Annotated in this window: 59 protein-coding genes and 3 pseudogenes (2 of these 62 running past the window's edge); 39 read left to right on the top strand and 23 right to left on the bottom strand. The window is 48.7% G+C overall.

Features of this window, described 5'->3' with window-relative positions; genetic code table 11:
* The 7 genes and pseudogenes from gatE to tca_RS03305 form a co-directional block, all read right to left on the bottom strand.
* Positions 1-1,762 carry the 5' portion of a Glu-tRNA(Gln) amidotransferase subunit GatE gene (gatE, locus tag tca_RS03335; RefSeq protein WP_010876346.1) on the bottom strand. It extends 98 nt beyond the left edge of the window, so only the first 1,762 of its 1,860 coding nucleotides appear in the window; its start codon is at positions 1,760-1,762; its stop codon lies beyond the left edge, outside the window.
* A gap of 4 nt (positions 1,763-1,766) precedes the next feature.
* Entirely contained in the window at positions 1,767-3,074 is a 1,308-nt protein-coding gene (gene gatD / locus tca_RS03330; RefSeq protein WP_286709141.1) for a Glu-tRNA(Gln) amidotransferase subunit GatD, read from the bottom strand.
* Positions 3,074-4,546 (bottom strand): 2-oxoacid:acceptor oxidoreductase family protein, encoded by a 1,473-nt coding sequence (locus tag tca_RS03325; protein ID WP_286709140.1) that lies wholly within the window; start codon positions 4,544-4,546, stop codon positions 3,074-3,076. Before tca_RS03325 ends, gatD begins: the two co-directional genes overlap by 1 nt.
* Positions 4,500-5,558 carry a 3-methyl-2-oxobutanoate dehydrogenase subunit VorB gene (gene vorB, locus tca_RS03320; protein WP_286709139.1) on the bottom strand — a complete coding sequence of 353 codons (1,059 nt, stop codon included), beginning with the start codon at positions 5,556-5,558 and terminating at the stop codon, positions 4,500-4,502. The genes tca_RS03325 and vorB overlap by 47 nt, the downstream gene beginning before the upstream one ends.
* On the bottom strand, positions 5,539-5,778 hold the full coding sequence (vorC, locus tag tca_RS03315) for a 3-methyl-2-oxobutanoate dehydrogenase subunit VorC (RefSeq protein ID WP_286709138.1): 240 nt from the start codon (positions 5,776-5,778) through the stop codon (positions 5,539-5,541). Before vorC ends, vorB begins: the two co-directional genes overlap by 20 nt.
* A pseudogene (locus tca_RS03310) lies at positions 5,775-7,453 on the bottom strand (AMP-binding protein). The gene vorC and the pseudogene tca_RS03310 overlap by 4 nt, the downstream one beginning before the upstream one ends.
* 10 nt (positions 7,454-7,463) lie before the next feature.
* A complete protein-coding gene (locus tca_RS03305) occupies positions 7,464-8,012 on the bottom strand; it encodes a helix-turn-helix domain-containing protein (protein ID WP_115892222.1) in 549 nt (182 codons plus the stop codon).
* A gap of 134 nt (positions 8,013-8,146) precedes the next feature.
* Between tca_RS03305 and tca_RS03300 the strand changes: the two genes are divergently transcribed.
* Positions 8,147-8,629 carry an adenosine-specific kinase gene (locus tca_RS03300; RefSeq protein WP_286709137.1) on the top strand — a complete coding sequence of 161 codons (483 nt, stop codon included), beginning with the start codon at positions 8,147-8,149 and terminating at the stop codon, positions 8,627-8,629.
* 303 nt (positions 8,630-8,932) lie between these two features.
* Positions 8,933-9,259, top strand: coding sequence for a hypothetical protein (locus tca_RS03295; protein WP_048060881.1), 327 nt, complete (start codon positions 8,933-8,935; stop codon positions 9,257-9,259).
* A gap of 46 nt (positions 9,260-9,305) precedes the next feature.
* Here tca_RS03295 and afpA read toward each other — a convergent pair whose 3' ends face one another.
* From afpA to tca_RS03275, 4 genes are all read right to left on the bottom strand, one after another.
* Positions 9,306-9,878: an archaeoflavoprotein AfpA gene (gene afpA / locus tca_RS03290; protein WP_010876336.1), complete on the bottom strand. Its 573-nt coding sequence runs from the start codon at positions 9,876-9,878 to the stop codon at positions 9,306-9,308.
* Between the two features lie 140 nt (positions 9,879-10,018).
* Complete coding sequence (locus tag tca_RS03285) at positions 10,019-10,681, bottom strand: ABC transporter ATP-binding protein (protein ID WP_010876335.1); 663 nt, start codon at positions 10,679-10,681, stop codon at positions 10,019-10,021.
* Positions 10,682-10,689: 8 nt separating this feature from the next.
* Positions 10,690-11,802 carry an ABC transporter permease gene (locus tca_RS03280; RefSeq protein ID WP_010876334.1) on the bottom strand — a complete coding sequence of 371 codons (1,113 nt, stop codon included), beginning with the start codon at positions 11,800-11,802 and terminating at the stop codon, positions 10,690-10,692.
* Positions 11,803-12,050: 248 nt separating this feature from the next.
* Positions 12,051-12,449 (bottom strand): hypothetical protein, encoded by a 399-nt coding sequence (locus tca_RS03275; protein WP_231855353.1) that lies wholly within the window; start codon positions 12,447-12,449, stop codon positions 12,051-12,053.
* A 226-nt stretch (positions 12,450-12,675) separates the two neighbouring features.
* Between tca_RS03275 and tca_RS03270 the strand changes: the two genes are divergently transcribed.
* The 18 genes from tca_RS03270 (at position 12,676) to tca_RS03185 (ending at position 22,696) form a co-directional block, all read left to right on the top strand.
* Complete coding sequence (locus tag tca_RS03270; protein ID WP_048060880.1) at positions 12,676-13,104, top strand: NfeD family protein; 429 nt, start codon at positions 12,676-12,678, stop codon at positions 13,102-13,104.
* On the top strand, positions 13,101-14,057 hold the full coding sequence (locus tca_RS03265; RefSeq protein ID WP_286709136.1) for an SPFH domain-containing protein: 957 nt from the start codon (positions 13,101-13,103) through the stop codon (positions 14,055-14,057). The genes tca_RS03270 and tca_RS03265 overlap by 4 nt, the downstream gene beginning before the upstream one ends.
* A 166-nt stretch (positions 14,058-14,223) precedes the next feature.
* On the top strand, positions 14,224-14,547 hold the full coding sequence (locus tag tca_RS03260; protein WP_048060879.1) for a carboxymuconolactone decarboxylase family protein: 324 nt from the start codon (positions 14,224-14,226) through the stop codon (positions 14,545-14,547).
* Positions 14,548-14,719: 172 nt separating this feature from the next.
* A complete protein-coding gene (locus tca_RS03255) occupies positions 14,720-15,259 on the top strand; it encodes a 50S ribosomal protein L15e (RefSeq protein WP_084126327.1) in 540 nt (179 codons plus the stop codon).
* Positions 15,260-15,293: 34 nt separating this feature from the next.
* Positions 15,294-15,701 carry an RNA-binding protein gene (locus tca_RS03250; RefSeq protein WP_048061237.1) on the top strand — a complete coding sequence of 136 codons (408 nt, stop codon included), beginning with the start codon at positions 15,294-15,296 and terminating at the stop codon, positions 15,699-15,701.
* A gap of 20 nt (positions 15,702-15,721) precedes the next feature.
* The gene (rnp3, locus tag tca_RS03245; RefSeq protein WP_286709135.1) at positions 15,722-16,438 is read left to right on the top strand and encodes a ribonuclease P protein component 3; all 717 of its coding nucleotides are present in this window, start codon (positions 15,722-15,724) and stop codon (positions 16,436-16,438) included.
* 16 nt (positions 16,439-16,454) lie between these two features.
* A complete protein-coding gene (rnp2, locus tag tca_RS03240) occupies positions 16,455-16,829 on the top strand; it encodes a ribonuclease P protein component 2 (RefSeq protein ID WP_010876326.1) in 375 nt (124 codons plus the stop codon).
* 65 nt (positions 16,830-16,894) lie between these two features.
* Positions 16,895-17,641, top strand: coding sequence for an archaeal proteasome endopeptidase complex subunit alpha (gene psmA, locus tca_RS03235; protein ID WP_010876325.1), 747 nt, complete (start codon positions 16,895-16,897; stop codon positions 17,639-17,641).
* Positions 17,642-17,644: 3 nt separating this feature from the next.
* On the top strand, positions 17,645-18,343 hold the full coding sequence (locus tca_RS03230) for a ribosome assembly factor SBDS (protein WP_010876324.1): 699 nt from the start codon (positions 17,645-17,647) through the stop codon (positions 18,341-18,343).
* A 42-nt stretch (positions 18,344-18,385) separates the two neighbouring features.
* Positions 18,386-19,321 carry an exosome complex RNA-binding protein Rrp4 gene (gene rrp4 / locus tca_RS03225; RefSeq protein WP_286709134.1) on the top strand — a complete coding sequence of 312 codons (936 nt, stop codon included), beginning with the start codon at positions 18,386-18,388 and terminating at the stop codon, positions 19,319-19,321.
* The gene (gene rrp41 / locus tca_RS03220) at positions 19,318-20,040 is read left to right on the top strand and encodes an exosome complex exonuclease Rrp41 (protein WP_010876322.1); all 723 of its coding nucleotides are present in this window, start codon (positions 19,318-19,320) and stop codon (positions 20,038-20,040) included. Before rrp4 ends, rrp41 begins: the two co-directional genes overlap by 4 nt.
* Positions 20,030-20,845, top strand: a complete 816-nt coding sequence (gene rrp42 / locus tca_RS03215; protein WP_010876321.1) for an exosome complex protein Rrp42 — start codon at positions 20,030-20,032, stop codon at positions 20,843-20,845. The genes rrp41 and rrp42 overlap by 11 nt, the downstream gene beginning before the upstream one ends.
* A gap of 55 nt (positions 20,846-20,900) precedes the next feature.
* Complete coding sequence (gene rpl37A, locus tca_RS03210) at positions 20,901-21,170, top strand: 50S ribosomal protein L37Ae (protein ID WP_010876320.1); 270 nt, start codon at positions 20,901-20,903, stop codon at positions 21,168-21,170.
* Position 21,171: 1 nt separating this feature from the next.
* Positions 21,172-21,303: a DNA-directed RNA polymerase subunit P gene (locus tag tca_RS03205; RefSeq protein WP_048175438.1), complete on the top strand. Its 132-nt coding sequence runs from the start codon at positions 21,172-21,174 to the stop codon at positions 21,301-21,303.
* 1 nt (position 21,304) lies between these two features.
* Entirely contained in the window at positions 21,305-21,772 is a 468-nt protein-coding gene (locus tag tca_RS03200; RefSeq protein ID WP_010876318.1) for a Brix domain-containing protein, read from the top strand.
* Positions 21,765-22,031, top strand: a complete 267-nt coding sequence (locus tag tca_RS03195; RefSeq protein WP_010876317.1) for a KEOPS complex subunit Pcc1 — start codon at positions 21,765-21,767, stop codon at positions 22,029-22,031. The genes tca_RS03200 and tca_RS03195 overlap by 8 nt, the downstream gene beginning before the upstream one ends.
* A 23-nt stretch (positions 22,032-22,054) precedes the next feature.
* Positions 22,055-22,420, top strand: coding sequence for a prefoldin subunit beta (locus tca_RS03190; RefSeq protein WP_010876316.1), 366 nt, complete (start codon positions 22,055-22,057; stop codon positions 22,418-22,420).
* Positions 22,421-22,696: a DUF3194 domain-containing protein gene (locus tca_RS03185; RefSeq protein WP_010876315.1), complete on the top strand. Its 276-nt coding sequence runs from the start codon at positions 22,421-22,423 to the stop codon at positions 22,694-22,696.
* 292 nt (positions 22,697-22,988) lie between these two features.
* Here the strand turns inward: tca_RS03185 and tca_RS03180 are convergent, their stop codons facing one another.
* On the bottom strand, positions 22,989-23,567 hold the full coding sequence (locus tca_RS03180; protein WP_286709133.1) for a GNAT family N-acetyltransferase: 579 nt from the start codon (positions 23,565-23,567) through the stop codon (positions 22,989-22,991).
* A 190-nt stretch (positions 23,568-23,757) separates the two neighbouring features.
* Between tca_RS03180 and tca_RS03175 the strand changes: the two genes are divergently transcribed.
* The 8 genes from tca_RS03175 (at position 23,758) to tca_RS03140 (ending at position 36,540) form a co-directional block, all read left to right on the top strand.
* Positions 23,758-24,558 carry a nicotianamine synthase family protein gene (locus tca_RS03175; protein ID WP_286709132.1) on the top strand — a complete coding sequence of 267 codons (801 nt, stop codon included), beginning with the start codon at positions 23,758-23,760 and terminating at the stop codon, positions 24,556-24,558.
* A gap of 336 nt (positions 24,559-24,894) precedes the next feature.
* A complete protein-coding gene (locus tca_RS03170; protein WP_286709131.1) occupies positions 24,895-27,696 on the top strand; it encodes an FmdE family protein in 2,802 nt (933 codons plus the stop codon).
* A 186-nt stretch (positions 27,697-27,882) separates the two neighbouring features.
* The gene (locus tca_RS03165; RefSeq protein WP_286709130.1) at positions 27,883-32,973 is read left to right on the top strand and encodes a cobaltochelatase subunit CobN; all 5,091 of its coding nucleotides are present in this window, start codon (positions 27,883-27,885) and stop codon (positions 32,971-32,973) included.
* Positions 32,974-33,184: 211 nt separating this feature from the next.
* Entirely contained in the window at positions 33,185-33,895 is a 711-nt protein-coding gene (locus tca_RS03160) for a DUF2162 domain-containing protein (RefSeq protein WP_286709129.1), read from the top strand.
* A gap of 16 nt (positions 33,896-33,911) precedes the next feature.
* Positions 33,912-34,592 carry a MotA/TolQ/ExbB proton channel family protein gene (locus tca_RS03155; RefSeq protein WP_010876309.1) on the top strand — a complete coding sequence of 227 codons (681 nt, stop codon included), beginning with the start codon at positions 33,912-33,914 and terminating at the stop codon, positions 34,590-34,592.
* Positions 34,549-34,887, top strand: coding sequence for a DUF2149 domain-containing protein (locus tag tca_RS03150; RefSeq protein ID WP_048060878.1), 339 nt, complete (start codon positions 34,549-34,551; stop codon positions 34,885-34,887). The genes tca_RS03155 and tca_RS03150 overlap by 44 nt, the downstream gene beginning before the upstream one ends.
* 145 nt (positions 34,888-35,032) lie before the next feature.
* Positions 35,033-35,716 (top strand): HisA/HisF family protein, encoded by a 684-nt coding sequence (locus tca_RS03145; RefSeq protein ID WP_010876307.1) that lies wholly within the window; start codon positions 35,033-35,035, stop codon positions 35,714-35,716.
* On the top strand, positions 35,713-36,540 hold the full coding sequence (locus tag tca_RS03140; RefSeq protein WP_115892227.1) for a PfkB family carbohydrate kinase: 828 nt from the start codon (positions 35,713-35,715) through the stop codon (positions 36,538-36,540). The genes tca_RS03145 and tca_RS03140 overlap by 4 nt, the downstream gene beginning before the upstream one ends.
* On the opposite strand, the gene tca_RS03135 is transcribed toward tca_RS03140, so the two are convergent.
* Entirely contained in the window at positions 36,541-36,735 is a 195-nt protein-coding gene (locus tca_RS03135) for a hypothetical protein (RefSeq protein ID WP_048060877.1), read from the bottom strand.
* Positions 36,736-36,886: 151 nt separating this feature from the next.
* On the opposite strand from tca_RS03135, the gene pdxS reads away from it, so the two are divergent.
* Positions 36,887-37,768, top strand: a complete 882-nt coding sequence (pdxS, locus tag tca_RS03130; protein WP_010876304.1) for a pyridoxal 5'-phosphate synthase lyase subunit PdxS — start codon at positions 36,887-36,889, stop codon at positions 37,766-37,768.
* Between the two features lie 25 nt (positions 37,769-37,793).
* Here the strand turns inward: pdxS and tca_RS03125 are convergent, their stop codons facing one another.
* The 5 genes and pseudogenes from tca_RS03125 to tca_RS03105 all read right to left on the bottom strand — a co-directional run bounded on the left by tca_RS03125 (position 37,794) and on the right by tca_RS03105 (position 41,892).
* Complete coding sequence (locus tca_RS03125; RefSeq protein ID WP_048175433.1) at positions 37,794-38,318, bottom strand: hypothetical protein; 525 nt, start codon at positions 38,316-38,318, stop codon at positions 37,794-37,796.
* Positions 38,319-38,458: 140 nt separating this feature from the next.
* Positions 38,459-38,797: a P-II family nitrogen regulator gene (locus tag tca_RS03120; protein ID WP_048060875.1), complete on the bottom strand. Its 339-nt coding sequence runs from the start codon at positions 38,795-38,797 to the stop codon at positions 38,459-38,461.
* Positions 38,798-38,807: 10 nt separating this feature from the next.
* Positions 38,808-40,031 carry an ammonium transporter gene (locus tag tca_RS03115; protein WP_286709128.1) on the bottom strand — a complete coding sequence of 408 codons (1,224 nt, stop codon included), beginning with the start codon at positions 40,029-40,031 and terminating at the stop codon, positions 38,808-38,810.
* A gap of 228 nt (positions 40,032-40,259) precedes the next feature.
* Positions 40,260-40,598 carry a P-II family nitrogen regulator gene (locus tca_RS03110; protein WP_048060873.1) on the bottom strand — a complete coding sequence of 113 codons (339 nt, stop codon included), beginning with the start codon at positions 40,596-40,598 and terminating at the stop codon, positions 40,260-40,262.
* 70 nt (positions 40,599-40,668) lie between these two features.
* Positions 40,669-41,892, bottom strand: a pseudogene (locus tca_RS03105) (ammonium transporter).
* Positions 41,893-42,011: 119 nt separating this feature from the next.
* Between tca_RS03105 and tca_RS03100 the strand changes: the two are divergent.
* From tca_RS03100 to tca_RS03080, 5 genes and pseudogenes are all read left to right on the top strand, one after another.
* Positions 42,012-42,320, top strand: coding sequence for a hypothetical protein (locus tag tca_RS03100; RefSeq protein ID WP_286709127.1), 309 nt, complete (start codon positions 42,012-42,014; stop codon positions 42,318-42,320).
* 214 nt (positions 42,321-42,534) lie between these two features.
* The gene (locus tca_RS03095; protein WP_286709126.1) at positions 42,535-43,107 is read left to right on the top strand and encodes a helix-turn-helix domain-containing protein; all 573 of its coding nucleotides are present in this window, start codon (positions 42,535-42,537) and stop codon (positions 43,105-43,107) included.
* An 11-nt stretch (positions 43,108-43,118) separates the two neighbouring features.
* Positions 43,119-43,523: a thioesterase family protein gene (locus tag tca_RS03090; RefSeq protein ID WP_048175432.1), complete on the top strand. Its 405-nt coding sequence runs from the start codon at positions 43,119-43,121 to the stop codon at positions 43,521-43,523.
* A 17-nt stretch (positions 43,524-43,540) separates the two neighbouring features.
* Positions 43,541-45,188: pseudogene (locus tag tca_RS03085) on the top strand (AMP-binding protein).
* A 26-nt stretch (positions 45,189-45,214) separates the two neighbouring features.
* Positions 45,215-47,716 carry a DEAD/DEAH box helicase gene (locus tca_RS03080; protein ID WP_286709125.1) on the top strand — a complete coding sequence of 834 codons (2,502 nt, stop codon included), beginning with the start codon at positions 45,215-45,217 and terminating at the stop codon, positions 47,714-47,716.
* A 4-nt stretch (positions 47,717-47,720) separates the two neighbouring features.
* Here tca_RS03080 and tca_RS03075 read toward each other — a convergent pair whose 3' ends face one another.
* Both tca_RS03075 and tca_RS03070 read right to left on the bottom strand, forming a co-directional pair.
* Positions 47,721-48,851: an oligosaccharide repeat unit polymerase family protein gene (locus tca_RS03075; RefSeq protein WP_286709225.1), complete on the bottom strand. Its 1,131-nt coding sequence runs from the start codon at positions 48,849-48,851 to the stop codon at positions 47,721-47,723.
* Positions 48,852-49,011: 160 nt separating this feature from the next.
* Positions 49,012-49,776: a TrmB family transcriptional regulator sugar-binding domain-containing protein gene (locus tca_RS03070; RefSeq protein ID WP_286709124.1), complete on the bottom strand. Its 765-nt coding sequence runs from the start codon at positions 49,774-49,776 to the stop codon at positions 49,012-49,014.
* A 286-nt stretch (positions 49,777-50,062) separates the two neighbouring features.
* On the opposite strand from tca_RS03070, the gene tca_RS03065 reads away from it, so the two are divergent.
* The gene (locus tca_RS03065; RefSeq protein WP_286709123.1) at positions 50,063-51,586 is read left to right on the top strand and encodes a hypothetical protein; all 1,524 of its coding nucleotides are present in this window, start codon (positions 50,063-50,065) and stop codon (positions 51,584-51,586) included.
* Between the two features lie 350 nt (positions 51,587-51,936).
* On the opposite strand, the gene tca_RS03060 is transcribed toward tca_RS03065, so the two are convergent.
* The 3 genes from tca_RS03060 to tca_RS03050 are packed head-to-tail and all read right to left on the bottom strand — an operon-like array spanning position 51,937 to position 55,242.
* Positions 51,937-54,048 carry a ribonucleotide reductase N-terminal alpha domain-containing protein gene (locus tca_RS03060; protein ID WP_048175431.1) on the bottom strand — a complete coding sequence of 704 codons (2,112 nt, stop codon included), beginning with the start codon at positions 54,046-54,048 and terminating at the stop codon, positions 51,937-51,939.
* A 7-nt stretch (positions 54,049-54,055) separates the two neighbouring features.
* Positions 54,056-54,760, bottom strand: coding sequence for a 2-amino-5-formylamino-6-ribosylaminopyrimidin-4(3H)-one 5'-monophosphate deformylase (gene arfB, locus tca_RS03055; RefSeq protein ID WP_010876289.1), 705 nt, complete (start codon positions 54,758-54,760; stop codon positions 54,056-54,058).
* Positions 54,760-55,242 (bottom strand): DUF1947 domain-containing protein, encoded by a 483-nt coding sequence (locus tag tca_RS03050; protein WP_173402628.1) that lies wholly within the window; start codon positions 55,240-55,242, stop codon positions 54,760-54,762. The genes arfB and tca_RS03050 overlap by 1 nt, the downstream gene beginning before the upstream one ends.
* A 309-nt stretch (positions 55,243-55,551) precedes the next feature.
* Here tca_RS03050 and tca_RS03045 point away from each other — a divergent pair, with 309 nt between their 5' ends.
* The 4 genes from tca_RS03045 to purF all read left to right on the top strand — a co-directional run.
* Positions 55,552-55,788, top strand: a complete 237-nt coding sequence (locus tca_RS03045) for an LSm family protein (RefSeq protein ID WP_013295846.1) — start codon at positions 55,552-55,554, stop codon at positions 55,786-55,788.
* A gap of 65 nt (positions 55,789-55,853) precedes the next feature.
* Positions 55,854-56,036, top strand: coding sequence for a 50S ribosomal protein L37e (locus tca_RS03040; protein WP_010876286.1), 183 nt, complete (start codon positions 55,854-55,856; stop codon positions 56,034-56,036).
* Positions 56,037-56,879, top strand: a complete 843-nt coding sequence (locus tca_RS03035; RefSeq protein WP_010876285.1) for a toprim domain-containing protein — start codon at positions 56,037-56,039, stop codon at positions 56,877-56,879. It begins immediately after the preceding gene.
* 33 nt (positions 56,880-56,912) lie between these two features.
* Positions 56,913-57,671 carry the 5' portion of an amidophosphoribosyltransferase gene (gene purF / locus tca_RS03030; RefSeq protein ID WP_048175428.1) on the top strand. It continues 648 nt past the right edge of the window, so only the first 759 of its 1,407 coding nucleotides appear in the window; it begins with the start codon at positions 56,913-56,915; its stop codon lies beyond the right edge, outside the window.

The raw sequence follows: 57,671 nt of genomic DNA, 5'->3' as shown, positions 1-57,671 counted from the left end.
CCATGGCACCCATACCCCTCTCAGAGATCATATCAAGGTTACCCTCAACGATCTCCTGGATTATGGACTCGATCTCATCCTCAGCGAGGAGCAGGAGGTTGAGCTTACGAGCAGCATCCTCCGCTGCAAGGCCCTCATCAGCCATGCAGGCCACTATGTCCCTGAGGGCATCCTTTGAGATCTTACCGACCTCAAGGAGTTTAATGGCGTCTCTCAGTTCATCAAGGCCCAGCCCGTCCACATCATGGCCCTCCCTCCTGAGCTCCCTCAGGGTGTAGGCCAGGAGTGATGCTATGACAGTGGTATCGACCCTGAATTCTGTAAGGGCCTCAAATTCATCAACAAGGTTACGCTTAACGAGCTGTGATGCCAGGTCCTCACTCAGACCGTAGTCCCTCATTATCCTCTCCTTCTTCTCTGAGGGGAGTTCAGGCAGGTTCCTCCTGATGCCCTCCAGGAGGTCATCCTCTATCCGGAATAAGGGTATGTCTGTTTCAAGGTACATCCTGCTTGAGGTTGGCAGGGGCCTGAGGTACTGTGTGTTACCGTCAGGCAGCGCCTTCCTTGTCTCCTCAGGCACACCCTGGATTGCCATCTCCGCACGCCTTATAACCTCCCTGAGGGCATTCTCGGCGGTGACCCTTTCATGGGCAACCATGACAACCGCATCACCCTGGGAGGCACCCACGGCATCCCTGAGGCCCCGAACCTCTTCCTCTGTTATACCGTAGGCAGGGAGTTCATCGGTGTGGAATATGCCACTCACACCCCGCTTTTTAGCATAATCAGCCATCTCGGTGCCGAGACGCCTTCCTGGCTGGATTTCAACCCCTATGAGACCATCAAAGCCCCTCAGTTTAACTGCGAGTACAGACTCCGCCGAGGAGATTATCCTGGATTCTGTATCTGCGAAGACCTCTGACACATCGAATATCTTATCCTCAACCACAGCACCCCTCTCCTGGAGGGTGTCCCTTATCTCAACCAGACTGAGCTGCCTCTTAACCTCCCTCTCAACTATCTCGGGTATGAGGTCAAGGTCCTGGACCCCCTTAACCTCCACCCGGGCACCATCACGTATGGATATGTTGAGGTCCTGCCTTATGGTTCCAAGGCCCCTCTTGACCCTGGTGCTCCTCAGGATCTGCCCTATCTGGTAGGCAACCTCCCTCAGCTGCTGTGGGTCGCTCATTGATGGGTCGGTGGTTATCTCAACGAGGGGTATGCCCAGGCGGTCCAGTCTGAAGACCACGCCGTCCCCTGTCTCCCTGATCCTCCTGGCGGCGTCCTCCTCAAGGCAGAGGTTCTCTATTTTAACTGTTCCCTGGGGGGTTTCGAGGTGTCCGTCGGTTGCAACAAGACCTGTCCTCTGGAATCCTCCGGTGTTACTTCCATCGATCACCTGCTTCCTCATGGTGTGGAACTCATCAACAACCCTCATATTGAGGAGGAGTGCGATTGTAACTGCGATTTCAAGTGCCTCAGGGTTCAGGGGGTGCGGCGGCTCCTCATCAGCCTCAACGAGGCATGTTTCCTCGTGGTAGTTCTCGTAGTGGAAGTGGAGCTTCCTCATGGCCTCCTCGAAGGCTGCTCTGTCGAATTTTCCGAGCTCGCTCTGGGTTGGCCTGAGGTTCCTCACAATATCATGGTCGGGTTCAGAGTCAGTGAGTTCTGTTCTGCAGGGACAGAAGAGTTTGCTCTCTGTATCAAGCTGCTGGTGTATTTCAAGGCCCATTTTGAGTCCTACTTTTTCCCAGTCCATTGTATCATCCCCTGAAGTATGCTATCGATGTCCTCTCATTGATCTCACCTGCAATGTTCTCCCTCATCATCTCACAGGCCATTTCAGGGTCATCTGTCTGTCCCAGGACCCAGCACATCTTCACGTAGGCAACCTCCGGGAGCATGTCATCGCAGGGTATGACACCTGCCTGCAGCAGTCTTCGCCCTGTACTGTAGACGTTCATGTTCACCCTTCCGTTCAGGCACTGGGACGTCATTGCCACAGGGACTCCCATATCATGGGCCTCCCTTATGACCGGTATCAGGGTGTCAGGGCAGTGACCGAGGCCTGTGCCCTCAATGACGATACCCCTGTAGCCCTCATCGAGGTGCCATTTTATGATATCAGGGGATATTCCAGGGTAGCTCTTTATGAAGGCAACCCTCTCCTCCACGCGGTCGCTGAGTTCCAGTTCATCTGAGCCCCTCTTTCTGTAGTTTTCCTCGAGGATTTTAATGCCATCGGGTGTCAGCTCTGCAAGGGGAAGGGCGTTCATGCTTCTGAAGGTGTCCCTCCGGGATGTGTGCATCTTCCTCACCTTCACGCCCCGGTGGAGGTGGCAGCTGAGGTCGTCCATGGTCGCGTGCATGCAGACTGTGACCTCTGCGATTTCTGAGGTCGCTGCCCTGACAGAGCACTGTATGTTGAGGCTTGCATCTGAGGAGGGTCTGTCTGAGCTCCTCTGGGCGCCGGTGAATACCACAGGTACCGGGGTCCTGAGCATGAAACTGAGGGCGGCTGAGGTGTAGTGCATGGTGTCTGTTCCATGGGCCACCACCACCCCATCTGCACCATCCTTTATCTCACCGTAAACTGCCCTGGCTGTTTCGACCCAGTATTCTGGTTTCATGTTCTCGCTGAGTATGTTGAAAACCGCACGCCCCCTTATATTTGCAATGTCCAGGAGTTCGGGGTTTGCACGGAGAAGGTCATCTGCTGTGAATGCAGGGTGAACAGCCCCTGTGCGGTAATCTATTATGGATGCAACGGTACCACCTGTTGATATTATTGATACATCAGGTAATTCTGGATCTTCAGCGGCTTCAACTGGCGGGAGTTCTATCCTTGGCTCGGATCCCTTCTCAAGGAGCTCTATCCGCGCATCGCTGATTTCAACTCCGATATTGTAACCGTTTTCAAGTTTCAGGACCACGTGTCTGTCATCTGCATCGTCTGCACGGTCAAGGACCATGCCCTCATAGGTGACGTCTGGTTTCTCAACCAGCACCATGTCCCCCACATCTATGGAGGCTGATTCCAGGAATTTCCTTGCTCTTCCCTGGTAGGACATTATAATTCCCCCTCAATGTTTTCTCTTGCCCACTCTGCACCTGCCTCAAGGATCCTCAGGTTCATATCTATGATCTTTTCCTTACCTGCGAAGGTGAATTTTATGGCCTCCCTGAATGATTCCTCATCAAGGCCTGTGAGTCCGAGGGCCATCATAACCCCCAGCATGACCGTGTTGGCGGCCCTTGCTGTTCCATGCTTCCTTGCGATCTCAAGGGCAGGCACACCCACGGCCCTCACGGCACCACCACTGAACCTGGCTGTTGTGGAGTCATAGAGTATGATCCCCCCATCGGCCACGTCATCTGCGAATTCATCGAGTGATGGCTGGTTGAGGGCCACCAGGACGTCGGGTGTGTCAACTGCAGGTGAACCCACCCTTTCACCGGATATAACAACACCGCAGCTTGAGGTGCCCCCCCTCTGCTCGGGGCCATAGGCAGGGTACCAGGATGTGTGTCTGCCCTCGCTGCAGGCTGCCTGGGCGAGTGTCAGTCCCATGCTCAGGACGCCCTGACCTCCGAAACCTGCAATCTTCACCCTCACCTCAGGGAATTCAGGGTCATCCACAGGGTCCGGGACGGAGTCCTCCCTGATCTGGAATATCCTGTCAAGACTCTCCCTAGAGAAGTCACTCTCTGACCTTATCAGCGGCTCTGCTTCGGCTGAGCGGTCCCTGAAGTTCTTTACAGGGAATTCCTTTTCCATCTCCTCCTTGAGGAACCTTTCTGCACCTTCAGCGTCCTGTCTGAGATTTGTGGGGCAGGGGGACAGTACCTCAACGAATGCGTATCCTTTACCATCTCTCTGAATCTCCAGTGCCCTCTTAATGGCCCGTCTGGCCCTTCTTATCCGCTTGGGGTCTGCCAGTGACACCCGTTCTATGAATACAGGGGCCTGAAGGTTGTCCAGAAGTTCGCACATGTGGAGGGGGTAACCTGCGTACCTGGGATCCCTGCCGGTGGGGCAGGTGACAGTCACCTCACCTACAAGGGTTGTTGGTGCCATCTGGCCTCCGGTCATACCGTAGACGGTGTTGTTGACGAAGAACACCGCCAGTTTCTCCCCCCGGTTGGCTGCCTGTATGGTCTCGTTGAGGCCGATTGATGCAAGGTCCCCGTCGCCCTGGTAGAGTATGACAACCGCGTCGTCCTCTGCACGGGATATCCCTGTTCCAACGGCAGGGGCGCGGCCATGGGCCACCTGGACGTTTCCACAGTCAAAGTAGTAGTAGGCGAATACCGCGCAGCCCACTGGACTTATCATGACGGCCCTTTCCTGTATCCCGAGTTCATCCATGGCTTCCCCTATCAGCTTGTGCAGTATACCGTGCCCGCATCCTGCACAGTAGTGTGTTGCTGTGGGTGCGCTTCCACCCTTCCTCTCAAATACATCGTGGAGTGAATCCGGCTTTCTGATCACCTTCTTAGTCACTGGAATCCCCCGCAACTTCTCTGATCTTCTCAAGAACATCCCTGAGTTCTATAAGGTTTCCACCCATCCTGTTAACGAGTTCAACGTCCCTGCAGCCTGAGGCCATCCTTATATCCTCCCTCATCTGTCCGCTGCTCATCTCAACTGATATTAACCTGCAGCCACCATCTGCAAGTTCTCTGATTCTGTCTGATGGGAACGGGAAGAGTGTTATGGGTCTGAGGAGGCCCACATTTATACCCTCTGCCCTTGCAGTTTCAACGGCGCTCCTGGCCACCCTGCTGCTTATACCATAGGCCACCAGGACGATCTCTGCATCATCCACCAGATATTCCTCGTATCTCACCTCGTTCTCCTCTATCATGGCATACTTCTCCTGGAGGTAGAAGTTGAACTCCTCAAGCTCATCAAAGTCAAGGAATATTGAGGTTACAAGGTTTTTCATTGTCTCCCTGTTACCGCAGACAGCCCATGAGGTGTCTGGCCTGTGCTCAACTGCCTCCTCAGGGAAACGCAGTGGTTCAGCCATCTGACCGAGCACGGCATCCGTGAGGACAACCACCGGGTTCCTGTACTTATCTGCCAGTTCAAAGGCTTCCATTGTGAGGTCGCACATCTCCTGGACGCTGCTGGGTGCCAGTACCATGTTACGGTAGTTTCCGTGTCCTCCACCCTTCACAATCTGGTTGTAGTCTCCCTGCTCCGGTCCGATATTTCCGAGGCCCGGACCGGCCCTCATCACATCCACTATGACTGCAGGGAGCTCTGCACCGGCAAGGAAGGATATACCCTCCTGTTTCAGACTTATGCCGGGCCCGGATGATGCTGTCATTACCCTGTGCCCTGCTGCGGCTGCACCGTATACCATGTTTATGGCTGCCTCCTCTGATTCTGCCTGCACGAATTTCCTTCCCACCATCGGGAAGTACCTTGAGGCCTCATGGAGTATCTCGCTTGCCGGTGTTATGGGGTAGCCGAAGTAGCAGTCGCAGCCAGCATACATTGCCCCTATTATCACCGCAGTGTTTCCCTTAACCATCTGTGTTGCCATCTTCACACCTCTCTATGTGGACCTCAATGGCGTTTATCTCGGGGCAGGTGTAGTAGCAGTTTCCACATCCATTGCACCCCTCTCCCCGGTACTCAACGTAGTGGTAGCCCCTCTCATTGATTTTGCTGCTCATGTGGAGGACCTTCCTGGGGCATGCGATTATGCAGCGTTCACATGCCTTGCACTCCACACTGTTTATTACAGGATAGGCCTTCTTCATGGGTTTTCACCGTCTCCTTCAAGGTCATGTTCACGGATCTCGACACGCCTTATCTTACCGCTTATGGTCTTGGGCAGCTCATCAACGAATTCAACTATCCTCGGGTACTTGTAGGGCGCGGTCACACGCTTAACATGGTCCTGGATCTCCTTTTTCAGCTCCTCTGAGGGTTCATAGCCCCTGGCAAGGACGATGGTGGCCTTCACAACCTGTCCCCTTATGGGGTCAGGGTATCCTGTTACTGCACACTCCAGGACCGATGGGTGGGATATGATGGCACTTTCAACCTCGAAGGGCCCTATACGGTAACCGGAACTCTTTATGATGTCATCTGTTCTCCCAACGAACCACATGTAGCCGTCTTCATCCATCCAGGCTGTGTCCCCTGTGTGGTAGTATCCGTCGTGCCATACCTCTGAGGTCTTCTCAGGGTTCCTGTAGTATCCGTTGAAGAGACCGAGGGGTTTGCCCTCAGCGGTTCTTATGACTATCTCACCCTCCTCACCGACGTCCACAGGGTCACCGTTCCGGTCCACCAGTTCAACAGGGTAGCCGGGGGATGGCTTGCCCATTGAACCAGGTTTTGGCTCCATCCACGGGAAGTTTGCTTGCACACAACGCATTCTGTCTGCCCGAATCCCTCCATTAGCTGGAGGCCGGTGTGTTCCCGGAACCTCTCAAATACCTCAGGGTTCAGGGGCTCCCCAGCTGTAACAGCATATTCGATTCCTGAGAGGTCATATCTTGACAGGTCCTCCTTTATGAGGAACCTGTATATTGTTGGAGGGGCGCAGAATGTGGTTATCTCGTATTTTTCAAGTTTTTCCAGCATCTTCTCAGGGTCAAAGCGGTCATAGTCATAGACGAAGACAGCGCTTCCAGCTATCCACTGACCGTAGATCTGGCCCCACATGGCCTTTGCCCAGCCGGTGTCTGCAACCGTGTAGTGGAGGCCGTCCTCCCTGACGTTCTGCCAGTACTTCGCTGTTATTATATGGCCCAGGGGATAGGTGTGGTCGTGTTCTATCATCTTGGGCATCCCTGTTGTGCCCGATGAGAAGTAGACGATGAGGGTGTCATCCCCACCGGCACAGTCCTCTGGCCTTTCGAAGTCGCCTGGAAGTTTCATGATTTCTTTCCTGAGATTTATCCAGCCGTCCCTATCACTGTCACCAACCAGGACCCTCCGGGTATCTGAGCCCAGTTCAGCGATGGCTCCCTCAAATACTTCAGGGACACCGTCCTCTGCTATGCAGACAACCATCTTTATGTCCGCCTCCCTTATACGGTAGACGATGTCCTTCTCCTTGAGCATGTGTGTGGCCGGGATTGCTATGGCCCCTATCCTGTGGAGCCCCAGGAGGGCGTACCAGAAGTCATACCTTGCCTTGAGGGTCAGCATGACTGTGTCACCCTTCTGTATACCCTCCCGGGTGAAGAAATTCGCGGCCCTGCTGGATAGGTCCCGGAGTTCACCGAAGGTTATCCTTTTCTCCTCGCCATGGTCGTTGCACCAGACCAGGGCCACCTTATCAGGTTCAATTTCAGCGTATCTGTCAACCACATCGTATGCGAAGTTGAAGTTTTCGGGGACATTTATTCTGAAGTTGTCACGGAAATCCTCGTATGAATCAAATTCAACACGGTTCACGAATTCGTTGATGAGAGCAGTCATAGGTACACCTCTACATTATTATTGCCAGGAACCTTGCCTCTTTGCCGTCAAGGGCCTCCATGGCGTGTTCATAGGATGAGTCAAAGAATATGGAGTCCCCCTCGTTGAGTATTATCTCATTGTCGTGTATGTAGAACTTTATGCGCCCCTCAAGGACGTAGTTGAATTCCTGGCCAGGGTGGCTGTTGGTTTTTGGTTTCTCCTCCCGGGGTTCGACTGTGACTATGAAGGGTTCAGCCTTCTTGTGTATGAACTTCTCTGCAAGGTTCTCATAGCGGTACTGTTTTCTTCTTTCAACCTCCACACCCTTGCCCTTCCTGGTTACGGTGAAGATGTGCATGCGGGTCTCCTCTCCTGTGAGGAGCAGTCCCATGTCCACACCCAGCCTGTGGGCTATCTCGAAGAGTATGCTTGCAGGGATATCATCCTCTCCTGTCTCATAGCGGCGGTACGTTTCAACGTCGATTTTCAGGTAATCGGCCATTTCTTCTTCCGTGATTTCTGAGAGTTCCCTGAGTTCCCTTACACGGGAACCTATCTCCTTGCTTTTCTCTTTCATGATTACACCTCATCAGTGTCAGGAAAAATTAATAATGATTATTAATGATAAATGTCTCTTCCCTTAATAAAGTTTCTCATCTTAAATGTTTAAGTTCCACATAATTAAATATGTATCTAGGGAGGGTCTTTCCAATGGAGTTAAAGAAGGTTAAGATAGAGTCCCGGGAGGATATCAACCTCATACTGGGACAGAGCCACTTCATAAAGACGGTCGAGGACATCTATGAGGCAATTGTGAACACGGTTCCCCAGGCGAAATTTGGGATCGCATTTGCTGAGGCATCAGGGGACTGCCTGGTGAGGCGCGCGGGAAATGATGAGGAGCTCGAGGAACTGGCTGCAGAGACCATGCTTGAGATTGCAGCAGGACACTCCTTCATAGTGTTCCTGAAGGATGCATTCCCGATAAACGTCCTACAGCGCATAAAGGACGTCCCTGAGGTTGTCAACATCTACTGTGCAACAGCGAATCCAGTTGAGGTTATCATAGCGGAGACGGATCAGGGCAGGGGTATTCTGGGCGTCATTGATGGTAACAGTCCCGGCGAGGTAGAGGGTGATGAGGATATAGCTGCAAGGAAGAAATTCCTCCGTGTTATAGGTTACAAGTTTTAGAGGGATCTTCACATTCTTTTGAAGCTGAGGGTTCGTCCTTCAGTCTCTCTTTTCAGTTGACATCACTGGCTGGGCCCTGACAGGTTCTATGTTCAGTGGGCACCGTGGACATGTGTGCTATGTTCATTGTTCTTCAGCTGTTTTTTATCCCTCAGATACGCTGGGGCACCGTGGACATATGTTCATGGGGTATTGGGTCTTCATGCCATGCCTGTCCTCCAGACACCGCAGAGTTATGTTTTATGTTCACTGAACACCACATATATTAAACAGAACAGCCAATATTTTAATGGTGATTGTATAATGTCCGACAAAGTTGTTTTTGTTAAGGAGAGCGGGAACAGGAACAGAGGGGAGAATGTTTTTGAAATAAATCAGACCCGGGTGAGGATGAAGGAGAAACAGAAGGGCACACTGTCAATAACATTTGAAAGTCCGGATAAGGGGGACATAGACGCTGCCATGGCCTTCTTTGAGTCAATGACGGATATGGAACCACTCACAATGGACATTGCAGATACTGGTGAGATAAGGGCCTACTTCAAGGGCACAGCACCCTTCAGTCAGATGGAAGAGGAAGGTATGACGGTCTACACCTACGGTGTGACCATCCAGGAACTGCAGGAATAATCCCTCATTTTTATTTTTTTGGGTGAGGGTCTCTAAATTCAGGAACCTACTGATCCTTGGGGTATGTCCACTCCTCAAATATCTTGTATATCTTCTGTGGGTCACTGAAGACCTCTGTCCTATCCATCTTTGATATCTTCTTCACGTGCTCAACATCCTCCTTTGTTATCCGCAGTTCCAGTTTTTTACCGTTGGGGAGTGTTGTTACTACCTTCCCCTCACTGTAGTCAGATGGCATGATGTAGACAGGTACTGAGGCCTTCTGTGCCATTATAACGGCGTTGGTCACGAGTGTATCCCCTATCCTCAGGGATATCTTGGCGGTGCTGTTGGATGTGCACGGCGCAACAAGTATGAAGTCATACTTTCCCAGCTGGACCTGACCTGCAAGGAATGGCGAATTTGCGTTTATTTCAACCCATTTCCTGTCAAAGCTTGTCTCCAGGTCCCTGTAGAGTCCATAGTACTTCACAACCTGGTCCCCTGCCTTCGATATGAAGACGTCTATTTTAACACGGTCCCCGTATATCTTCTTAACATCCTTCATTATGGCGTAGGTTTCCGTCAGTTTCTCCCCGGCCCCGGTTATGCACCAGGCCACGCTGAGTTTTTCTGTCATGTACAGTACTATGTTGGAAGTTATTAATCAAAATTTGGGTGTTGGTGTGATCAGCTACTGCATGAGGCCTGTTATTACAGGTGATGGGGCTTCAGAAGAAAGAGGTATCTGCCCCCTCAACAGAGGTCCAGGGCAGGTATTCAATACCCGTCGTCCACAATAACGCCATCCAGTATCCTGATGGTCCTTGAGGCCATGGCAGCCACGTCTGGTTCATGGGTCACAACAACCAGGGTCACCCCCTCGTCCTCCTGGAGCTCCCTCAGCTTTCTGAGGACTCTCTGGCTGGTCCTTGAATCAAGGGACCCTGTTGGCTCATCTGCAAGTATTATGGATGGATCATTGGCGAGGGCACGTGCAATGGCAACCCTCTGGCGTTCACCACCAGATAGTTCCGTGGGCTTCCTGTGGGCCTTATCAGCGAGATCAACATATTCAAGGAGCTCCATGGCACGTTCCTCCATGTTCTCATGTTTAACCGCAAACATGGGTATCTCCACGTTCTCAAGGGCCGTAAGGTTGGGTATGAGGTTGTGCAGCTGGAACACGAAACCTATCTCCTCGGCCCTCAGCCGGCTAAGATCCCTTTCCCTTGAGAGGTCCCTGCCGGCTACACAGATCGTGCCGGAGTCAGGAACGTCAAGGGCGCCTATCATGTTAAGGAGGGTTGATTTACCGGAACCTGATGGTCCCATTATTGATATGAACTCTCCACCATCGACCTCAAGGTTGACCCCGTTAAGGGCCCTTATCCTCCCGCTATCAAAACTCTTTCTGAGGTCCCTGACTTCTATGGCCTTCATGCTATCACCTACTCGTACCTGAGGGCCTCGGTGGGGGCAAGCCTTGAGGCCCGGTAGGCAGGGTAGAGCCCTCCTAGTATACCCACTGTGAATGCCACCGCAAAGGCCCTCATGAAGATTTCAGGACTGTAGACTGGCTCTATGAATCCCTTCATCCCGAGGGCGAGGAGGACCTGTATCGCTGCGACTCCGAGCACTGAACCAGCAGCACCCGCAATGGCGGTGAGGACCACAGATTCTCCAAGGATCATGGCGAGTATCCTCCTGTCCCTCCAGCCAACAGCCTTGAGAACTCCGATCTCCCTTGTCCTCTCAAAAACGGACATTATCATGGTATTTATTACTCCTATACCTCCTATTATTATGGCGAGGAGTGAAATGGCCCATGTAGCAGTGTCGATGGTCTGAAGTCCCTGGTCGACGCTCTGGAGGTCCTCCAGGGAGGCTATGGTTGTGAGGTCACTGTACCTCTTCTCGATTCTATCGGTGACATCCTCCACAGCTGAATTTCGGGTCATTTTCACATATATCATGGTGAGCTTGCCCTCCTTATCCTCTATCCTCTGGAGTTTCTTAAGTGAGATGAACGCACCTGAGTCCTGCTGCATATCACCTGACTCGAATATGCCCACGACCCTGTACTCACGGTTCTTTATCTTTATGGTGTCACCGACTTTCTTTCCATGGTTCTCAGATGCAACCTTGCCCATTATGACCTCATCTGCATCAGGGTCCTGGAGTGTTCTCCCCTCTGTTATCTTTATCTGGCTCATATTGATCTTCGCAGGGTCTATACCTATTAAAACGAAGTAGGGGTTGTCATCCAGCGGCTGGACCGCCATGAGGATCCCCACAGCGTCCTCCACCCCGCTCACATTCCTGACCCTATCAACGTATTCCTCATCTATCTTGCTAAAGAACATGTCCGAGACATTGGACTCCACTATGGTGAAGTCAGCGCCTCCGGCCTTCAGTGTGTCCTCTGTGGACGTCTTCAGACCCTCTGTTATAACGCCAAGGGTTACTATGGTTGCAATCCCTATTGCAATACCTGTAATTGCAAGGAGACTCCTTGCACGGCTTCTGAATGGATTCTTCAGAACGAGTGTTATGAACCTCATGGATGATTATATGATGGAGGTTCCTATTATAACTTAAGCCCTGTGGAAATCACATCTGATGGTAGCGGTTGACTTTTATGGATCTTTAACGGAATGGAGCATAAAGAGCAGAGATTGTCATTTTAACCAGCTTTTCATAGCCACTTAGAAAGGGAAGCTGAAGGACTGGAAAAGGAGAACACTTAGATTCTAATGAAGGACCTGAGAGTCATCTGGAGCTTAAAAATAATTTAATGAAAAAGGGAGTTTCAGGACATTTTACCTGCTTTGAGGACCTCAAACGCGTCAAGGTCAACTGAACCAATGGTGCTGTAGCATTCAGATTCAGGCATCTTCTCAAGGTCCTTCTGGCTTATGTACTTCATCCTGTCAAGGCCCCTGACAAAGTACCTGAACTGTGATCCGAGCCTCTCCCTGAGCCTGTAGCCCTTCCCGGTGTTTATGAACTGCCTGCGGTTCACCTCATATTCACCGGTGAGTTCATTTATTTTCCTCATCAGCTTCCTTGTGGGGTGCCTGTAGGTCCCTTCCTCCATGGCTATTACGATGTCCAGGGGGACACCGAGTTCGTCTGCAAGTTCCCTCTGGGTCTTACCGGTGTACACCCTGTAACCCAGAACCAGAAATTTGAGTTCATCTTCGATCATATGATCTCCACCTCCTTGAGGTAGAATATGGACACCACCCCTATAAATATCTTTCCAGAAAAAATTATTACAATAACTACAACAAACAGAATATAAATATTAATAAATTTATAAATTATATTACAAATTACTATATCCATGGTATCGACACATATATGATAATAACTGAGGGGAGCCATAGAAAATAATATAAACACTCAGTGAATTATGAAATGTGGTGGGTTTAATGGGACCGGAGTCATGGATAATAATAGCGGCCATATGCCTCATAGGTGAGATGCTCACAACGGGCTTCTTCCTCCTATGGTTTGCCTTTGGAGCACTGGCAGCAGCGGCCCTCGGATACCTTGGATTCGACACTACAGCGCAGTTCATAACATTCGCCGCTGTTTCAGTTGTCCTCCTTGGAGTTTCAAGGCCATTCGCAGCACGCATAACCGGCGAACCATCAAAAAAGGCAGTATCCGATAGACTGATAGGGAGAAAGGGAGTTGTGATGGAGGCAATCAGCCCCCAGAACTCTGGCCTCGTGAAGGTTGATGGTGAAACATGGAGGGCCACATCAGGCACAGTGCTTGATGTGGGTGAAGAGGTAAGTGTGAAGGCCATTGAGGGCGTTAAACTCGTTGTTGAAAAACTGGAGGAACAGAAATGATACTTGAGCTGATAATAGTACTGGTACTGCTTGTACTGGCATTCAAGAGCCTTAAGATACTCAGACCCTATGAGAAGGGTGTTGTCGAGAGGCTGGGTAAATACCAGAGGACCGTGGAGAGCGGACTCGTGGTCATAATACCATTCATAGAGGCCATAAAGAAGGTCGACATGAGGGAACAGGTGGTTGATGTCCCCCCACAGGAGGTCATAACCAAGGACAACACAGTTGTTGTGGTGGACTGCGTGATATTCTATGAGGTGGTTGACCCCTTCAACGCTGTCTACAACGTCGTTGACTTCTACCAGGCCATAACCAAACTTGCCCAGACCAACCTCAGGAACATAATAGGGGACCTTGAACTCGACCAGACCCTAACATCAAGGGAGATGATAAACACACAGCTACGTGAGGTGCTTGACGAGGCCACAGACAAGTGGGGGACCCGGGTCGTCCGTGTTGAGATACAGCGCATAGAGCCTCCGGGTGACATCGTTGAGGCCATGTCAAAGCAGATGAAGGCCGAACGTATGAAGAGGGCGGCTATCCTCGAGGCTGAGGGCTACAAGCAGTCAGAAATAAAGAGGGCTGAGGGTGATAAGCAGGCAGCCATCCTGGAGGCAGAGGGTAAGGCAGAGGCCATAAAGAAGGTCGCAGATGCCAACAAGTACAGGGAAATAGCCATAGCAGAGGGACAGGCCAAGGCCATACTGTCAGTTTTCAGGGCCATGCACGAGGGTGACCCGACAAATGATATAATAGCACTGAAGTACCTTGAGGCCCTTGAAAAGGTTGCAGATGGAAGGGCAACAAAGATTCTGCTACCCGTGGAGGCCACAGGCATACTTGGATCCATTGCAGGAATCTCAGAGATGCTCTCAGATCCCGAAGATAAAGGGGTTTCAGAGGTCGAGACAGAATCACAGCCGGCTGAAAAACCTGAAAAGCAGTGATTCATTTTTAATTACATTTTTTTGCCGTTTATTCTCCTCACCTTTTCTGTAAAAAGGCGCTATATTTTCATCCTTTAATGTGTTTATTCTCTGTAAAGCACCCAGATCAGGGCTCATGTTACTTATAAATATCGCCTTGAACATAATTAAAACGGAGGTGCTAAATATGAAAGAGGATGTTTTCTATGGGAAGGGCATGGTGCACGTGAAAGAGGACTACCCTGACATATATGAGGCAGTTGTTAAACTGAATGAGGCCGCCTACACCGGTAAGGTCCTTGATTACAGGACACAGAAACTCATAGCCCTCGGGATAACAGCAGCAAACTCCGATGACCGTGCAGTTAAAAAACAGATACAGAGTGCCATAAACGAGTTCGGAGTCACAAGGGATGAGATAGTTGATGTCCTGCGTGTTGTTCTCCTCACCTCAGGCAATCCACCCTTTGTCAAGGCTATGAGAATACTCTACGAGGTCCTCGAGGACTGAAACAACACCTTTGATTTTTCCATTAAACGGACCTTCAAAGACATTTCATTGATGTGACTGACAGTAAACTTTTTAAGTGATCACACCAGATGTAGTAGCACCTAAACCGCTATTTTTCAGGATACGTTCCCATGGATGTGGCGTAAAGCCGAACAGAATAGAGGTGTAAATGATGTACAGATACGTTAAAGATGCATGGAAGAATCCAAAGGACTCCTATGTAAGGGAGCTGATGTGGGAGAGGGCTCCGAAGTGGAGAAGGGATCCCGTAATCAAGAGGATAGAAAGACCAACCAGAATAGACCGTGCAAGGGCACTGGGTTACAGGGCAAAACCTGGATACATAGTTGTAAGGACACGTGTAAGGCGTGGAAGCCAGAGGAAAACCAGGTTCAAGGCAGGTAGAAGGCCCAAGAGGATGGGTGTGAAGAAGATAACCACCGCAAAGAGTATCAAGAGGATCGCAGAGGAGAGGGTTGCAAGAAAATACCCGAACATGGAGGTCCTCAACTCCTACTGGGTATGGGAAGATGGAAAATACAAGTTCTATGAGGTCATCCTCGTGGATCCAAACCACCCCGCAATCAAGAACGACCCCAAGATAAACTGGATCTGTGAAAAACAGCACAGGGGACGCGTCTTCAGGGGCCTCACAAGTGAAGGTAAAAAGAACAGGGGCCTCCGAAACAGGGGTAAAGGGGCTGAGAAGTAAGGTAAAGCCCCCCGTTAACTTTTTTTAGAGGGACATGATACACAACATCTCCTACCGCCTCATGGTATACGGTACAGAGGACGAGGAAAAGGTCATTGAGGCCCTTAGAAACGTAATCCCGGGGGCCACACCTGAAAGGGAGAGTGCCGAGGGCTACCATGGAAACCCCATAACGGTTCTCAGGGGAAGGCTGGACCGCAGAAGGGCACTCAGGGAATTCATGGAGAAATTCACAGAGGTCTTCAGGGGCCGCATGGACGAACTTGAGGACAGATTCGATGAGAACGGCAACCTTTTCCTTCGACTGGACAAGCAGAAGGCCCTTGAGGGGGTCTGGGAACCCGTGAGGCACGGTGATGCAATCCACCTGAAGATCAAGGTGGAGGCCTACCCCGCAAAGAGGGAAGTTGCGGTAGAGAACATCAGGAAGATACTTGAATGATTGATTCTCCAAAGGATCTGATGAAATTCTTTGACTTCCACATACAGGGCAGGGACCATGATTCCAGCCTGAGACTCCTCCTTGAGGCATCACGTCTCGGCTATCAGGGCGGAGTTCTGGTATACCCTTCTGATAGATACCCTGACCTCAAATCAGACCTTGAATCCCTCAGGGAGAATCCTGAACTCCAGGACTTTGAGATAGCCAGGGGTGTAATGATAAATGCATCTGACCCCCGTGATATGAGGAGATCAGTGAATAAATTCAGGAAAAAGGCTGACGTGATCTATGTCTCAGGGGGCAACCTCAAGGTTAACAGGGCCGCATGTGAGAGCAGGCGGGTTGATGTCCTCTCAGCACCCTACACTTCAAGGAGGGACCCTGGCATCAACCATGTCCTCGCAAGGGAGGCTGCAAGAAACAATGTGGCTGTTGAACTCCCCCTGGCGGATGTCATCGGGTCCTGGCTCAAGGTACGGGCAAGGGTCCTTGAACAGTTCAGGGAGATCCTGAAACTCCACAGAAAGTTCGGTTTTCCACTGCTCCTCACCAGCAGGGCCTCCTCCATATATGACCTGAGGACTCCCGGTGATATCATGAACCTCGCAGAATGCTTCGGTATGGAGGCCAATGAGGCAGAGGAATCCCTCACATCAACCCCCGCATCGATACTTGAGGACTCAGGGAAGCGTCACCTCCTGATTGCAGAGGGTGTGAGGCTCCTCCCTGAGAATTAAAGGTGAGTCCATGAGGATGAAGATACTGCCACCAACCCTGAGGGTCCCCAGGAGGTACATAGCCTTTGAGGTGATCAGTGAGAGGGAGCTCTCAAGGGAGGAACTTGTCTCCCTCATATGGGATAGCTGCCTCAAGCTGCATGGGGAATGTGAAACATCAAATTTCCGTTTATGGCTCATGAAGCTCTGGAGGTTCGATTTTCCAGACGCCGTCAGGGTGAGGGGCATACTCCAGTGCCAGAGGGGCTATGAGAGGAGGGTCATGATGGCCCTCACATGCGCCCACCACCACAGCGGGGTGAGGGTCGCCATCCACATCCTCGGCCTTTCAGGAACGATACGCTCGGCAACACAAAAGTTTATTAAACCTTCCAAGAAAGATAAATACTGATTAAAATCTTCATCACGTGACTCATGATTACATAAATTATCCATCAATAAAGAGAGGTTAGAAAAATGCAACCACTTCAGAGTGCAGGATATGATAGGGCCATCACAGTATTCAGCCCGGATGGCAGACTATTCCAGGTGGAATATGCGAGGGAAGCTGTTAAAAGAGGAACCACTTCTCTTGGAGTAAAATCAAAGGAAGGAATAGTTCTTGTTGTGGACAAGAGGCCCACAAGCAAGCTGGTTGAACCGAAATCCATAGAAAAGATCTTCCAGATAGATGAACACATCGGGGCTGCAACATCCGGACTGGTGGCGGATGCACGTGCAATAATTGAGAAGGCAAGGCTTGAGGCCCAGATAAACAGGATAACCTACAACGAACCAATAAGGGTTGAAAGCCTGGCCAAGAAGATATGTGACATGAAACAGATGTACACCCAGCATGGAGGTGTCAGGCCCTTTGGAACGGCCCTCATAATTGGTGGTGTCAATGGCAGGGGTTGCAGACTCTTTGAAACCGACCCGAGCGGTGCCCTCATAGAGTACAAGGCCACGGCCATAGGGGCTGGAAGGCCGGCGGCGATGGAGGAATTTGAGAAGAAGTACAGCGACGACATGAACCTCAATCAGGCCATAGAACTGGCACTTGACGCGGTTTATGAGGCCACTGAGGGTAAAACAACACCTGAAAGTGTTGAGATAGCTGTTATAGAAGCCGCAGATAAGAAATACAGAAGGCTTCCTGATGATGAGATCAGGGACCATGTTGAGGAGCTCCTGATCAGGAAGGAAAAGGAGGAAGAGGAGTAAAAAATGGTCAGCCTTGAAGATGCAGTTATCGCCCGGCTTGAATCCCATGGCGAGAGGTTCGAGGTCCTTGTGGACCCTGACCTGGCAGCTGAATTCCGCAGGGAAGACTCAGATGTAAGTGTGGAGGACGTCCTCGCGGTTCAGGAGGTCTTCAGGGACGCCAGGAAGGGTGATAAGGCATCTGAGGAGGCCATGAGGAAGGTCTTTGAAACAGCGGACCCACTTGAGGTAACACCAGTAATACTAAGAAGGGGGACAATACAGCTCACCGCAGAGCAGAGAAGGCAGATGATAGAGGATAAACGCCTGAAGATCATCAATAAAATTGCACGCGAGGCAATAAACCCCCAGAACGGACTTCCTCACCCTCCAAAGAGGATTGAAAAGGCCATGGAGGAAGCCAGGGTTCATGTTGATCCATTCAAGACCGTTGATGAGCAGGTCAACATCGTCCTGAAAGCCATCAGAACCAAGATTCCCATTAAATTTGAGAAGGTCAGGGTGGCCATCAAGATACCCGGTGAAAGGGCGGGGTCAGCCTACGGTGTAATATCAAATTTCGGGAAAATAACCAACGAGGAATGGCAGAACGACGGATCATGGATAGCAGTGGTTGAAATACCCGGAGGCCTTCAGGACAGCTTCTATCAGAAGCTCAGTGAACTCACAGGCGGTAACGTTGAAACCAGGCTAATAAAATAATCCTCCTCTCCTTTTAGCCTTCAAAAAACAGGGAGGCATAACGTGCTACTTGTAAATGAAAAGGACCTGGTTGTTCCAGGTCAGGTTCTGGCAGAGAACGAATATTTCCCTGGAAGGGGAACCTTCAAAGAGGATAACAGGATATGTTCATCCTTTGTGGGACTCGTTTCTGTTAGAAACAAGAAGATAAATGTGATACCACTTCAGAGCAAGTACATCCCCAAGAGGGGGGATGTGGTGATCGGGGAGATAACTGACATCAGATTCTCAATGTGGGGACTTGACATAAACTCGCCCTACACAGGTCTCTTACCGGCCTCTGAGGTCTTTGGCAAGGATAAAAGGGAACTTGAAAGTGTCTTCGATATAGGGGACGTTCTGCTTTTGAGGGTTGTGGATGTTGATGAGGTTAAGAAGGTGAAGCTTGGCCTCAAGGGCCGCGGCCTTGGAAAGTTCAGGGACGGTATCCTGGTTTACATAACACCCACAAAGGTGCCAAGGCTGATAGGCAAAAGGGGATCAATGATAAACATGGTCAAGGAGAAGACCCGCTGCGATATCGTGGTTGGTCAGAACGGTGTTGTCTGGATCAAGGGTGAACCCGACATGGAGAGGATAGCCGAAAAGGTGGTCCTCATGATAGACCGTGAGGCCCACACCTCAGGACTCACCGACCGTGTGAGGGAACTCCTCGACAGGCTTACAGGAGTGGAACCTGAGATTCAGGTTGAGGAGTCTGAAGGGATAGAAAAACCTGAAACCCCGGAGTTTGAGGACCTTGAGGAAGTATCTGATTATTCTGAGGATGTGGAGGTGTCTCCGGAGTCTGAGGATTTTGAGGAAGTATCTGATGAGTCTGAAGACCTTGAAGTGGAATCTGAAGATGTGGAAGAAGGAACAGACACCCCTGCTGCTGAAGAGGATGATGGGGAAGCCGGGGATGCAGAAGTTAAGGATGAGAATAATTCCGAGAGGTGATTACTATCATCACACAGGATCAATTGAAGACCTCCCCCAGCGTCAGGGAGGATGGAAGGGCGTTTGATGAACTCAGGCCCTTAAAAATCGAGGCAGGGATACTTGAAAGGGCAGATGGTTCATCTTACCTTGAATTTGGCGGTAACAAGATACTGGTGGCTGTATACGGTCCAAGGGAGGCTCAGATAAGAAAGCTGCAGAGACCTGACAGGGCTGTCATAAGGTGCAGGTACAATATGGCACCATTCTCAGTTGAGGAGCGAAAGAGACCGGGCCCTGACAGGCGTTCCGTTGAGATCTCCAAGATAACTGCAGAGGCCCTCAGACCGGCACTGATACTTGAAAAATTCCCCAGATCAGTCATCGATGTATTCATAGAGGTGCTTGAGGCTGAGGGAGGTACGAGGTGTGCTGGCATAACAGCGGCTTCAGTCGCCCTTGCAGATGCAGGAATACCCATGAGGGACATGGTTGTTGCCTGTGCAGCAGGTAAGGTCGGTGATCAGGTGGTCCTTGACCTCTCTGAGGAGGAGGACAAGGAGGGCCAGGCAGACGTACCGGTGGCGATACTCCCGAGGACACGTGAAATCACACTGCTCCAGAGTGATGGAAACCTCACACCCGAGGAATTTGAAAGGGCACTTGACCTTGCAGTGGAGGGATGCCTCCGGATACATGAGGTGCAGAAGGAGGCCCTCAGAAAGAGGTATGGTGAATAAAATGGATATAATACCTGAAATTACAAGAAAGAGTATAACGGACCTTATAAATAATAAGGAACGCATTGATGGAAGGTCACTTCATGAGTTCAGGGACATATCCATCGAAACAGGGGTGATATCCAAGGCTGAGGGTTCCTCAAGGGTGAAACTTGGAAACACCCAGATAATTGTGGGTGTGAAGCCCCAGATAGGCGAACCCTTCCCTGACACACCTGAGATGGGTGTAATACTCACCAACTCCGAGCTCCTTCCAATGGCATCACCGACCTTTGAGCCTGGACCCCCTGATGAGAGGTCAGTGGAGCTGTCAAGGGTTGTGGACAGATGCATAAGGGAGAGCCGGATGATAGACCTTGAGAAGCTCTGCATCATAGAGGGCAGCAAGGTCTGGATGCTGTTCCTGGACCTGCACATCATAGACTATGATGGCAACCTCTTTGACGCAGCGGTCCTTGCAACCGTGGCAGCCCTGCTGGATACAAGGATACCTGCAGCCGAGGTTGAGGATGGTGAGGTCGTTATCAACAGGGAGAAGATGCAGCCACTCCCTGTCAACAGGAAGGCCCTCATGTGCACCTTCGCCAAGATAGGAAACGAGATCGTGCTCGACCCCTCCCTCGAGGAGGAGGACATACTCACAGCAAGGATATCCATAGGTGTTACTGAGGAGGGCTCCATATGCGCCATGCAGAAGGGTGGTGAGGGGCCACTCACAAGGGATGATGTCCTTAAGGCAGTCTCAATTGCAGTGGAGAAGGTGCCCCAGCTCATTGAGTACCTTGACAAGTCAATGACTCCCTAAATCTTAAATACTGACCAGACAATATCTATAACATCATATTTACTGGAGTGATAATATGGCAAGAACAAAGAAAGTAGGTATCACAGGACGTTTCGGTCCACGTTACGGTCGTAAAGCTAAAAGAGCTGTTAAAAAGATTGAAGAAGAGATGAAGAGGAAGCACGTATGCCCGAGCTGTGACCGTCCCGGTGTTAAGAGGGAGAGCAGGGGCATATGGAAGTGCAGAAAATGCGGTGCTGTGTTCACAGGTGGAGCATACCTCCCGGTGACCCCAATGGGTAAGACAGCAGCCCGTAACATCAAGAGGATAGTTGGAGGTAAGTAGATTGTACCGCTGCGCCCAGTGCGGGACACTCATAGACCCCAAGAAGTACATGGAGAACAAGTGCCCAAGGTGCAGGTACAGGATCCTCTTCAAGGAGGTGCCTCCGGTTAAGAGGACCCTGAGGGCACGGTAGGATGCTCCTCACAACATCCAGAAAGCCATCCCAGCGCACAAGGTCCTTTTCCCAGAGGCTCTCCAGGATCATGGGCTGGAGGTACATTAACAGGGGAAAGATGAGCCTGCGGGATGTGCTCATCGAGGCCAGGGGCCCGGTGGCTGTGGTCTCTGAGAGGCACGGTAACCCTGCAAGGATAACCTTCCTCGATGAAAGGGGAGGGGAGAGGGGTTACATCCTCTTCAACCCGTCCTTTGAAATGAAAAAACCTGAACTGGCAGATAAAGCGGTAAGGGTCAGTAGCTGCCCTCCCGGATCTGAGGGCCTCTGCAATCTAATGGGCCTTGAGGTGGATGAATCCTCATCCAGGGATGCCTGGAGTATAAGGACTGATGAAGAGTACGCCTGGGTGATGGAGCTCATGGATGCCAGGGGGACGCCCGCTGGTTTTAAGCTCCTGATACGTGATTTCAGGGTCGGTGAGTGAGTTGGGTCTCAGGAGAATTCAGGGCGTAATAGATATCAGGACGGACCCTGAATCAGCATCTGTGATCTACAGGGCCATCAAACCTGAGGTCATGGATTCGCCCTCCCAGAGGTCTTCCATGTCCATGGAACTTGATGATGGCAGGATAACCATTGTCATAAGCGCAGGGGATTCAGCATCCTTCAGGGCGGCTCTCAATTCGTCACTGCGCTGGGTGAAGCTTTCCATGGAGATTCTTGAATTGATGGGATCAACATAATTGGATATTTTGAAGGTGATAATATGGAACTTCCACAGAATGTACAGCACCAGTTAGCTCAGTTCCAGCAGCTGCAGCAGCAGGCACAGGCAATATCTGTGCAGAAACAGACGGTTGAAATGCAGATTAATGAGACACAGAAGGCCCTTGAAGAACTCTCAAGGGCTGCCGATGACGCTGAAGTATATAAGAGCTCAGGTAACATTCTCATCAGGGTTGCCAAGGATGAACTTACAGAGGAACTTCAGGAAAAACTTGAAACACTCCAGCTCAGGGAGAAGACAATTGAGAGACAGGAAGAACGCGTCATGAAGAAACTGCAGGAGATGCAGGTCAACATCCAGGAAGCAATGAAGGGCGCGGGTATCAATCCTGGGATGGGTAACTAATTGAGTCTCAGAAAACTCACTGAAGGGGATCTGGATGAGATATCCAGTTTCCTCCACAATACCATTTCTGATTTTATACTGAAGAGGGTGTCTGCCAAGGAAATAGTTGATATTGACATAACTGTGCTGGTGGAGTACACCGATGAACTGAAGGTTGATATCAGCGCTGAACTGTACCTTGATGAGCTTTCAGATGCAGATCCCGGGATTGTTGATGAGGCAGTGGATGCAGCCTACAGGAGCCTTGAATCCTTCCTTGATGGATTCAGGGAATAATCACTGCCGCCTCTGGATTAAAACAGATATTATGTAATTATCATCATGTATTAATACTTAACCAGTTTTCATTTAAAAGCATGTAATAACTTTTTTTCAAAAAGTATTTATATGTCGTGTGACAACCACTTTAGTGAGCATGAATTCCTCCTAGCTTAAAACGGAAGCCAGCTCAACAGGGCATCCAGCAACAATCCTTTCGCTCAAAAAAAATGTCATCTGATGCCCTGTTCCTCCTCTTTTTAATGATTCAGTTCAAATGCCATCTGATTCCTTTTTAACCAACATGGAATTAAACCTTCTGGGTCCTGGGGAGTGAATGTGAGAGTTCAGAGCTTTTCTCAGGGATCCCGGTAATTGCCTTTGAATTGCATGAGAGGGTCTTCTCCATGTGGACCGTCCCGAGTTCATTTCCTGTGTCCACCGTTACACGGTATCCCCTTGAAAGCCAGAATTCGAGGGCACCACTGACGTATTTATGTGTGTGCAGGTAGATCCTCTGGTAGCCCAGTGATGCTGCTTCCTTCTCGGCGATTTCAACAAGTCTGGATGCAACACCCATCCTCCGGTGATCCTCATCTACAAAAACCCTCCACAGGCTGGCCGTTGTCTCTGGATCATAGTTCAGGCCCTCAAATTCACGGTCATAGGCACGAAGTCCCAGTGTCCCTATTACCCTACCACCCTGGGAGGCGAAGAGGAAGATGTTCCTTGGGGGTTTGAGGTAGTACTCCTCAAGGTTGATTATGTCCCTGTGGTACTCGGGTATGTATCCGAATCCAAACTCCCTCCTGATTATCCTGAAGAGGAAGTTTCTTATGGATTCAAGTTCAGATTCACTCATGGGTTCAGCCACAGTGATAATTTCCATCACCTTTTGTTTTTCAGTGTTTTTTGCCCCCTCATTCAACCAGCGATAACATCCATCACCAGTAAGTAATAATTATTCTGTGTTAAATCCAGATAAAGTAATACAGGATTGTCTTCATATATGACATATGTGCTCAAGTCTTATAAAGTGTGCTGTTCAATAACATTACCATGACCTAAGGAGAACCGCTATGAGCTGCTACATCTACTGGGATAAGATAAAGAGGATAGCCTCAAGACTCGAGGGAATGAATTATCACTTCGATGAGATGGACACCAGCGAGGTCATGCCACTTCTTGATGAAATCGAGGAGATAGCCCATGACTCAACCATTGACTTTGAATCAGCAAAGCACATCCTCGATGATGCTGAAATGAATCATGCACTCAGCCTGATAAGGAAGTTCTACGTGAATCTCGGGATGAAGCTTGAAATGGAAAAGGCACAGGAGGTCATAGAGTCAGATTCACCCTGGGAGACCCTCAGGTCGTTCTACTTCTACCCAAGGTACCTTGAACTACTTAAGAATGAGGCTGCCCTTGGAAGATTCAGGAGAGGGGAGAGAGCAGTTTTTATTGGAGGTGGTCCCCTACCCCTTACAGGTATTCTTCTCTCACACGTCTATGGTATGAGGGTTAATGTTGTTGAAATCGAACCAGACATCGCTGAGCTCTCAAGAAAGGTCATCGAAGGTCTTGGAGTTGAGGGTGTGAATGTTATAACTGGAGATGAAACCGTCATTGATGGTCTTGAATTCGATGTATTAATGGTGGCGGCCCTTGCAGAGCCAAAGAGAAGGGTTTTCAGGAACATACGCAGATACGTTGATACAGAAACGCGGATTATCTACAGGACATACACAGGTATGAGGGCTATCCTCTACGCACCTGTCAGTGATGATGATATCACCGGATTCAGGAGGGCAGGAGTTGTCCTGCCATCAGGGAAGGTTAACAACACTTCGGTACTTGTTTTTAAATGTCCTGATTGACTTCCCATGATAAAGGAATTCACTCGCTTATACTTATTACCATCAGGGAGAATGACAGCAGATGGTTATTATTAATTTTAAAATAGAAATTGTTAAATAGTAGGGACATTCAAGAGTAACATGTAACACCAGAATGGTGTTTGATATTAAATTTTCCCTCCAGCAATCAGTTCATGGGGTTTCCCCATGAATTCCCTCTTTATGAAAAAATTGAGTATTACATTTTTTCCCGTTTAAGGCCTTAAAGTATTAACAAAAGCATTATATATCTTATTACTCCAAGGAAGATCCGTACATTATTAAACATTAAAGAACTTAAAAGGAGGTGAAAGGGTTATGGGAAGACAGTACTTCATGGTTTTCATGGTTCTTCTCGTTGCTGTGGCACTTACAGGTTCGGTGAGTGCAGCTGATACAAACTGTGAGGTGGGGGTTGACGTCAAATATGAATACGCCGACGATAATGGCAATATAAACCCCGACATCCAGGAACTGACAGACGAAAACAACACCCGGATAAACTTCACCAAAGAATTCGATCCGGCAGCAAACATGACAAAAATCAGATTCAACTACGAAAACATTACAGAAAACACAAAATTCACAGTAAAAATCAGGGCCCCAGGCTACACCGAACTATCACACACCTTCCAGCTAACCCCCTACGGCACCCTCTACGCAACACACCTATCACTACAGATGAAGGCCACAGACGCCTACAAACTGGGAAGGGATATCACCAGGAAGGCAGACCAGATCCTCAACTTCACCAGGACAGGTGACGTCCTGGTCATAACAACAGCCGGAACAGCCTACTACAAAAACCAGACCACAGAGGACGTCCTGGAGGGAATACTCAACCAGGCCCGGGGAACAGTAAGCTATGGTAAAGGAAACATCCTGATGCTCAGGAAAACCAGACTCGACCCCCTTGACTTCGCATTCATTGTAAGGAAGGGAAACGACCTCATACTCGCATACTTCAAAAACGCCAGCATGACACCAATCTACGTTGGAACCGTGTCACAGAACATGACACTCTCACAGTACGAGGCACTCCAGAAAAAACTCGGAAGTGACACCTTCCCCATAGCAAGCCTAGCCAACGCCTGGGCCATAGGACTCTCAGCAGACATCCTCAGGGAAGCAGCATTCCACGGCCACGTCTGCATGGGAACAATCAGCGGCTACGCAATGATAGAAACACTACTCAAATACTACCCACCGGGAGCCGGTACAGGGGGAGCAGAATCATCAGGTTATATAGTAATCGGTGTGCCCGGTGGCTCAGACGATGACGTATTCGTATATGCCATGGATTCAACACCCGGAAAGAGATCCTACATCGGATTCAACACCACAAATGATTCCAACATGGTAGGGTTCCTAAGATGGGATTCAAACACAAAAACAGGGACCCTCATAATAATGTCATACGACCTTCAGGACCTCATCAGCAAATACAAACAGGAAACCGGTGAAACAGCAGTATCAGAACTTAAATTCAACGCATGGGCTGTCAAAAAACTAATGACAGATCCAGAATCCCTGATAAAGATACTATACGCATTCGACAATGTTACAGAAGAACAGGGTAATTATCTTACAGGTGGGCTAGGAAGTACAACCGTCAACGATGCACATGGCCTGGATATGGATTACATCCTGAGCCAGAGCAATCTTGTAAACGCAACACCAGCCAACCGGACATACACACAGGGTAACCTGACATATGACCAGCTAAAGGAGATCGGTGCTGAAGCCGCGAACCTGGTGAAGGACCTGTTCCAGCAGGCTGGTGTACAGCTAGAAAAGGACGACCTTGATCTTCTGGTTCTCACATCAGCAGGATACGCACGCCTAAACGGTCAGGACACAAGTCCAGTATGGGACGGGATCTATGATGTTCTGGGTTCAAGGTTAAGCAGAACAACGTTACTTCCTGTCCACAGCGCACTCTGGAGTCAGCTCTGGTTCACATTCATAGTAAAAGCTGGCAGTTACAATTCCAGTATCCTCGGCAAAACAGGTGGCTTCGGAAAATTCACATTCAACATCACAGAATTGGATGACATGCTCCTGGCTGTACAGCTAATCTATAACTCAACCACTGGTTTCACAGTAATAAACGACACCATGGGGCCTGTATATGACATAGGAGCCGGATGGAATCACACCAATCCAACAGTATCCAGGGTATTCAAAAACTGGAATGGAGTAGTTACAATCGCCAATGCATGGTCATATGAACCGCCATTTGACATGCTGATGGTCTACTTATTCCACAACCATGTCTGTCCTGGTGTGTCACCATCATACCTCATAGCAGACTACATATACGAGAATTATCCGCGGGGAGAAAATGAAAAATACATTTACATTACAGCTACAGACTACTGCAAAGATGACGGGCTACTATTGCTCCTCGGCGTATCACCTGGACAGGGAACTTACTACAACCAGAGACTGCTTAATACAACATCCTCGACTGTTAACGGCGGGCGGATGGAAGGCATGCTGATAATCTGGGATGAAAAGTTAAACGTTGGAAGGGTAGTGATAATCACTTATAAAGGACCAAGTTTCCAGAGCGGAGTGAATGGCCTCAGGGCATACATAGACTGGTACAAAGGACAAGAGCCCAGCGGTGTGAGCTCACCATACACAGTGACCAGTGAATTACCAGCAAAGTATATTACACAAAGTGAACTTCAAACGATCCTTTCAGGTGCAAACGGCAATGTCCTGGCATATGTGAAGGGATTACCAGTAAGAAACCTTGAGGACCTTATACCGGTGAACAACGGCGGAACACCAGTTAACAACGGAGGAAACCAGGGAGGTTCCCAGGGAGGTTCAAACGGTGGTGTTCCTTCAGGTTCAGCTGGTGGTATCAGCGGTGGACATGCAGGTTATTCACCGGGTGTGGATACTGCGGCTTCACCTGCAGAGGTGGGCGCTGCATCCTCAGTGTCAGAGGAGCCTGCATCAACGCCTTCAAAGGCCTATGAGGTTAAGAATGCTACATCAGGTGCCAGTGGCGGTGACTCCTCATGGTACGTCTACGGTATCGTGGGTGTCCTTGTTGCCGCTGGTCTTGTGGCCTTCGGATTCCTCAGGGGCGGAGCAGGAAAATAAACCCCCAATCTTTTTCTTTTTTATTAACCATTGGTATTACTTTTTCCTGATACACATATAAAATAAGTAATATAATTTCTTTATTAATACTCTATTTTTCAATTGCCTCAAAATAGTAATAACAATAATTTATATTGTCTTCACAATAAATGGATATTGAAAAATTCAAAGGAGGTGAAAAAGATCATGAGAAAACATCTGATCACAGTAACAGCAGTTCTTCTCATGTTAATGTTCTGCCAGAGCGTGGCAGCAGCAGACAACAGCACGGAGGTTAATTCAACTACTGTACTGGTTATAGGGTCATCTACAGCCACAAAGAGTTACAATGAAGTTGCATACACTGTAATGAACCTCACAAACAGGGATGCGAAGAGGGTGAATTTCCAGATAAGATCCACCACACAGATAGGTAACATGACGGGCGATGAGATACTGTCACTCATCAACAGTTCCAGTATTATAATTGCTGAATGGGGCACACAGCTCGCCGGTAACGGTTCCTTTGAAGCTGTTATAAGAGCCCATCCATCAATATTAGAAAACAAACTGTTTTTTGCATTTGAAAGCGGACCAACTCTCGTCAAATTGAGCAGAATAAACAATACAGAGGTCTTCACTGGTGTTAACGACAGTGATATTGGAACATACGACAGACCAGGTACTTTAATAGGCGCATGTCACGACGGAGACCTTACATCTCTTATAGCATATAAACAGAAATACCCGGGAAACACAGCACTGCATCAGTGGATAGATTGCGCCCTGTACTATGCAGCAGCGGGCAAAACAAACCTTGAAAATCAGTTCAAACTCGCACTAAAGATGTACTATAACATGCGCGGACTACAATGGAACGAAAGCTGGGAACCTGGAACTCTTGAACAGGCTTCACCCCTCGCCTCAGAATTCCTCTACCGTGATGGTCAGAGGTTTACAAAGGAGGATTATTTCACAAGATATCCTCTGGATCCAGCTAAACCCACAGTGGCTGTCCTGAGCTATGTTGGATCCACAGGGGAGGTCACCTACGCTGATGCGATGCAGCAGATAATCGATGCACTCGTCTCAAGGGGACTCAACGTCATACCAGTTATAGGTACATGGTCAAATTATGTCATCCTCAACCAGACTGATATGCAGAACATTATCCAGACACTATGCATGCCAAACCAGACCTACAACATAACTGCCATCAGGGGAATAGGAAACTACACTGACCTCACATCAATCCTTGGTGTTACCAGCGTCTCAGGTGCGAATGTTTATGAGGTTCAGATACTTGATAATGGTAACCTAATAAGGAGTCTCAAGATCAGCACAGCACAGCCAGTGAACGTATATTCAGCCCTAGTAAAGTTTCTCACAGATGCATCAAACGTTGTTCAGTACGAGGCCAACCCTGAAAAATACCCTGTCAAGGCAAACGTTATCATAGATATGCTGACGTTTATAACCGGGTCAACAACATCCGGTGCCAGTGTTACCAAGTTCTTTGATAGATCAAATATCCCTGTTCTGAGGGCAATGATAACCAGTTCTAAATACAGAACAATTGGTCAGTGGATTGTCTCAGAGGAGGGATTCAGCTGGATGTCAGTTTACTGGCAGTGTGCACAGCCAGAGATGCAGGGTCAGATAGAACCACTTGCCATAGGTGTGGGTGAGATAGGTTCAGATCCTGAAACAGGTGCACAGTGGGACATAACAGTGACCATTCCAGAGAGGATAGAGAAACTTGTCAGCAGGGCCTTCAACTGGATCAGACTCCAGACCATGGCAAATAGTGACAAAAAGGTGGCAATTGTATACTACAACTACCCGCCGGGTAAGCAGAACATAGGTGCAAGTTACCTTAATGTCCCCGAAAGTATCATTGAGATACTCAAGCGCATGAAGGCAGAGGGCTACAGTGTTGGTGAAATACCGCAGGACGCTGATGCACTGGTTGAGATGATGATCAAAAACGGTATAAATGTTGCCAACTGGGCCCCCGGTGAACTTGAGAAACTTGCAAACAGTTCAAATGCAATACTGTGGCCATACGAGGACTACCTTGCATGGTTCAATACACTTGATCCTGTTGCCCGCAAGGAGATGGTTGAAGGTCCCGTTGGATACATAGAGGAACTCACAAGGGTTGCGGTGCAGTGCATCAATGAAGGAGACCGCATGGTCAGGGATGAAATGCTCAAGACACTCAACCGCTGGACCCAGGAGATGATCTCAAATGCGAATACACACCCTCAGATCGCAGGAACAGCAATTGATCTTATAAACAAAATGAGCGCTGCCCTGACAGCAGTCATCTGGAACACATCCAACACAACGGCATGGAATCTCTTCTACATCTACAAAAACCAGTTCATGGCCCTCAATGTTTCAGGGATGACTGGCTGGGGTGAACCACCAGGAAACGTCATGGTTGTAACAAGAAATGGAAGGAAGTACGTAGTGATCCCGGGGCTCATGTTTGGAAATGTATTCATAGGCCCGGAACCACAGAGGGGATGGGAAGCCGACGCTGCAAACCTCTACCACAGCACAATAGTTCCACCACCTCACTGCTACCTTGCATGGTATGCATGGGTAAACACGGTTTTCGGTGCAAATGCGCAGATACACGTTGGAAGACACGCAACCTACGAGTGGACACCAAGGAAACAGTATGCCCTCTCATCCTTTGATTACCCTGATATATGCATAGGAGATACACCGTCACTATACATCTACATAATGGATGGTGTTGGAGAGGGTCTGCAAGCTAAGAGAAGAGGACTTGCAGTGATCATAGATCATTTAACACCACCACTGACAAGAACAAAGCTCTACGGCGACCTTCAGGAACTTGCAGGGCTCGTGTCAAGTTACGAGGCTACACCAACTGGAAACCCCATGAGGGACGAATATGCAAAGCAGATCAGGGAAACCATAATCAAACTTGACCTTGCAAGGGATCTTGGGATTAACGCAACCAACATGACGGACGATGACATAGACAGGGTGCATGACTACCTTCTGAGCATTACCAGTACACTGATGCCCTATGGACTTGACACATTTGGTCTCAACTGGACTGACAGTGAAGTGGCCCTCATGGTATCAGGGATGCTCTCACCAGACAGCGAAGTGGACCCATCACTACAGAGACTCATATCCATGATGAATGGATGGAATTTCAGCAACCTCACCTTTGAACAGGCTGAAGCACTTAACAATGCCACTGTAGAGATGATAATGGAACTTTTAAGGGGAACATCGATCGACACACTACTTGAAAACATCACGGATCCATCTCTCAGGGCAACACTCCACTCAAAGCTTGAGCTGGCACTCCAGTATGCATCACTCCTTAAGGACAGTCCTTCCAGTGAAATGGATGCACTTATGGAGGGTCTATCAGGACACTACATAACCCCTGCAAAGGGAGGAGATCCAGTTAAGGCCCCATATGCCCTTCCAACAGGAAGAAACTTCTATGCCCAGGACGACAACACACTACCAACAAAGGTGGCGTGGGATCTTGGTAAGAGGCTCGCAGATATGGCCCTGGCCCAGCTCGATGCAATCCCTGAAAAGATGGCTGCAGTGGTCTGGTGCGTTGAGACGGCAAGAGACGACGGTGCAATGGCTTCATTCGTCCTGAGAATGCTGGGTGTGCAGCCAAAGATGGACGATAAGACCTGGCTCGGAGGCGGAAAACTATCCTACATAGTTCCAACAAATTTAACACAGCTTCTATCAGACCTCAATAATGTGAGAAGCAGCATGGGCCTTTCAAACCTCACATCAAGGCCAAGGATTGATGTCATAGTAACCACCAGTGGCCTCTTCAGGGATCTATTCCCCAACCTTCTGGCCAAAATGGACGTAGCATACAGGGTTGCACTCGGAGCATCATACTCAAAGATCCTTGAAGCTCACCCCGAACTCAAGACACAGCTTGACCTTGCCCTGGATCCACTGCTCACAGGACAGTTCAAGCAGGCTAAGACAATGGCAGATCTTCTTAAAACCATAGACAAAAATGATTCACTTAACGTCAATTACATTGCAAAGCACTGGGTAGAGCTGGTACTCGCAGGTTATGATGGTGATACTGCCATAACACGCATATTCGCTCCACCTGTCGGTGACTATGGCGCAGGGGTTAACCATGGTGTTGAAGAGGCATGGACATGGGATAACAGGTCAGAACTTGCCGATGTATACCTCAGGAGGATGAGTCACGCATACTCAAACACACGCTGGGGAGCATCAATGGAAGGTCTCTTTGAGAATCTCCTGAAGGGTGTAACAGTGGCATACCACAGCAGGAGCACCAACCTTTATGGTGTAATTGACAACGATGACTACTACGACTACTATGGGGGCCTCTCAATGGCAATTGAGAAGGTCAACGGTGGGGTGGCACCTTCACTCAATGTGCTCTACTACGCCAACCCATCAAGGCCTGAGGTTGTCTCACTGCAGGAGTTCATGAGACGTGAAATGAGGACACGCTACTACAACCCTGAATGGATAAAGTCAATGATGAACGAGGGATACAGCGGTGCAAGGACCATCTCAAACAAGTTCGTCGCATACCTCTGGGGATGGCAGGTTACCGCACCACAGCTTGTTGATGACTATGACTGGAATGAGATCACAGACATATACATTAAAGACAAATACAATCTAGGCGTGAACAGATGGCTCTCCACAGGTAACAGGGCATATTCTATGATCAGTATAACAGGGACGCTATTAACAGCAGCACATAAGGGCTTCTGGAAGGCTGATGAGGCCACTCTGAGGCTGGTTGCAAATACATGGGCAAGCACTGTTGCTGAGTACGGTGTGGCATGCTGTGACTGCAGCTGCGGCAACCTTGCAATGATGGAGTGGGCAATGCAGTATGTTAACCCGGATCTACTTGCCAAGGTTAAGTCAAAGATATACGAAGCCACAGGGGCCGCAGCCTTTGCACCATCTGAGAACCCAAACCAGGGTGGAGAATCAGGTTCAACACCCGGAGGGCAGCCTCATGATGGAAGTAGTGGAACCTCAGGAGGATCTGAAGGTGTTTCAGCGGCAAGTCCAGGTACGCAGAGCTCCTCACAGAATGTGGGAGCAGGCTCCGAATCATCACAGGGTGCAGGAAAATCATATGAGGTTACAGCATCTGGTTCCTCCGGTTCATCAGATACTGGAATGCCTGTGTACGCCATATTGGGTGTCATAGCACTGGTTGCCCTGGTTGGAGTGGGTTACTTCATGGGACCTGGAAGGAGATAAACCAGTTCCCCCCTTATTTTTTCTTTTTGAAAAAACTTAAATATCACATTAACTTTAATTTAAATAAAATTTATTTGAATGAATTATTATCTGGATCCGGATCTCAGTAATAAAAAATGTAGTAATAAAAATCGGAGTTTAATCCGGAGAACTGTAATAATTTAATTTATATACTAATTATCACAAAACTTGAAGGTGGAAGGTGTGGATCATGGACATTGCAAATCTACTGTGGCAGGCAGGAATCCTATCGGTTCTCCTGATATTCGGTGTGAAGATTGGACTGGCAATGGGCTTTGCAGGCCTATCAAGGAAGATGGCGGCCCTAATAACCGCAGGTTACGGTCTGGGGCTTTATGCCCTTTCAGCACTGGCAAATGCCTACATGAACTCGGTTCAGGGCTTCTTCAACACCTACAGTTCGCTTATAACAATCATAATGGCAGCCATTCTCATATTCGCAGGTGTCCACACTCTCCGTGAGTGGAAGGAACACAGGCGTGACACAGCAAAGACTGCATGTGTGGCTATGGTTGCACCCTGCCCCTGTTGTTTCGGGGCGGTCATCGTCAGCATAATTCTGGTATCACCGATAATAGGAGTATCTGCGGTTACACTTGGCAAGTACTCAGGAATAATCCTTGCAGCATTCATAGGTTTCTTCTATGTATTTGCCAATGGGATCGCAGCCGCCATCAAGAAACCATACCCTGTTCTACTTGGAAACTTCATGCTCTTCGCTGGTCTATACTTCCTGACAGCTGCCATCGTGCTCCCCAACGTGAACAGCGTCATGAGCATGAAGATGACACCCCTCACGGTGCCGGGGATAGACACAATAATATACGTCGTCCTTGGAACCCTCGCGCTGATGGGGCTTGGAATATACCTTAACAAGAGAAAAAGCACATTCATAGAATAGAAAGAGGTGATATGATATGGTTGCAGTACCCGGCAGTGAGATACTGAGCGGTGCACTACACGTTGTCTCCCAGAGCCTCCTCATACCGGTTATAGCAGGTCTACTGTTATTCATGGTATACGCCATAGTGACCCTCGGAGGGCTCATATCAGAGTACTCTGGAAGGATAAGGACTGATGTTAAGGAACTTGAATCGGCAATAAAATCAATTTCAAACCCAGGAACCCCTGAAAAGATAATTGAGGTCGTCGATTCGATGGACATACCACAGAGCCAGAAGGCCGTGCTCACTGATATCGCAGGGACAGCTGAACTCGGACCAAAATCAAGGGAGGCCCTCGCAAGGAAGTTGATAGAGAATGAGGAACTCAGGGCTGCCAAGAGCCTTGAGAAGACAGACATTGTAACCAGACTCGGCCCAACCCTTGGACTGATGGGGACACTCATACCCATGGGTCCAGGACTCGCAGCCCTCGGGGCAGGTGACATCAATACACTGGCCCAGGCCATCATCATAGCCTTCGATACAACAGTTGTGGGACTTGCATCAGGGGGTATAGCATACATCATCTCCAAGGTCAGGAGAAGATGGTATGAGGAGTACCTCTCAAATCTTGAGACAATGGCCGAGGCAGTGCTGGAGGTGATGGATAATGCCACTCAGACGCCGGCGAAGGCTCCTCTCGGATCAAAATGAAGAGGACCCCATGGCTGGAAGCGCCAACCTGGTTGACGCCATGCTGGTACTCTCAGTCGGTTTCCTGATATTCCTGGTACTCTCATGGAACATGCAGAACGTTGTATTTGCAGATATGACTCCCCAGGAGAGACAGGAGACCATGGAGGCCATGAAAAAGGCTGTTGAGGTCCAGAAGGGTCAGGAACTTAACGACACTCCACAGACCACTTCGGGTTCGGGTCAGGGATACGTTGAGATGGGAACAGTCTACCGTGACCCCAAGACAGGTAAACTCATAATGGTCCAGGGATAATGGACCGCCTTTCACTTATTTCCACAGCAAGTACTGCTCTTTTTATTGTAGACCCCTATTTTTTAGATCCCTGCTATTTACATGAAGCTTTAAGTATTCCATACACATAAAATATTCAGAATTGAGCTAGTCAGGAGTTATACCGATGCTTGAGATCATACCTGTTATTGATTTAATGGATGGTATCGCGGTATCCGGCAAATCCGGTGAACGTGAAAAATACAGGCCCCTGGAGTCAGTATATTCACCGTCACCGGATCCAGTTAACATTGCACTATCCCTCAGGGCAGCAGGTGCAAGGTCAATCTACATAGCGGACCTCGATGCCATCGAGGGCACAGGATCAAACCTTGAGGCAGTGAGGAGGGTGAACCATGTCCTCCCCGTGATCCTTGATGCCGGTGTCAGGGATCTCGAAACCTTCCACTTCATGCTTGAATTCGCATCAAGGGTCGTTGTTGCAACGGAGACCCTTGAGAGCACAGAGGAGCTGGAGGAGATCCTCAGGAACTATCCTCCTGAGAGGACCGTTGTCAGCGTGGACGTTAAGGACATGAGGCTCCACTCAAGAAACCTTGAGATTGGACTTGAGGAATTAAGGGACCTCCTGATGGGATATGAAGTAGACATAATCCTCTTGGATATCGGGTCCGTCGGTACATCCTCTGGTTTCAACAGGGAACTCCTTGAACTCTTCAGACCCCTTATCGAGCGTGTAATACCCGGGGGTGGTGTTCTCCCTGAGGAGATACCTGAACTTGAGGCTATGGGTGTCAGGGCGGCTCTTGTTGGAAGGGCACTCCATGAAGGGATGGTGAGGCCCGGGTGAGCTCAGGGGAAGGTTACCTCCTTATCGGTCCGGTAAGCAGGGACCATATAGTGAGAGGGGACTCCCATGAGGTGAAGGCTGGTGGTGCGGTCTACTACTACTCAAGACTCCTGTCCCACCTTGGAGTCCGTCACACAGCCCTTGTGACCATCTCAGAGGATGACTCCGAACTTCTTGAGGAATTCCCGGATAAAACAAGGATTGTGCCTGTATACCATGACCGTACAGTTGAATTTGAAAATATCTACTCCAACGGGGATACTGCAGGAAGGACTCAGAGGTCAAACTTTGCTGAAAACCCCATAGAGGTGGAGGACCTTGAAGGCCTTGCATCACTGGACTGGACTGCAGTGCTCGCAGGACCCCTCCTCCCATCAGACATACCCCTCAGGACCCTGGAATTCCTGGGTGAAAGGTACAGGCTCTACACAGGACTCCAGGGTTACCTCAGGCACCCTCAGGGAAGGAGTGTAATACTGAAACATGCAGGGCACATATGGAGGGTCATGGAGGCAGGGGATGGTGTATTCCTTGATGTGAATGAACTCGGGACAATCTCAGATAACCCTCTGAGGGCTCTGCGTATGCTGGCTGAGCATACCCCTGAGGCGGTGGTAACATGCGGCAGGAGGGGTTCAGTCATCTGCCATGGCGGCTCCAGAACAAGGATAAGGGCTGTGAGGGCTGTGAGAGAACTTGACCCCACGGGCCTGGGGGATACCTACATGGCAGCCTATGTACATGCCAGAAGAATGGTGGGGCCGGAGGCGGCTGGAAGGTTTGCATCCCTAATGGCCACAAGAAAACTTGAGGGTGAAATCTGACTAGATTCCCAGGATGAAGGGCAGGATGATGAAGGGTAAGAGTCCGGCTGCAAAGAATATGCCCACACCTGCAAGGACCTGGTCCCGGTTATCATCCATAACACCATTACATATCAGAATCATGCTCAGGAATCCCATAAGTGCAGGTATTGCATGGGAGTAGATCACAGATCCGGTGAATGTTCCAGCAACCATTTGAATCACTAACACGCTTTTTTTAACTGTGAATTATATGGTGGGGATTCTTAAATACCTTGTGCATACCGGTGCCATGAACTGCTGCAATAGATATTTAACCCTTTATTTTCAAAGATAATAATGATCATTCTGATGGAGGAGATTTATCATGCTGCATGGTACAGAAGTACTCAAGAAGGGATTTGCAAAGATGACCAAGGGCGGCGTTATAATGGACGTTGTCAACGCTGAACAGGCAGCAATTGCAGAGGATTCAGGAGCAGTCGCTGTCATGGCCCTTGAAAAGGTACCTGCTGATATAAGGGCTTCAGGTGGAGTTGCAAGGATGGCTGATCCAAACAAGGTCCAGGAGATAATGGATGCGGTGTCCATACCGGTCATGGCCAAGGTCAGGATAGGACACTTCGTGGAGGCCCAGGTCCTCGAGGCCCTAGGAGTTGACATGATAGATGAGAGTGAGGTCCTGACACCTGCTGATGAGAGGTTCCACATAGACAAGAAGAAATTCACTGTACCATTTGTCTGCGGTGCAAGGAACCTTGGAGAGGCCCTCAGAAGGATAGATGAGGGGGCCGCCATGATAAGGACCAAGGGGGAACCAGGAACAGGCAACATCGTTGAGGCAGTTAGGCACATGAGGATAATGATGAGTGAGATCAGGGAGATCCAGAACAAGGAGGAAGAGGAGCTCTGGGAGGTTTCAAGAAAGATTGAGGCCCCCCTTGAACTTGTCAGGGAAACAGCGAAACTTGGAAAGCTTCCTGTGGTTAACTTTGCAGCCGGGGGGGTTGCAACACCTGCAGATGCGGCCCTCATGATGCAGCTTGGAGCCGACGGTGTCTTTGTTGGTTCAGGTATATTCAAATCAGACAACCCTGAGGGGTATGCCCGAGCCATAGTTGAGGCCACAGCTCACTATGATGACCCTGAGGTTATAGCAGAGGTTTCAAGGGGACTTGGAACAGCAATGAGGGGGCTGGAAATCAGCGAAATCCCTGAAGAGGGCAGAATGCAGGATAGAGGATGGTAAATCCATCCTTTATTATTTTTAATCTTTAAAGGGCCCTGTAGGTGACAGTTACCCTGTATGTTCCGGGGTCTGTATAGGGCGGCACAGTCAGATAATAATTTACAGGGATTTTTATATTAACTGAGCCTCTGTAGGTCCAGAAAGTGTAGTATCTTGTTGTGAAGCTTCTCTTTGGAACATCTATGGGCCCGTAGGGGCCATCATATTTTATGCTGTATTTGAGGTTTAAGAGTGGTATTCTGTTTGAGCTGTTGTTGATACTTATGAGGTCGCCACTGGCCCTTACAGAGACCCTCAGGATCCCGCCGCTTGTTCTTATAGATACATCTGTTATGGAGTAATATGCTCTCTCAAGACCATCGGGGTCCACGGTGCCAAGGTTGAGGGCTGTGGGTGTTACAGAAATCTGGATACCACTCGCAAGGGGTTCTACTGCAGTTGTATTCAGTGAAGTAGTAGTGTTTGTCGTGTTATTCCCTGTGTCCGCAGATACAACTCCAAGTAAAAAAACAGATGCTATTACTGTAATAAACATAACATGTCCCTTCAAATCCCCACCCCAGATCTGATACTTACTTGGGGTTTCCATGTATTTATATGTAATTAAATAGTTCTTTAATTTAAAACCTGAAAAGAAAAATAGGGTGGGATTAAGTAGTTTTTAAAAAATGAAAGCAATGAATTAAAAAATTAAACAGCTTTTTTTCCACTTTCACCGGTTCTTATTCTCACAACCTCATCTACCCCTGATATGAATATTTTTCCGTCCCCTATGTCTCCGGTCTGGGCGCTTTTAACTATTGTTTCAACCACGGTGTCCACGTCCTCATCATTCACCACTATCTCGATCTTTGTCTTGGGGAGGAGGTCTATCCTGTAGTCCCTCCCACGGTAACTTTCTGTTATACCGAGCTGTCTCCCCCGTCCTCTGACCTCTGTCACAGTCATACCGTGGCACCCTGCAGCTTCAAGGGCGTTTTTAACTTCCTCCAGTTTTTCAGGTCTTATTATGGCCACTATTTCCTTCATGAAAATCACCTCAGATCCTGTAGCCTGTCTCCTCATGCAGGTGGGTGTCAAGGCCCTCCATCTCCTCCTTACCGCTCACCCTCAGACCAACGGTGAAGTCCAGGAGTTTGCCGATGATCAGTGTCACCACGAAGGAGTAGGCAGCCACAACTGCCACGGCTATCACCTGTGCTGTCAGCTGTCCAGGGTTTCCGTATATGAGGCCTGTTCCCAGTTCGTTGATGAATGGCGCTGCAAAGAGGCCTGTTGCCACTGAGCCCCATATACCTGACATGCCGTGTATTCCGAAGACGTCCAGGGCATCGTCGTATCCAAGCCTTGGTTTGAGGTATGATACTGCAAGGTATGATATTACGCTCGTGACAAGGCCTATGATGAGGGCTGCAGGTACAGTTACGAAACCTGCTGCAGGTGTTATGGCGACGAGGCCAGCAACTGCACCGGATATTCCGCCGAGTACTGTGGGTTTACCCACCTTGAGGTAGTCCATTATAACCCATGATACCATACCAGCAGCCGCCGCAGTGTTGGTCACCAGGAAGGCTGATGCTGCAAGTCCACCTGCCGTGAGGGCTGAACCGGCGTTGAATCCAAACCAGCCGAACCAGAGCAGTGAAGCACCTATCACTGAGTATCCCAGGTTGTGTGGCAGAAGTCTCGTGTCCTTTCTCTTACCGAGGAGGTAGACGAGTGCGAGTGCTGCAACACCGGAGTTGATGTGAACCACAGTACCGCCTGCGAAGTCCAGGGCACCGAGCTGCGCCAGGAATCCTCCGCCCCATACCCAGTGGGCCACTGGCACGTAGACCAGGCTCACCCAGAGCACAATGAATGCCAGCCAGGCTGAGAACTTCATCCTTTCAACGACGGCACCGGATATGAGTGCAACCGTTATTGCTGCGAATGTTAACTGGAATGCTATGTAGAGGAAGTCTGGTATTGTTGGTGCCAGTGCAGCAGCAGTGTTAACACCGACCCCGTTCATCAGCAGGTTCACTGGACTTCCTATGAGCCCCATTATGTCAGCTCCAAAGGCGAACTGATAGCCGTAGAGTACCCATATTATGCTCGTCACTGCGAAGGCTATCAGGGATAGGAACATGGTGTTCAGTACGTTTTCCTTTTTTGTTAAACCCCCGTAGAATAGTGCCACGCCTGGAACCGTCATCAGCATTACCAGGGCTGTTGATACCAGCATCCAGGCAGTGTCACCGGAGTTTAAGACCGCATCCATCAGAGTCATCTCCATACCTTGTTCTTAAATATTTTTTCTATATTTTTTCTCTCCAACGATTTATATCCAGTCGGAAATAGGAAGGTACCTTCCGACAGTGAGAGTAAGATGATACTGGTATATAAATCTTTCGGATATAGTTTCAGATAAATGTATGCTGAGTAAAACAAGTTTAGATAATAACCTCAATTACTGAAATATGTTAAATAAAATAAATTGTTTAATTTCCTAGATGGCATCTCTGCCGTGTTCACCTGTCCTTATCCTCACAACATCAATTACATCGGTTACAAATATTTTTCCATCACCCACATCCCCGGTCCTGGCATTTTCAGATATCGCTTCAACCGTCCTTTCAAGGTCCTCTGAATCAACCACGATCTCAAGCTGAACCTTTGGGAGGAGATCAACACAGTAGTCCATTCCACGGTAGCTCTCCCGGATACCCATCTGCTGACCCCTTCCCTTCACATCTGAAACCGTCATCCCGTGGATTCCCATAAGCTCCAGAGCATCCTTAACGTCCTCAAGTTTCTCCCTTCTGATAATGGCTGTGATTTTCCTCATGGTCTTCACCTTAAATATCCTTAACAGGATTTCTTATAAGTACTTCTGTGAACCATGTTTAAATCTGTGTTCATGTCAGTCTGTAACCTGTTTCCTCATGGAGATTTATGTCAAGTCCCTGAATTTCATCTTCCCTTTCAACGCGGAGCCCCTTAAATTTCATCAGCAGCATCGCAAGGAGATATGTAACGACGAAGGTGTATACAGTGACAGTGACAACACCAATCAGCTGACTGACAAGAAGGGATGTGCTTCCAGTTAAAAGACCTCCTGAGGTCAAAGATGGGTTTAGGGCTGGAACTGCAAATAAACCAACTCCAAGGGTTCCTATGATCCCTGAAACACCGTGAATCCCAAATACATCAAGCGCATCATCACATCCAGCAGCGGGCTTCAGCCATGAAACTGCAAGATAACATGTAACAGCTGCCACAAGCCCCGTGACAATGGAGGAACCTATATCCACAAAACCTGCTGCAGGTGTTATTGATGCCAGACCTGCAACTGCTCCAGAAAGAGCGCCAAGAAGTGTTGGTTTCCCGGTTTTAAGTCTATCCATGAGGATCCATCCTATCATCCCTGCCGCTGCAGAGGTGTTTGTCACGATCATGGCGTTAGCTGCAAGGGATCCGGCAGAGAGGGCTGAACCGGCGTTGAATCCAAACCAACCAAACCAGAGAAGACCGGTACCTATAACAGAATATCCAAGGTGATGTGGCATCAGTTTCTGGTCATATCTTGGACCAGTAACAAGGGCAAGGGCAAGGGCGGCTATGCCACTGGTGAGGTGCACCACGATTCCCCCTGCGAAATCATGAACACCAAGGTTCTACAGGAATCCTCCGCCCCATACCCAGTGGGCCACGGGTACATATACGAGTGCAAACCAGAGGGGGATGAACAGTATCCATGACGAGAATTTGATCCTTTCCACCACAGCGCCAGAAATCAGGGCAACTGTTATTGCAGCAAAGGTCATCTGGAAAATTGCAAAGAGTCCTTCGGGGATTGTTGGAGCATATTTTGAAGCAGAACCTAAATTAATAAGGCTGATGCCCACCTGATGGGATCCTATGATCCCTGAAACGTCTCCGTTGAATATGAGACCATATCCGAACAGAAACCCGAGCAGACTCACAATGCCAAGGGAAACAAATGATAGAAAGATGGTGTTCAGAACATTCTCACGTTTTGTTAAACCAGAATAGAACATAGCAACCCCTGGCACCGTCATTAGTATCACGAGTGCAGTTGAGATCAGCATCCATGCTGTATCACCGGAATTTAGCATCATATCACTCTCCTTTTGGATGTGCCTAACATATCTGCAATCACCAATATAAGGATGCCGGTAACCTATTTCCGAAAATCTACCAACATTATAAATATCATGAGAATAAAAAAAATAGAGAGGTGTTACCATTGAACTCAACAAAGAAGGGAAGGCTTTTCGCGATCCTCATGATAGCTTTAATTGCCTACGGGGTTTCATCGACCCTGTGTATACTTGTAAAGCCATCCTTTGCAGTTGAACTGCCCACTGACTTCCTTCCCTCCGAAGAAAAGATACAGACCATGGGAAACCCTGGCTTTGAACCGGTAACCCTCAGGAAGCATGTGCTGAACAACACAACCAACATAACCAACACCAGCGATGTCACGGTCTACATTGACAATAGAACCAACCAGTCCTCCACACCATTTAACCGTAACCAGGATTGATACGAATCCATTACCCCCTCAGATATTACATGGAATGGTTTCATCTCTGCAGGGATGTGAACATTGATATATTTTCAGATAACAGGAGATCATTTATGAGATTACTTGACAGTTCGTCATGCATATGCTGATGCTCTGCACATTTTTAAACAGCAATTTTTTTAAACTGAGATTTTAGAAATAGATACAGCTTACCATAATGTAAGGTGATCACGTGCCAGAAAACACAGTGGGAGAGAGAATAAAGCAGCTCAGAGATAACCAGAACATAACAGTAGATGAGCTCGCAGAAAGAAGCGGAGTTAATGCGGAACTCATAAATAAAATAGAGGAAGGGGACATTATACCATCACTCACACCCCTCATAAAGATCTCAAGAACCCTTGGAGTGAGGCTAGGCACACTCCTTGATGACAGGGTCCAGGACGAACCGGTCATAGTGAGGAAGGGTAAAACCGAGAGGGTGATACACTTCTCAGGCTATGAGGAGAAGACAGACACCAGCAACCTCAGCTTCCACTCCCTCGGCGCAGGTAAAGGTGACAGGCACATGGAACCCTTCATAATCGACGTGGAACTCCACACCGATGACTTCAAACTATCGTCCCATGAGGGTGAGGAGTTCATATACGTCCTTGAGGGTGAAATAGAGGTTATCTATGGACAGGACCGCTACCTTCTATCAGAGGGTGACAGCATCTACTATGACTCCGTGGTACCCCACCACCTCCATGCAGCCGGCGAGGAAAATGCAAGGATACTTGCAGTCGTCTACACACCCTTCTAGTTGATGATAGAATGTTCAAAATCACAGTAACACCCCGCTTTGGGGATATAGACGGTCTCAGGCATGTCAACAACACAGTTCTCGCGGTCTGGTTCGAAAAGGGCAGGAACCCGATATTCAGGATGTTCACGCCCGACCTCGACCTCAGCTATGAGAAGTGGAAGCTCATACTCGTGAGGACGGAGTTCGACTTCCTGGCCCAGATGTACTATGGAAGTGACGTTGAGATAAGGAGTTACATAACCCACATCGGAAACTCCTCCTTCACAATAGGGCATGAGGCATGGCAGGATGGGGAACTCAAGGCACGGGGCAAGGCCGTCCTTGTCCACTATGACTTCATAGAGCAGAGAAAGAAGCCTATACCTCCCGAGATAAGGAAGCAGCTTGAGGAGCACCTCGTGGAGGAAGATTAACTTATAAGGGTGGATTTATGGTTTTCACTGAAGATACAATAGGGGAATTCTTTGAGAAACAGGTTGAAAGGTACGCTGATAAGGAATTTATAGTATACCCCGACAGGGACCTGCGTTTCACCTACAGGGAATTCAATGAAAGGGTCAACCTCCTTGCGAAGGGCCTCCTATCCATCGGCATCGGGAAGGGGGACCACGTTGGTATCTGGGCAACCAATGTACCTGACTGGCTCACATTCCTGTTCGCAACTGCAAAGATAGGGGCGGTCCTTGTAACGGTCAACACAGCATATAAGAGTCATGAACTGGAATACGTCATGAAACAGTCCGATATGAAGGCCATAGCCATAATAGACGGCTTCAGGGATGTTGACTATGTACAGACACTCTATGAACTGGTACCTGAACTCAGGACCCATGAGAGGGGCCACCTCAGGAGTGAAAGGTTCCCTGAACTTCGAAGCGTAATATACATCGGTGCTCAGAAGCACAGGGGTATGTACAACACCAATGAACTGATGCTCCTCGGAAAACACGTGCCTGACACCGAACTAAGGGCAGTGATGTCAACCCTCAAAAACACCGATGTTATCAACATGCAGTACACCTCAGGCACCACAGGGTTCCCCAAGGGGGTCATGCTCACCCACAGGAACATACTCAACAACGGTTACTACATAGGGGAAAGACAGAGGTTCACAGAGGAGGACAGGCTATGCCTGCCGGTACCCCTCTTTTCACTGCTTCGGCATAGTCCTGGGTGTCCTTGCCCTCCTCACCCACGGGGGCACACTGGTGATGATAGAGCTCTTCGACCCCCTCCTCGTCCTTGCAGCTGTTGAAAAGGAGAGGTGCACCGCACTCTACGGGGTTCCAACAATGTTCATAGCAGAGTTCACCCACCCAATGTTTGACATGTTCGACCTCTCCTCACTGCGCACGGGTATCATGGCAGGGTCACCCTGCCCGATAGAGGCCATGAAGCGTGTCATGAATGACATGAACATGAAGGAAGTCACCATAGCCTACGGCCTCACAGAGGCATCACCTGTCTTCACACAGACCAGTGTGGACGACCCCATCGAGAAGCGCGTCGAGACCGTTGGAACACCCCTCCCCCACATTGAGGTCAAGATAGTCGACCCTGAAACCGGAGAGGAACTCGGACCCGGAGAACCCGGTGAGATATGCTGCCGCGGCTACAACGTCATGAAGGGATACTACAAGATGCCTGAGATGACAGCAGAGGCCATCGATGAGGATGGATGGCTCCACAGCGGGGACCTGGCGGTTATGGATGAGGACGGCTACTACTCCATCGTGGGCAGAATAAAGGACATGATCATAAGGGGAGGTGAGAACATCTACCCCAGGGAGATCGAGGAGTTCCTCCACACAATGCCGGGTGTAAAGGACGTGCAGGTGGTGGGTATACCAGACGAGAAGTACGGGGAGATAGTAGGAGCCTTCATCATAAGGGAGGACGGTGCAGATATCCTGGAGGAGGACGTGAGGGACTATGCCATCCAGAGAATAGCAAGATACAAGGTTCCAAAGCACGTCTTCTTTGTGGACGAGTTCCCCCTCACTGCAAGCGGGAAGGTCCAGAAGTTCAAATTGAGGGAGATGGCGGTTGAGCTCCTCAAGAAGAAGGAGCAGTCCTGATTTTTTTAATTTTTTTGAGAGATATAATGATAGTTTTAAACAGAAGGAAAAGGTCCGTTGATTTTATACCTGCAGGAAACCCAAAGAAGGTCCTCAACACACGCAGAAAACCTGCTTACTGGGGCAGACTAAAAATCAGGAGCACAGAAGCAGGACCGAGGATATCAAGGTTCACGGTGGAGAAGGGTGAACGTGAAACCCTCAGGAAACCATCAGAGGCCCTTAAGATACTGAAGAAGCAGGCTGTTATTTTAACAGGACGTGACCCGGAAATTGAGGATCTACTCTCATCCTACGGCATCAGCTACAGATATGCAAGGGTATGCCAGCACTGCCTCCATGAGGGCTATCTGACAGTTGTAAGTTCAAGGTCATCGACGGTGCACGCAGGACAGATCATATGTTCAAGATGCGTTGATGAGCTCATAAAGAGGGAGCTTAAATTTGCAGGCATGGACGGATCAACATTCAGGAACTTCAGGAGACTTATAAGGCGTGGTGTAAGCCTTGATAAGATACTGGAGATGATGTCCCCCCGCTTTGACCCTCTTGAGAACCATGAACTTACCCGCTATGACACAGTGACATCGGAATCAGAGAGGACCCCCCGCGTCCCTCTTGATAAACTTGCAGTCCCTGAAAACTTTAAGAGGATGCTTAAAAGGGAGGGTAACACGGTTCTGAGACCTGTGCAGGTCCTTGCAGTGGATGCGGGGCTCCTGGAGGGGGAGGACCTCATGGTTGTATCTGCAACTGCGAGCGGAAAGACCCTCATAGCTGAACTTGCAGGCATACCCAGGGCCCTGGGTGGTGAAAAATTCATATACCTCACGCCACTGGTGGCCCTTGCGAACCAGAAGTACCGGGACTTCAGAAGGAGGTACTCACCCCTAAAACTCAAAACCGCCATAAAGGTCGGTATGAGTCGCATAAGGGCAAGAGATGAACTCAGAATCCCGGAGACAGATGTCAGCAAAGCCGATATAGTGGTCGGAACCTATGAGGGGATGGATTACATCCTGAGGGCAGGGAGGTCAGGCATCCTGGGGGATGTTGGCGTGGTTGTCATTGATGAGATCCACACCCTTGAGGATGAGGAGAGGGGTTCAAGGCTCAAGGGAATGATAAAGCGCATAAGGAGGCTCTTTCCAGATGCCCAGATAATCGCACTCTCTGCAACCGTGAAGAACAACCTTGAGGTGGCCTCTGAGTTCGGCCTTAGACTGGTTGAGTATGACAGGAGACCTGTCCCCCTTGAGAGGCACCTCGTATTTTCCCGGGGGGAGGAGGATAAGAAGAACCTCATACTCAGGCTTGCTGAGAGGGAGTTCTCCACAGAATCAGAAAAGGGGTTCCGCGGCCAGACGATAGTCTTCACCAATTCCCGTAGAAAGACGAGGCTCATTGCAGATTACCTGACACGAAGGGGTGTGAGGGCGGCGGCCTACCATGCAGGTTTATCCTACAGGGAAAGGCAGCGCATAGAAAGGGCCTTCGCATCACAGGAACTCGCAGCAATAGTCACAACTGCCGCACTTGCCGCTGGAGTGGATTTCCCGGCATCACAGGTCGTCTTTGAAACGCTTCTCATGGGAAACAGGTGGCTCATGCCCAACGAATTTGCACAGATGCTTGGAAGGGCGGGCAGACCCTCCTATCATGACCGCGGCGTTGTATATGTCCTTGCAGAGGTTGGAATGGAGTTTGATGGCGATTCAGAGGAGGCCATGGCGCTCAAACTCCTTGAAAGCGGACCTGACCCTGTGGATGTAAATTACACAGAGGAGGATGTCCTTGAGAACATCCTGGCAGATATAACCTCAGGTGCTATAAAATCTGAATCTGAAATCTCTCCAGACCCCTCATGGCCCCTGGACCCTGAAGGAGCCCTTGACATCCTTGAATCCCATGGCATGATAGTCAGGGATGGTGGACTCCGCGCCACCGGTTATGGGGTGGCGGTCTCAAAGTCATTCATAGCTGTGACCGATGCCGAGTACATAAGGGGCCACCTTAAGGGGGCTTCAAGGAGACCCCTGGACATCGCACTGGAGCTCGAACCCTTTGAGGGAGCATATCTATCAGGGAGGCTGCACCGTGCCCTCAGCAGGGCAGTGGGATCAAGGTTCTCAATGAATCTGATGGCGGATTCAACCCTCGACATACTCTCAAATGGAGATAACCTTGTGAAGCTTGACAGTAAACTTCAGGAGGCTGTTCTCAATTTGCAGATGGATTTCCTATCCTGTGAATGCAGGGACAGACCATTCTGTGGATGCATACAGCGCAGATTATCTGAACATATTATAGCAGAGCGTATCAGTGGCAGGGACCCGGTGGAGATAAGCAGGGGACTCCTGTCCAGATACCAGATTCAGGCCTACCCGGGGGACATCTTCAGCTGGCTTGATACCACCGTCAGGACCCTTGAATCCATAGGGAGGATCGCCAGCGCATTTAAAAGGATGAGGTACCTGAAGGAATGTTCAGGGATTGTGCGGGCCATTGAAAAAGGTAGGAGGACATAGAAAATCAGATGTTAAGGTATATGTTGTAGATGTATATAATAAATGCACATAAAATGTAGATAACCACGAGCTGATCAAGGATTCCAGTTTCGATTGAGATGAGGCAGTAGGCCATCAGGATTGAGTAGAGCATGATATAAAACGAATCTCGTGTTTTCTGCATTATCCTGTATCCAACTCCCAGGATAAGACCAAGTATGCTCATACCGAATGCCACTCCGATGGTACCAAACTCCACAAGCATCTGACCGAACAGGGTTGGAGTGATTGTAACACCTGTTCTCCAGAGGACCAGCTTCCCTATCAATGCTCGCGGACCACTACCTGCACCTGGAATCATGCTGAGGGTTAAATCACCATGCATAACACCTGTCATCCCTGCAAGTGCGGATAATCTGTTGAGTATGCTCATTGTAAATGATGCCCTCATTTTTAGAACTGTAAGCGGACCCAGGTTGCTTAATGAGTACTCCTCAACGGATCTGAAGTAACCTATGCCCATAATTATCATTAAGGCTACCGCGAAGGATCCCAGGACCTCCCATATTTCGAATAATCCACTGTAATAACCCATGATAAAGGTTATGAGTATTACAGCAACCAGGGGTGTCCGGTATCCCAGGAGGGCCAGCATAACAAGACAGGTCAGTGAAACAGCAATGGCCCGGAACCTTGCAGTTGATCTGTCTATAACGCTTTTTTTCATCTCATCGGTTATGTAAGCTAACATGAAAGCTGTTCCTGGAATCATAAGATAAACCGGGATAGTTAGCTTCGGATTGAGGAGGTATCTCAGGGAAGGTTTCAGGAGGGGGATGCCACCAACGTCTGTTAGTGTTATGGCCAGAAAGGCAGATCCAATAATGAATAAAGTGAAACCCATTGATCTGATGTCACCAATACTGAATCTCAGGTACCTATCACCCCTTAGAACCACCCCTGGCATAATCACTGAAAAAAGAAGAAAACATGAAAAACCGATCAGTATATTGATCTGTAATGTTTTCTGGACTGGAATGGCAGCAAGGGCCATGAAGATTGAGAAGAACACGATAAATGAAGGAGGGGAAAAGATATGGTTTTTCAGTATCCTGCTCCTTTTGAGGGAGCTGATAAAATTATGTCCAGGATACATACTCTTTATAAAGCTATTTAACCATTTCTCTTCAATACTCATGAAGAGGGCCAGGAGTAAATTGAAGATAAATGCTTCCTTAAACTTATATTCAAAGCTTTTACACAGTCTTCTTGTTGTATCATAAATCTGGCTCATAATAATCGGTACCTTCAAAATTTTATAAGTTGTTGAGATTAACGACCTTTATGACGGAGTACTTACTTTTTATCTTCTCTATTATCTCCTCATTGGCATTGTATACCCTTATCGTGATGAAATCGGTCTGACCATTTAGATCTCCAAGAACTTCATCAGATACCTTCAAGGCTTCGGGAGTGGCCTGAAATACTTCTATCCTGCTGTTAGGGGAATTTAATGTTATCGGCACGTATCTTTCTCTGCTGTACAGTTCCTTTGTAAGTTCCTGGAATCTGGATGCATCCACATCGCTGATGGGTATATTTGTTGTTAGCTCATATTTTAGCCCGGGAATATCCAGAATTAAATCGGACATTCTGTTAATTTTAAGAGGTTCTATAATGATGTCAGTGGCGTTCTTACTACCTGCAGCTTCCAGTGTGATGGAATCAATGTAATAATCTGCAAATTTATCATCATATCCTCCGGCAAGAACTTTCTTTCCATTAACGTCAAGGAGGACTTCCACCTTTCCGTTAATGGTTCCCACCCATATAACTTCACCATAGATTTCTTCTCTCTTCTGTTTTAAGGAATTATATCCATGGATTTTGCTGTTTATGATTTTTCCCTTACTGTAAAGATCATTGTACTTTATCTGGACTTTAGTCATTTCGGAGGAGTCAAATGTGAATGATTGAATGTTTGAATCGATGTCTGAGGTTTTGAAAAAGCCATATAAAACCAGCGAGGCCAGGAAAAGGATTATCAAAATGTCTATTAATGTTAATCGACCGATTTTCATTTCTATCTCTCCAAATTCTTTTCAGAACTTAATTTCAGACATGATCAGTATCATGTTAACATTTTCTCATTTTTTAAGGAATACCAGTAATCTACATGCTCCCATCATAATGAGGTCATTAACATCATCCTATTTAATCTTATGGAGTATCTTTTATTGTTACCGTGGTAACCACGCTTTGGTTCTGCAGATGTTTTTCTGTGACTATTTGAATGCAGAAAAAAACTTAAATTCAAGTGGAACATAGCCCTAACAAGGTGTACATGACACGATAGGAGGATGTTCCATGAAAAATCTGTATCAAAAATTTATTTACCTCATACCGTCCATCATAATATTTTTAATAACTCTTTCAGTGACTCTCAAGTATTCCTGGCCCATAGGGTGGGATATATTCTATCATATTCACCTTTCAAAGGTTTACATGGCAAATGGTTTAACATTTTTTGACCCCATATACAACGCTCCGGGAACCATTATTAATTATCCCCCGGTTTTTCACCTTGCAATTCTAGTTTTAGGTTATGTTCTCAGAATGGACCTCTTTGATGTGGCAAGGCTAATGCAACCATTTTTAGCAGCGCTGGTTGCTTTATCAGTTACTGTGGTCGCTTCAAGGTTATATGAAGATAAGTACGCTGGCATCTTTGCTGGTTTAATTCTTTTCTCTGGCTCAATTGCCATGAGGCTTGGTTCATCACTGCCTGAGAACATGGCTCTCATATTCCTTCCTCTGAGTATTTACTTCTTCTATGAATTTTTTAAGGATGATAAAATTATAGCATCGTTCATATCAGGATGTTTAACGGGTTTGGTCGCACTTATACATCCCGCGGCAACGTTCTGTCTGGTTTTTGCAATCACCTTCATCGCCGCGGGTCTGGTGATAACTGAATTCTACTTTGAAAGGGACACTGGAGTTATAAAAAGGGCTTTGAAGGGTTATGCCATCCTCATTGGAACAGCAGGATTAATTGCATCAGTATGGTGGCTACCAGCATTTTACTTTAAGAGTTTTGGACATGGTGGTGTCGCCACATCTCTTTCTGTTTCCAGGAGTCTCAGTATCCTTAAATATCCCGATGCCCTTGGATATTTTGTTCTGGTACTGGCTGCCGCGGGCATTATACCTGCCATCAGAAGATTTGAGTTAAGGGATCGCCTCATACTTTTATGGATAATTTCAATGTTTATTCTCTCCAAGTCCTACTACTTTGGGATTAACGTCATAACCTACAGGGTACTCATATACATAATGATTCCCCTCTCAATCCTGGCATCTTCAGGCTTGATATCCGTGGTGGAGACAATCAAAAATAAAAATAAGGATATTGCAAGAATTCTCCTGATAGCCCTCTTCATATTTGCCGTTTTCCAGGCCTTCAACAACCTTTCAAGCTCAAAGGTAGCTGATTACGGTGCAATGACTGCTTATGGAAGGATAAACATTGCTCCTCCTACTGATTCAGAATTTGAACTTGCAAAATGGTTCAACAGTCAAAATGAAGATGGTAAGATCTCCCTATCAAATTACTTCACCGGGGGATTTGTAATGGCATATACAAACAGACCTGTGGATTCCCTGTTATATGAGAAATCTGAGATCCCTTCAAGGGATGAGCTGACTGAAAGGGGAATCAGTTATCTTGTATTTGATAAAAGACTTAAAGCGAGCGGAGATTTTAAATTCAACGCCTCCAGCAGTTTCCTATTCTACAACCCAACCCGCATCAATATAAGCGATCTGGAATATCCCTACCTTCAGAAAATCTATGAGAATCAGGACTTCGTTGTATACAGGGTATTGTAAGGTGTTGAATATTTCAAAGGGGAGTACAGCATCGATAAGATCCCTGAAATCACGAGCAGGGAGGAGTATTGAATGTTTCAAGGCAGGGGAAAAATTGGCATGCATGCTGCTCTACAGGAGATTTTGATAAAGCTTTAAATAAGGCGAATGCAAAACATTAAAAATGTGCCCATATTATGATGGGTAACATTTTGAGCTTCATGAGACAGCGTACAGCGTCCTTATGAAGCTCCTTAGAAGATTTAAAGGTCTGGTGTCCATTTTATCACCTTTAAATCTTCTATTAATTTAATTAGAAACACTCTTGAAAAAACTGGTGATCATGAAAGACCTGCTTTAAATCTTCTATTTTAATTAGGACAGGTCATATCACGGCATGAACCCGCATATTCAGGGAACCTCAGGACCTCATCCACCTTACTGCCATACCTGTAAACAGTAACACCCTTGCAGCCAAGCTCATGGGCGGCCCTGAACACCCTTTCAACGTCAGCAGGTGATGAATCAGCTGGCAGATTCACTGTTTTTGATACAGCATTGTCCACGTACCGCTGGAAGGCGGCCTGCATTTTAACATGGAATACAGGGTCTATTTCATGTGCGGTCACAAAGAGCCTCCTTATCCCTGCAGGCACCCCAGGGACACCCCTCAGACTTCCCCGGGATTCTATGGCCTCAAGGGATCTCTTATCAAGTCTTCCCGCCATCGTCTTAAATAGGGGGTGCAGCTCATGGAAGCTCCTTCCCAGGATGTTCCTTGTGAAGGACACGGCAAAGAGGGGCTCAATTCCACTGCTGGTGCCTGCTATTATACTCAGGGAACCAGTTGGGGCTATGGTGGTTAATGTGGCGTTCCTCATGCACTCAAATCCCTGGATATCCCATATGCTGCCCTTAAATTCAGGGAATGATCCCCTCTCTCTGGCAAGTTCCATGGAGGCCATCCGGGCCTCAGATGATATGAATGACATTACCCTTCCGGCCACCTCAAGGGCAGCCACTGAATTGTAGGGTATTCCAAGTTTTATCAGCATATCAGCAAAGCCCATGACACCCAGCCCTATCTTACGGGTTCTCAGTGTCATCTCCTCCACTGGACGGAGGGGGTAGCTGTTAACGTCTATCACATTGTCAAGGAAGTGCACTGCCACATGGACGGTCCTCCGGAGCTTCTCCCAGTTAATACCGGAGGGGCCTACCATGAGGCTGAGATTAACTGACCCCAGATTGCATGATTCATGGGGGAGGAGTGGCTGCTCTCCACAGTTGTGGACTATGAATCCATTGGCTGTGAATGCACTGGCACCGTAGACAGTGGCGTCATAGACATCCTGGCGGCCGGCGCCCCTGAGGCCTCTGAAGGTTGCAAGGGCGGGAAACTCCCCTGCAGAATCGTCCATCACAAGGAGGTCTCCCCTTTCAAGTTCACCGGCGGCACGCCATTCCAGACCACCATCCATTACAAGGACCCTGTGATCATGGGTCAACCTTAAGCCAGGGCCCTCCCTGGTTCTAAGATCATACACGTCCCGTTCACCGGTCCTGAAGAAACCTGAGGGGCAGGGGTACCCTGAGCCCCTGATGAGTGCGGTGAAGGGCCTGCCCTCCAGTTCAGCCACTGTCCGCGGACCCCCGGATGTCATTACAATGGTGTCACCGGATACACAGGGGTTGGTTGCCTCTATCCTCCCGAGTTGTGGAGTGGGGTTGTAGCGGTTTATACGGTCCTCAAAGAGGATCCCGGGATCTCCGGACCTCCAGGCTGCCTCCACGATCCTCTTAAGTATCACCCTGGATTCTACCGAGTCAACCACCTCACCGTTCCTGGGGTTTATCAGGTCCACCGGGCGGTCATCCATGAACTCATCAGGTACGGTGACTGAGAGGTTGAAGTTCCGCAGGGGACCCTCCCTTGACTTGGCGTCTATGAAGCTGAATATGTCGGGGTGGCTCACATGGAGGACACCCATATTGGCGCCCCTTCTTCGCCCGCCCTGCTTTATAACGTCAACCGCAACATCGAATATCCTCATGAAGGACACAGGCCCCGAGGCAACACCCATTGTGGACGCGACGATGTCCCCTCTGGGTCTTAACCTGGAAAATGAGAAGCCAACACCCCCACCGGATTTGTGGATGATGGCCATATCCCTCAGGGAGCTGAAGATACTATCAATTGAGTCCTCAACAGGGAGTACAAAACAGGCGGAGAGCTGGTTGATGGGCGTGCCTGCATTCATTAGGGTCGGGGAATTTGGGAGGAACTCAAGCTTAGCCATAACCGAGTAGAAGGCATCCTCCGCAACCGCAGGGTCATCACCGTAGGCCTCATCTGCAGATGCAACAGCCCGCGCAACCCTCCTGAACATCTCCTCCGGTGTCTCTACAACCTCACCACCCTCACCCCTGAGAAGGTATCTCTCCTCAAGCACCTTCAGGGCTGTTGTGCTTAAACTGATCATCTTTATGCTAAAATTCCTGTATAATCTTCAGGAGCTCTTTCACATCTGATATAACACTTTCAACGGCATCATCAAGTATTCTCTGGCCCAGAACAGGGTCGGGGTTCACACCATCCCTTTCACATATCCTTGCAGCCTTATCTATTTCTCTGTTGGCTTCACGGGCCTCCTTCAGACCTATCATTCCAATTTCAGGGTAGAGTTCAGGTATGCATTCATCAAGGCGCCTCAGATCCGCGATACCGAGTATGAGACCTGCGGATAGTTCACCGCTACCTGCGTGCGGTCCCTCAATCTCAACTATCCGGTTGTTCCAGGCGATTTCAAGGCCCAGTTCCTCTTCGAGGTCGTCCATACAGTCCTCCAGTTTGTTCCCTCCGTGACCGTTTACAATTACAGCGGCCTCAAGGTTTAGAAGCCTTCTGGCCTTCCTCAGGACAGGTTTCAGTTCCCTCTCAACAAGTTCATCCCTGTCCATGTGTATGCCGTGTTTAACGTAGGGAAACTCTGAGGCGGCATAGAGCACCCCCAGGAACCTGGCCCCGGTCCTCAGGGCTGCCTCAAGGGCCACGTAGGATGCTATCTTTGCATCGGTGTCGATGGGGAGTGCCGGGCCATGGTTCTCGAGGTGTGACCCCACAGCCAGTATCCCGATCCTGTGGACATCCTCTGAGATTATGTTCCCGGCGTCGAGGTTCAGCTCAACCAACACTAGACCTCCAGTTCCCAGATGGCATCTCCGATGTGGTGGATGGTCTTAACAGCCTTTCCTGAATCTCTTTCAACCATTTCAGGTCCACTTATGAGGCTTATACCCACTGCAAGGGGTCTGCGATTTCTCTCATCCACCACAACGACGGTGTCGTTCTCAGATATCTCAGGGTCGGCGTCAACTATACCGGGGCTCATGACATCGGCCCCGTTTGCAAGGAACCTGACGGCCCCCATGTCAACGACCACATATCCCCTATCTATTTCCATCTTCAGGGCGCCCCTCAGGGTCGGGACAACCCTGTCGTCAATGAACATGAGGAGTGGCTCCCCATTAACCAGTATGATGTTGTTATCATCAGTCTCAATGATTTCAACCGTGGCCTTTTCAGGTATCAGGGAGGAGTAGTCTCCAATCTGCCCCCGTATCTCCTTGAGCTTCTTCTTCTTTATATGGTACCTCTTCCTGATCTTCACAGTCACACCCTGTTCATTTTATGAATGGTCTGCAGCATGTTCCTTAATCTGCTTTACCATCATTGAATCATTTAAACTCTTCTGCAAGTATATCTATAGCTCATTTCTAAACTACTTTACGTGCACCACATGCATTTCTCATGGATGAGGGATCCCAGGGCAGACCATGGAATGGATTCGAAGAGGCACCGCAGTGCAAGAAAACTTATATATTAGTAGAATAGAAAAATGAAGTATCTAATTGGAAGATTTTCAGCTCGTTAGTTAGATTTAAATATAATCCGGCTAAATTTTAATCTAGGATAGGTGATAGATGTGAGTTCACAGAGAGTTAACGTACAGAGACCACTCGATGCCCTTGGCAATTCACTGAATTCCCCTGTGATCATAAAACTCAAGGGTGACAGGGAGTTCAGGGGAGTTCTAAAGAGCTTCGATCTCCACATGAACCTCGTGCTGAATGATGCAGAGGAGCTGGAGGATGGAGAGGTCACAAGAAGACTTGGAACCGTCCTTATACGTGGAGATAACATAGTGTACATATCCCCGTAGATTTAATTGTAAGGGGAAGAGTGGATCAACTTTACAGATTAACTGATTTTAAGGAGGATTAGAACATGAAAGGTACTCCATCATTTGGTAAGCGTAACAAGAATCTCCATATAAGATGCAGGAGATGCGGTAAAAACTCGTATCATGTACGTAAAAAGGTCTGCGCTGCATGCGGTTTCGGCAGATCCCGCAGAATAAGGCGCTACAGCTGGCAGAACAAAAAAATTACAGGCCAAAGGTTGAAATAAATGGATAATAAAGGCCCTGTTGATGTGCGGATAATTGTTGAGGGAGCCTCCGATGTTGAAAGCGTCTCGAGGGCGCTTCAGAGGGTGTCCCTCGGCGCCAAATACCACATAACCATATCATCCATAGTCCCAACAACAAGCCTTGAGATCGCCCTCAGGGCCGTTGAGGGTGCTGACATTGTCCTGATCGCAACGGATGTTGACCAGACAGGCAGGGAACTTGCAGATAAGTTCAGGGAAGCACTCAGGGGTCATGTTGGGCACATTGAACGGATGAAACTCCCCTACGGTCATGACGTGGAATACCTTGACCCGGACCTCATAAGGGAGGAAATAGAAAACGCCATCATAAGGGCCGGACTCCAGACACTCACAGGCATAAGGAGCCTCAGTGACATGAAGGAGAGGCTTGAAGAGTGCCGGGAGAAGCTGGATGAGACAGTTGCCGAAAACACTGCACTGAGGGATGAGAATACCCGGCTGCAGGGTGAAGTTGAGGCAGGTAATGAAAGGATAGAATCCCTCAGGGGGGAGCTGAGTCAGCTTGAGGAGAAATTCCGCCTCCTGGAGGGAGAGTACTCCAAACTCGAAACTCGTTTTTCTGAACTTGAAGATAAGGAACTTCTTGAGACCTTCTCAATCACGGACCTCTGGAGGGAAACCTTTGGAGAGGAACCCGATGACCTTGAGAGGATTTATTTTGTAACCGATCACATTAAACCCGAGGGTATAATCCTTGGACAGGGCTCAATAGCGGCGCCTTCACGGGAAGATGCGGTGGAGTGGCTCCGGATAATAAAATCGGCCCTGGTATTCACCGAAAAAGATGAAGAATCGTCCTAACGTGGATAAACCTTCTTGTTGGGAGAATCTGAAGTGAGAGATAAATGCGGTATTGTAGGGATTTACTCACAGGATAAGAAAACCGGTGTGGCCTCCCAGATATATTATGCGCTCTACGCACTGCAGCACAGGGGACAGGAGTCTGCAGGGATCTCAACATTCAATGGGAACGATATACTGACACACAGGGGAATGGGGCTGGTCTGCGACGTCTTCAATCCTGAGAAGCTAGAGGAACTTAAGGGGAACGTCGGGATAGGACACGTGCGCTACTCAACCACAGGCGAATCAAGGATTGAGAATTCTCAGCCATTCTGGAGCGAATTTCAGGGAGGTAAAATTGCAATAGCCCATAATGGAGACATCATAAACTCCATGGAACTCCGCGAGGAACTCGAAGAGGAGGGTCACAGCTTTGTCTCAACGACGGACTCAGAGGTCATCTGCCACCTCCTCAGCAGGGAATACGATGAGAAACCGAACATGATATACGCCATAAAGAGGGTTTCAGAGCAGCTGGTGGGATCATATTCCCTGGTGGTGCTTCTGAACCAGGACCTCTATGTCGTCAGGGACCCTGTGGGTATAAAACCACTGGCCTTTGCAAGGAAGGGCAGCACCCAGATCGTGGCCTCGGAGACCGTGGCCTTTGATGTCATAGGTGCCGAGCATGTAAGGGACGTCCAGCCCGGTGAGATACTCCACCTGAACCGGGGCAAATCCTACTGGGTTGCAAACGCCCCCAACACCAGGAGGGCCCACTGCATGTTTGAGTACGTCTACTTCGCAAGG

Origin of the sequence: Methanothermobacter sp. EMTCatA1, assembly GCF_002356395.1 — an archaeon.
Classification (GTDB): Archaea; Methanobacteriota; Methanobacteria; order Methanobacteriales; family Methanothermobacteraceae; genus Methanothermobacter; species Methanothermobacter thermautotrophicus.
Note: the sequence above shows the minus strand (reverse complement) of the source record. Positions and strands in the feature narration are given on the sequence as shown.

Coding starts and splice junctions, on each gene's coding strand:
- gatD (WP_286709141.1), bottom strand. CDS start 3,074: ATGTCCTACCAGGGAAGAGCAAGGAAATTCCTGGAATCAGCCTCCATA.
- tca_RS03325 (WP_286709140.1), bottom strand. CDS start 4,546: ATGTTCTTGAGAAGATCAGAGAAGTTGCGGGGGATTCCAGTGACTAAG.
- vorB (WP_286709139.1), bottom strand. CDS start 5,558: ATGGCAACACAGATGGTTAAGGGAAACACTGCGGTGATAATAGGGGCA.
- vorC (WP_286709138.1), bottom strand. CDS start 5,778: ATGAAGAAGGCCTATCCTGTAATAAACAGTGTGGAGTGCAAGGCATGT.
- tca_RS03305 (WP_115892222.1), bottom strand. CDS start 8,012: ATGAAAGAGAAAAGCAAGGAGATAGGTTCCCGTGTAAGGGAACTCAGG.
- tca_RS03300 (WP_286709137.1), top strand. CDS start 8,147: ATGGAGTTAAAGAAGGTTAAGATAGAGTCCCGGGAGGATATCAACCTC.
- tca_RS03295 (WP_048060881.1), top strand. CDS start 8,933: ATGTCCGACAAAGTTGTTTTTGTTAAGGAGAGCGGGAACAGGAACAGA.
- afpA (WP_010876336.1), bottom strand. CDS start 9,878: ATGACAGAAAAACTCAGCGTGGCCTGGTGCATAACCGGGGCCGGGGAG.
- tca_RS03285 (WP_010876335.1), bottom strand. CDS start 10,681: ATGAAGGCCATAGAAGTCAGGGACCTCAGAAAGAGTTTTGATAGCGGG.
- tca_RS03280 (WP_010876334.1), bottom strand. CDS start 11,802: ATGAGGTTCATAACACTCGTTCTGAAGAATCCATTCAGAAGCCGTGCA.
- tca_RS03275 (WP_231855353.1), bottom strand. CDS start 12,449: ATGATCGAAGATGAACTCAAATTTCTGGTTCTGGGTTACAGGGTGTAC.
- tca_RS03270 (WP_048060880.1), top strand. CDS start 12,676: ATGGGACCGGAGTCATGGATAATAATAGCGGCCATATGCCTCATAGGT.
- tca_RS03265 (WP_286709136.1), top strand. CDS start 13,101: ATGATACTTGAGCTGATAATAGTACTGGTACTGCTTGTACTGGCATTC.
- tca_RS03260 (WP_048060879.1), top strand. CDS start 14,224: ATGAAAGAGGATGTTTTCTATGGGAAGGGCATGGTGCACGTGAAAGAG.
- tca_RS03255 (WP_084126327.1), top strand. CDS start 14,720: ATGTACAGATACGTTAAAGATGCATGGAAGAATCCAAAGGACTCCTAT.
- tca_RS03250 (WP_048061237.1), top strand. CDS start 15,294: ATGATACACAACATCTCCTACCGCCTCATGGTATACGGTACAGAGGAC.
- rnp3 (WP_286709135.1), top strand. CDS start 15,722: ATGAAATTCTTTGACTTCCACATACAGGGCAGGGACCATGATTCCAGC.
- rnp2 (WP_010876326.1), top strand. CDS start 16,455: ATGAAGATACTGCCACCAACCCTGAGGGTCCCCAGGAGGTACATAGCC.
- psmA (WP_010876325.1), top strand. CDS start 16,895: ATGCAACCACTTCAGAGTGCAGGATATGATAGGGCCATCACAGTATTC.
- tca_RS03230 (WP_010876324.1), top strand. CDS start 17,645: ATGGTCAGCCTTGAAGATGCAGTTATCGCCCGGCTTGAATCCCATGGC.
- rrp42 (WP_010876321.1), top strand. CDS start 20,030: ATGGTGAATAAAATGGATATAATACCTGAAATTACAAGAAAGAGTATA.
- rpl37A (WP_010876320.1), top strand. CDS start 20,901: ATGGCAAGAACAAAGAAAGTAGGTATCACAGGACGTTTCGGTCCACGT.
- tca_RS03200 (WP_010876318.1), top strand. CDS start 21,305: ATGCTCCTCACAACATCCAGAAAGCCATCCCAGCGCACAAGGTCCTTT.
- tca_RS03190 (WP_010876316.1), top strand. CDS start 22,055: ATGGAACTTCCACAGAATGTACAGCACCAGTTAGCTCAGTTCCAGCAG.
- tca_RS03180 (WP_286709133.1), bottom strand. CDS start 23,567: ATGGAAATTATCACTGTGGCTGAACCCATGAGTGAATCTGAACTTGAA.
- tca_RS03175 (WP_286709132.1), top strand. CDS start 23,758: ATGAGCTGCTACATCTACTGGGATAAGATAAAGAGGATAGCCTCAAGA.
- tca_RS03170 (WP_286709131.1), top strand. CDS start 24,895: ATGGGAAGACAGTACTTCATGGTTTTCATGGTTCTTCTCGTTGCTGTG.
- tca_RS03165 (WP_286709130.1), top strand. CDS start 27,883: ATGAGAAAACATCTGATCACAGTAACAGCAGTTCTTCTCATGTTAATG.
- tca_RS03160 (WP_286709129.1), top strand. CDS start 33,185: ATGGACATTGCAAATCTACTGTGGCAGGCAGGAATCCTATCGGTTCTC.
- tca_RS03155 (WP_010876309.1), top strand. CDS start 33,912: ATGGTTGCAGTACCCGGCAGTGAGATACTGAGCGGTGCACTACACGTT.
- tca_RS03150 (WP_048060878.1), top strand. CDS start 34,549: ATGCCACTCAGACGCCGGCGAAGGCTCCTCTCGGATCAAAATGAAGAG.
- tca_RS03145 (WP_010876307.1), top strand. CDS start 35,033: ATGCTTGAGATCATACCTGTTATTGATTTAATGGATGGTATCGCGGTA.
- tca_RS03135 (WP_048060877.1), bottom strand. CDS start 36,735: ATGGTTGCTGGAACATTCACCGGATCTGTGATCTACTCCCATGCAATA.
- pdxS (WP_010876304.1), top strand. CDS start 36,887: ATGCTGCATGGTACAGAAGTACTCAAGAAGGGATTTGCAAAGATGACC.
- tca_RS03120 (WP_048060875.1), bottom strand. CDS start 38,797: ATGAAGGAAATAGTGGCCATAATAAGACCTGAAAAACTGGAGGAAGTT.
- tca_RS03115 (WP_286709128.1), bottom strand. CDS start 40,031: ATGGATGCGGTCTTAAACTCCGGTGACACTGCCTGGATGCTGGTATCA.
- tca_RS03110 (WP_048060873.1), bottom strand. CDS start 40,598: ATGAGGAAAATCACAGCCATTATCAGAAGGGAGAAACTTGAGGACGTT.
- tca_RS03090 (WP_048175432.1), top strand. CDS start 43,119: ATGTTCAAAATCACAGTAACACCCCGCTTTGGGGATATAGACGGTCTC.
- tca_RS03080 (WP_286709125.1), top strand. CDS start 45,215: ATGATAGTTTTAAACAGAAGGAAAAGGTCCGTTGATTTTATACCTGCA.
- tca_RS03075 (WP_286709225.1), bottom strand. CDS start 48,851: ATGTATCCTGGACATAATTTTATCAGCTCCCTCAAAAGGAGCAGGATA.
- tca_RS03070 (WP_286709124.1), bottom strand. CDS start 49,776: ATGAAAATCGGTCGATTAACATTAATAGACATTTTGATAATCCTTTTC.
- tca_RS03065 (WP_286709123.1), top strand. CDS start 50,063: ATGAAAAATCTGTATCAAAAATTTATTTACCTCATACCGTCCATCATA.
- tca_RS03060 (WP_048175431.1), bottom strand. CDS start 54,048: ATGATCAGTTTAAGCACAACAGCCCTGAAGGTGCTTGAGGAGAGATAC.
- tca_RS03040 (WP_010876286.1), top strand. CDS start 55,854: ATGAAAGGTACTCCATCATTTGGTAAGCGTAACAAGAATCTCCATATA.
- tca_RS03035 (WP_010876285.1), top strand. CDS start 56,037: ATGGATAATAAAGGCCCTGTTGATGTGCGGATAATTGTTGAGGGAGCC.